Origin of the sequence: Stenotrophomonas sp. 2YAF26 (assembly GCF_052114625.1) — a bacterium.
Taxonomy (GTDB): Bacteria; Pseudomonadota; Gammaproteobacteria; order Xanthomonadales; family Xanthomonadaceae; genus Stenotrophomonas; species Stenotrophomonas indicatrix.
On the sequence record NZ_JBFRFC010000013.1, the window covers coordinates 57,672 to 111,884 of the forward strand.

General features: G+C 66.4%; 53 protein-coding genes, 4 tRNA genes and 3 pseudogenes (1 of these 60 cut by a window edge). 35 read left to right on the forward strand and 25 right to left on the reverse strand.

Annotated elements, in window-relative coordinates; all coding sequences use genetic code 11:
- Together AB4Y98_RS14430 and AB4Y98_RS14435 are read left to right on the forward strand one after the other, a co-directional pair.
- Positions 1-483 (forward strand): annotated as a pseudogene (locus AB4Y98_RS14430) (alpha/beta hydrolase) (it extends 213 nt beyond the left edge of the window).
- 157 nt (positions 484-640) lie between these two features.
- Positions 641-2,836, forward strand: a complete 2,196-nt coding sequence (locus AB4Y98_RS14435) for a TonB-dependent siderophore receptor (RefSeq protein ID WP_442244587.1) — start codon at positions 641-643, stop codon at positions 2,834-2,836.
- Positions 2,837-2,890: 54 nt separating this feature from the next.
- Here the strand turns inward: AB4Y98_RS14435 and AB4Y98_RS14440 are convergent, their stop codons facing one another.
- Positions 2,891-3,592, reverse strand: coding sequence for a pirin family protein (locus tag AB4Y98_RS14440; RefSeq protein ID WP_080149175.1), 702 nt, complete (start codon positions 3,590-3,592; stop codon positions 2,891-2,893).
- Between the two features lie 140 nt (positions 3,593-3,732).
- On the opposite strand from AB4Y98_RS14440, the gene AB4Y98_RS14445 reads away from it, so the two are divergent.
- On the forward strand, positions 3,733-4,653 hold the full coding sequence (locus AB4Y98_RS14445; protein WP_442244588.1) for a LysR family transcriptional regulator: 921 nt from the start codon (positions 3,733-3,735) through the stop codon (positions 4,651-4,653).
- 632 nt (positions 4,654-5,285) lie between these two features.
- Here AB4Y98_RS14445 and AB4Y98_RS14450 read toward each other — a convergent pair.
- From AB4Y98_RS14450 to AB4Y98_RS14495, 10 genes are all read right to left on the reverse strand, one after another.
- Positions 5,286-5,362: transfer RNA gene (locus tag AB4Y98_RS14450), tRNA-Arg, on the reverse strand.
- Between the two features lie 32 nt (positions 5,363-5,394).
- Positions 5,395-5,471: transfer RNA gene (locus AB4Y98_RS14455), tRNA-Arg, on the reverse strand.
- Positions 5,472-5,529: 58 nt separating this feature from the next.
- Positions 5,530-5,606 (reverse strand) — tRNA-Arg (locus AB4Y98_RS14460).
- Positions 5,597-6,523 carry an alpha/beta hydrolase family protein gene (locus AB4Y98_RS14465; protein ID WP_442244589.1) on the reverse strand — a complete coding sequence of 309 codons (927 nt, stop codon included), beginning with the start codon at positions 6,521-6,523 and terminating at the stop codon, positions 5,597-5,599. Before AB4Y98_RS14465 ends, AB4Y98_RS14460 begins: the two co-directional genes overlap by 10 nt.
- Positions 6,520-7,329 carry a bifunctional hydroxymethylpyrimidine kinase/phosphomethylpyrimidine kinase gene (gene thiD / locus AB4Y98_RS14470; RefSeq protein WP_442244590.1) on the reverse strand — a complete coding sequence of 270 codons (810 nt, stop codon included), beginning with the start codon at positions 7,327-7,329 and terminating at the stop codon, positions 6,520-6,522. The genes AB4Y98_RS14465 and thiD overlap by 4 nt, the downstream gene beginning before the upstream one ends.
- Positions 7,330-7,640: 311 nt before the next feature.
- On the reverse strand, positions 7,641-8,309 hold the full coding sequence (locus AB4Y98_RS14475; RefSeq protein ID WP_059063786.1) for a YoaK family protein: 669 nt from the start codon (positions 8,307-8,309) through the stop codon (positions 7,641-7,643).
- Between the two features lie 10 nt (positions 8,310-8,319).
- The gene (locus tag AB4Y98_RS14480) at positions 8,320-8,826 is read right to left on the reverse strand and encodes a hypothetical protein (RefSeq protein WP_099842268.1); all 507 of its coding nucleotides are present in this window, start codon (positions 8,824-8,826) and stop codon (positions 8,320-8,322) included.
- Positions 8,823-10,223 carry a PhoH family protein gene (locus AB4Y98_RS14485; RefSeq protein WP_025879446.1) on the reverse strand — a complete coding sequence of 467 codons (1,401 nt, stop codon included), beginning with the start codon at positions 10,221-10,223 and terminating at the stop codon, positions 8,823-8,825. The genes AB4Y98_RS14480 and AB4Y98_RS14485 overlap by 4 nt, the downstream gene beginning before the upstream one ends.
- Before the next feature lie 84 nt (positions 10,224-10,307).
- Positions 10,308-10,787: a peroxiredoxin gene (locus tag AB4Y98_RS14490; protein WP_312787142.1), complete on the reverse strand. Its 480-nt coding sequence runs from the start codon at positions 10,785-10,787 to the stop codon at positions 10,308-10,310.
- 91 nt (positions 10,788-10,878) lie between these two features.
- Complete coding sequence (locus tag AB4Y98_RS14495; RefSeq protein ID WP_025879444.1) at positions 10,879-11,439, reverse strand: glycine cleavage system protein R; 561 nt, start codon at positions 11,437-11,439, stop codon at positions 10,879-10,881.
- 164 nt (positions 11,440-11,603) lie between these two features.
- Here AB4Y98_RS14495 and dapA point away from each other — a divergent pair, with 164 nt between their 5' ends.
- Together dapA and AB4Y98_RS14505 are read left to right on the forward strand one after the other, a co-directional pair.
- On the forward strand, positions 11,604-12,497 hold the full coding sequence (gene dapA, locus AB4Y98_RS14500; RefSeq protein ID WP_191078120.1) for a 4-hydroxy-tetrahydrodipicolinate synthase: 894 nt from the start codon (positions 11,604-11,606) through the stop codon (positions 12,495-12,497).
- Positions 12,498-12,529: 32 nt separating this feature from the next.
- Positions 12,530-13,045 carry a hypothetical protein gene (locus tag AB4Y98_RS14505; protein WP_312109717.1) on the forward strand — a complete coding sequence of 172 codons (516 nt, stop codon included), beginning with the start codon at positions 12,530-12,532 and terminating at the stop codon, positions 13,043-13,045.
- Between the two features lie 238 nt (positions 13,046-13,283).
- On the opposite strand, the gene fdxA is transcribed toward AB4Y98_RS14505, so the two are convergent.
- Positions 13,284-13,607, reverse strand: coding sequence for a ferredoxin FdxA (gene fdxA, locus AB4Y98_RS14510; protein WP_005409054.1), 324 nt, complete (start codon positions 13,605-13,607; stop codon positions 13,284-13,286).
- 186 nt (positions 13,608-13,793) lie between these two features.
- Here fdxA and AB4Y98_RS14515 point away from each other — a divergent pair, with 186 nt between their 5' ends.
- A complete protein-coding gene (locus tag AB4Y98_RS14515; RefSeq protein ID WP_117310098.1) occupies positions 13,794-15,218 on the forward strand; it encodes a sugar porter family MFS transporter in 1,425 nt (474 codons plus the stop codon).
- A gap of 461 nt (positions 15,219-15,679) precedes the next feature.
- On the opposite strand, the gene AB4Y98_RS14520 is transcribed toward AB4Y98_RS14515, so the two are convergent.
- Positions 15,680-15,754 (reverse strand) — tRNA-Glu (locus AB4Y98_RS14520).
- Positions 15,755-15,803: 49 nt separating this feature from the next.
- Here AB4Y98_RS14520 and pcnB point away from each other — a divergent pair.
- The 8 genes from pcnB (at position 15,804) to AB4Y98_RS14560 (ending at position 22,864) form a co-directional block, all read left to right on the forward strand.
- Complete coding sequence (gene pcnB, locus AB4Y98_RS14525; protein WP_033830828.1) at positions 15,804-17,183, forward strand: polynucleotide adenylyltransferase PcnB; 1,380 nt, start codon at positions 15,804-15,806, stop codon at positions 17,181-17,183.
- Positions 17,184-17,186: 3 nt separating this feature from the next.
- A complete protein-coding gene (gene folK, locus AB4Y98_RS14530) occupies positions 17,187-17,672 on the forward strand; it encodes a 2-amino-4-hydroxy-6-hydroxymethyldihydropteridine diphosphokinase (protein ID WP_099783595.1) in 486 nt (161 codons plus the stop codon).
- A 34-nt stretch (positions 17,673-17,706) separates the two neighbouring features.
- Positions 17,707-18,522, forward strand: a complete 816-nt coding sequence (gene panB, locus AB4Y98_RS14535; protein ID WP_025878796.1) for a 3-methyl-2-oxobutanoate hydroxymethyltransferase — start codon at positions 17,707-17,709, stop codon at positions 18,520-18,522.
- Entirely contained in the window at positions 18,519-19,358 is an 840-nt protein-coding gene (gene panC, locus AB4Y98_RS14540) for a pantoate--beta-alanine ligase (RefSeq protein WP_336026913.1), read from the forward strand. Before panB ends, panC begins: the two co-directional genes overlap by 4 nt.
- Positions 19,359-19,431: 73 nt before the next feature.
- A complete protein-coding gene (locus tag AB4Y98_RS14545; RefSeq protein WP_442244591.1) occupies positions 19,432-19,926 on the forward strand; it encodes a hypothetical protein in 495 nt (164 codons plus the stop codon).
- 87 nt (positions 19,927-20,013) lie between these two features.
- On the forward strand, positions 20,014-20,394 hold the full coding sequence (gene panD, locus AB4Y98_RS14550; RefSeq protein WP_004153087.1) for an aspartate 1-decarboxylase: 381 nt from the start codon (positions 20,014-20,016) through the stop codon (positions 20,392-20,394).
- Entirely contained in the window at positions 20,391-21,905 is a 1,515-nt protein-coding gene (gene pgi / locus AB4Y98_RS14555; RefSeq protein WP_442244592.1) for a glucose-6-phosphate isomerase, read from the forward strand. Before panD ends, pgi begins: the two co-directional genes overlap by 4 nt.
- 26 nt (positions 21,906-21,931) lie before the next feature.
- On the forward strand, positions 21,932-22,864 hold the full coding sequence (locus tag AB4Y98_RS14560; protein ID WP_442244593.1) for a hypothetical protein: 933 nt from the start codon (positions 21,932-21,934) through the stop codon (positions 22,862-22,864).
- Positions 22,865-22,907: 43 nt separating this feature from the next.
- Here AB4Y98_RS14560 and AB4Y98_RS14565 read toward each other — a convergent pair whose 3' ends face one another.
- On the reverse strand, positions 22,908-23,471 hold the full coding sequence (locus AB4Y98_RS14565) for a response regulator transcription factor (protein WP_025878801.1): 564 nt from the start codon (positions 23,469-23,471) through the stop codon (positions 22,908-22,910).
- The gene (locus tag AB4Y98_RS14570; protein WP_442244594.1) at positions 23,468-24,694 is read right to left on the reverse strand and encodes an ATP-binding protein; all 1,227 of its coding nucleotides are present in this window, start codon (positions 24,692-24,694) and stop codon (positions 23,468-23,470) included. The genes AB4Y98_RS14565 and AB4Y98_RS14570 overlap by 4 nt, the downstream gene beginning before the upstream one ends.
- Positions 24,695-24,808: 114 nt before the next feature.
- Between AB4Y98_RS14570 and ispG the strand changes: the two genes are divergently transcribed.
- The 3 genes from ispG (at position 24,809) to AB4Y98_RS14585 (ending at position 27,653) form a co-directional block, all read left to right on the forward strand.
- Positions 24,809-26,074 carry a flavodoxin-dependent (E)-4-hydroxy-3-methylbut-2-enyl-diphosphate synthase gene (gene ispG, locus AB4Y98_RS14575; RefSeq protein ID WP_442244595.1) on the forward strand — a complete coding sequence of 422 codons (1,266 nt, stop codon included), beginning with the start codon at positions 24,809-24,811 and terminating at the stop codon, positions 26,072-26,074.
- A complete protein-coding gene (locus AB4Y98_RS14580) occupies positions 26,055-26,804 on the forward strand; it encodes a phosphatase PAP2 family protein (protein ID WP_025878803.1) in 750 nt (249 codons plus the stop codon). Before ispG ends, AB4Y98_RS14580 begins: the two co-directional genes overlap by 20 nt.
- Positions 26,805-27,005: 201 nt before the next feature.
- Entirely contained in the window at positions 27,006-27,653 is a 648-nt protein-coding gene (locus AB4Y98_RS14585; protein ID WP_025878804.1) for a response regulator, read from the forward strand.
- Between the two features lie 283 nt (positions 27,654-27,936).
- Here AB4Y98_RS14585 and AB4Y98_RS14590 read toward each other — a convergent pair whose 3' ends face one another.
- The 5 genes from AB4Y98_RS14590 to zwf all read right to left on the reverse strand — a co-directional run bounded on the left by AB4Y98_RS14590 (position 27,937) and on the right by zwf (position 33,968).
- Positions 27,937-28,596, reverse strand: coding sequence for a bifunctional 4-hydroxy-2-oxoglutarate aldolase/2-dehydro-3-deoxy-phosphogluconate aldolase (locus AB4Y98_RS14590; protein ID WP_442244596.1), 660 nt, complete (start codon positions 28,594-28,596; stop codon positions 27,937-27,939).
- A gap of 237 nt (positions 28,597-28,833) precedes the next feature.
- Positions 28,834-30,750: a phosphogluconate dehydratase gene (gene edd, locus AB4Y98_RS14595; RefSeq protein ID WP_442244597.1), complete on the reverse strand. Its 1,917-nt coding sequence runs from the start codon at positions 30,748-30,750 to the stop codon at positions 28,834-28,836.
- A gap of 58 nt (positions 30,751-30,808) precedes the next feature.
- Complete coding sequence (gene pgl, locus AB4Y98_RS14600) at positions 30,809-31,531, reverse strand: 6-phosphogluconolactonase (protein ID WP_442244598.1); 723 nt, start codon at positions 31,529-31,531, stop codon at positions 30,809-30,811.
- Complete coding sequence (gene glk, locus AB4Y98_RS14605) at positions 31,528-32,535, reverse strand: glucokinase (RefSeq protein ID WP_025878808.1); 1,008 nt, start codon at positions 32,533-32,535, stop codon at positions 31,528-31,530. The genes pgl and glk overlap by 4 nt, the downstream gene beginning before the upstream one ends.
- Positions 32,532-33,968 carry a glucose-6-phosphate dehydrogenase gene (zwf, locus tag AB4Y98_RS14610; RefSeq protein ID WP_025878809.1) on the reverse strand — a complete coding sequence of 479 codons (1,437 nt, stop codon included), beginning with the start codon at positions 33,966-33,968 and terminating at the stop codon, positions 32,532-32,534. Before zwf ends, glk begins: the two co-directional genes overlap by 4 nt.
- 352 nt (positions 33,969-34,320) lie before the next feature.
- Between zwf and AB4Y98_RS14615 the strand changes: the two genes are divergently transcribed.
- Entirely contained in the window at positions 34,321-35,403 is a 1,083-nt protein-coding gene (locus tag AB4Y98_RS14615) for an ABC transporter ATP-binding protein (RefSeq protein WP_313251207.1), read from the forward strand.
- Between the two features lie 32 nt (positions 35,404-35,435).
- Here AB4Y98_RS14615 and ygfZ read toward each other — a convergent pair.
- A pseudogene (gene ygfZ, locus AB4Y98_RS14620) lies at positions 35,436-36,260 on the reverse strand (CAF17-like 4Fe-4S cluster assembly/insertion protein YgfZ); the annotation flags it as partial.
- 39 nt (positions 36,261-36,299) lie between these two features.
- Here ygfZ and AB4Y98_RS14625 point away from each other — a divergent pair.
- The 10 genes from AB4Y98_RS14625 to AB4Y98_RS14670 all read left to right on the forward strand — a co-directional run bounded on the left by AB4Y98_RS14625 (position 36,300) and on the right by AB4Y98_RS14670 (position 43,263).
- Positions 36,300-36,473 (forward strand): DUF1674 domain-containing protein, encoded by a 174-nt coding sequence (locus AB4Y98_RS14625; protein WP_080149151.1) that lies wholly within the window; start codon positions 36,300-36,302, stop codon positions 36,471-36,473.
- Between the two features lie 56 nt (positions 36,474-36,529).
- Positions 36,530-36,922: a succinate dehydrogenase, cytochrome b556 subunit gene (gene sdhC / locus AB4Y98_RS14630; protein ID WP_025878812.1), complete on the forward strand. Its 393-nt coding sequence runs from the start codon at positions 36,530-36,532 to the stop codon at positions 36,920-36,922.
- Complete coding sequence (sdhD, locus tag AB4Y98_RS14635) at positions 36,919-37,305, forward strand: succinate dehydrogenase, hydrophobic membrane anchor protein (RefSeq protein WP_025878813.1); 387 nt, start codon at positions 36,919-36,921, stop codon at positions 37,303-37,305. Before sdhC ends, sdhD begins: the two co-directional genes overlap by 4 nt.
- Before the next feature lie 31 nt (positions 37,306-37,336).
- The gene (gene sdhA / locus AB4Y98_RS14640) at positions 37,337-39,127 is read left to right on the forward strand and encodes a succinate dehydrogenase flavoprotein subunit (protein WP_025878814.1); all 1,791 of its coding nucleotides are present in this window, start codon (positions 37,337-37,339) and stop codon (positions 39,125-39,127) included.
- Positions 39,128-39,193: 66 nt separating this feature from the next.
- Complete coding sequence (locus AB4Y98_RS14645; protein WP_025878815.1) at positions 39,194-39,979, forward strand: succinate dehydrogenase iron-sulfur subunit; 786 nt, start codon at positions 39,194-39,196, stop codon at positions 39,977-39,979.
- A 73-nt stretch (positions 39,980-40,052) separates the two neighbouring features.
- On the forward strand, positions 40,053-40,301 hold the full coding sequence (locus AB4Y98_RS14650; RefSeq protein WP_089240366.1) for an FAD assembly factor SdhE: 249 nt from the start codon (positions 40,053-40,055) through the stop codon (positions 40,299-40,301).
- Complete coding sequence (locus AB4Y98_RS14655) at positions 40,252-40,701, forward strand: hypothetical protein (RefSeq protein ID WP_363731233.1); 450 nt, start codon at positions 40,252-40,254, stop codon at positions 40,699-40,701. Before AB4Y98_RS14650 ends, AB4Y98_RS14655 begins: the two co-directional genes overlap by 50 nt.
- 23 nt (positions 40,702-40,724) lie before the next feature.
- A complete protein-coding gene (locus tag AB4Y98_RS14660; RefSeq protein ID WP_093819978.1) occupies positions 40,725-41,966 on the forward strand; it encodes a lipoprotein-releasing ABC transporter permease subunit in 1,242 nt (413 codons plus the stop codon).
- Complete coding sequence (lolD, locus tag AB4Y98_RS14665) at positions 41,959-42,672, forward strand: lipoprotein-releasing ABC transporter ATP-binding protein LolD (RefSeq protein WP_032977862.1); 714 nt, start codon at positions 41,959-41,961, stop codon at positions 42,670-42,672. Before AB4Y98_RS14660 ends, lolD begins: the two co-directional genes overlap by 8 nt.
- A gap of 132 nt (positions 42,673-42,804) precedes the next feature.
- Positions 42,805-43,263 (forward strand): DUF6491 family protein, encoded by a 459-nt coding sequence (locus AB4Y98_RS14670; protein WP_223494819.1) that lies wholly within the window; start codon positions 42,805-42,807, stop codon positions 43,261-43,263.
- Between the two features lie 45 nt (positions 43,264-43,308).
- Here AB4Y98_RS14670 and AB4Y98_RS14675 read toward each other — a convergent pair.
- The 3 genes and pseudogenes from AB4Y98_RS14675 to ftsY form a co-directional block, all read right to left on the reverse strand.
- Positions 43,309-43,470: pseudogene (locus AB4Y98_RS14675) on the reverse strand (oxidative damage protection protein); the annotation flags it as partial.
- A 5-nt stretch (positions 43,471-43,475) separates the two neighbouring features.
- On the reverse strand, positions 43,476-44,600 hold the full coding sequence (mutY, locus tag AB4Y98_RS14680) for an A/G-specific adenine glycosylase (RefSeq protein WP_312111084.1): 1,125 nt from the start codon (positions 44,598-44,600) through the stop codon (positions 43,476-43,478).
- Between the two features lie 80 nt (positions 44,601-44,680).
- Positions 44,681-46,021 carry a signal recognition particle-docking protein FtsY gene (gene ftsY, locus AB4Y98_RS14685; RefSeq protein ID WP_394198748.1) on the reverse strand — a complete coding sequence of 447 codons (1,341 nt, stop codon included), beginning with the start codon at positions 46,019-46,021 and terminating at the stop codon, positions 44,681-44,683.
- 131 nt (positions 46,022-46,152) lie between these two features.
- Between ftsY and AB4Y98_RS14690 the strand changes: the two genes are divergently transcribed.
- Complete coding sequence (locus AB4Y98_RS14690) at positions 46,153-46,455, forward strand: hypothetical protein (RefSeq protein ID WP_312787956.1); 303 nt, start codon at positions 46,153-46,155, stop codon at positions 46,453-46,455.
- A 224-nt stretch (positions 46,456-46,679) separates the two neighbouring features.
- Here the strand turns inward: AB4Y98_RS14690 and htpG are convergent, their stop codons facing one another.
- On the reverse strand, positions 46,680-48,572 hold the full coding sequence (gene htpG / locus AB4Y98_RS14695) for a molecular chaperone HtpG (RefSeq protein ID WP_032977853.1): 1,893 nt from the start codon (positions 48,570-48,572) through the stop codon (positions 46,680-46,682).
- A gap of 634 nt (positions 48,573-49,206) precedes the next feature.
- Between htpG and rsmD the strand changes: the two genes are divergently transcribed.
- The 6 genes from rsmD to AB4Y98_RS14725 all read left to right on the forward strand — a co-directional run bounded on the left by rsmD (position 49,207) and on the right by AB4Y98_RS14725 (position 54,037).
- Positions 49,207-49,785: a 16S rRNA (guanine(966)-N(2))-methyltransferase RsmD gene (rsmD, locus tag AB4Y98_RS14700; protein ID WP_394198745.1), complete on the forward strand. Its 579-nt coding sequence runs from the start codon at positions 49,207-49,209 to the stop codon at positions 49,783-49,785.
- Between the two features lie 26 nt (positions 49,786-49,811).
- Positions 49,812-50,321: a pantetheine-phosphate adenylyltransferase gene (gene coaD / locus AB4Y98_RS14705; RefSeq protein WP_008267036.1), complete on the forward strand. Its 510-nt coding sequence runs from the start codon at positions 49,812-49,814 to the stop codon at positions 50,319-50,321.
- Positions 50,322-50,399: 78 nt separating this feature from the next.
- The gene (locus AB4Y98_RS14710; RefSeq protein WP_025878827.1) at positions 50,400-50,891 is read left to right on the forward strand and encodes a hypothetical protein; all 492 of its coding nucleotides are present in this window, start codon (positions 50,400-50,402) and stop codon (positions 50,889-50,891) included.
- Positions 50,892-51,023: 132 nt separating this feature from the next.
- Complete coding sequence (locus tag AB4Y98_RS14715; RefSeq protein WP_442244599.1) at positions 51,024-51,305, forward strand: YfhL family 4Fe-4S dicluster ferredoxin; 282 nt, start codon at positions 51,024-51,026, stop codon at positions 51,303-51,305.
- Positions 51,302-53,029 (forward strand): gamma-glutamyltransferase, encoded by a 1,728-nt coding sequence (gene ggt, locus AB4Y98_RS14720; protein ID WP_442244600.1) that lies wholly within the window; start codon positions 51,302-51,304, stop codon positions 53,027-53,029. The genes AB4Y98_RS14715 and ggt overlap by 4 nt, the downstream gene beginning before the upstream one ends.
- Positions 53,030-53,149: 120 nt before the next feature.
- Positions 53,150-54,037, forward strand: a complete 888-nt coding sequence (locus tag AB4Y98_RS14725) for an MBL fold metallo-hydrolase (protein ID WP_223494827.1) — start codon at positions 53,150-53,152, stop codon at positions 54,035-54,037.
- Positions 54,038-54,213 lie beyond the last annotated feature (176 nt).

A 54,213-nucleotide genomic window follows, 5' to 3' on the forward strand; every position in this document is an offset into this window, starting at 1 on the left:
GGCGCGGTGATCACCGAAGCCGGCAACTAACCGAATGTGCAGGCGCTGGTCTACATCGCCGCATTTGCGCCGGACAGTGGTGAGAGCCCCGGTGGCATCACCCAGCAGCACCTGCCCGAAGCAGCACCGAACCTCGCTCCGGACAGCGATGGCTATCTGTGGCTGCGTGCCGACAAGTTCCATGAGAGCTTCTGCCAAGACCTCAGCGCCGACGAAGGCTGGGTGATGGCCGTGACCCAGAAGGCGCCGCTGGCCAGCACCTTCGGTGATGCGATCAGCGATCCGGCGTGGAAGCACAAGCCGAGCTGGTACCAGCTTTCCAGCCAGGACCGGATGATCGCGCCACAGAACCAGAAGGCCATGGCCGAACGCATGCAGCCAAAGCGCCTGCTGCAGCTGGAGGCAAGCCATGCCTCGCTGGCCTCGCATCCGGCCGAAGTGGCAGCGCTGATCCTGGAGGCCGTGGCTGCCGTCGACGGCTGACTATCGCCAGGCAGCAGTCCCTGGTCAGGCACTGGCGCCACCCCACGACAGCGGGGGCGCAGGAGAGTAAACTCCTGCGCCGGCCGCCCTTGGCCGCATTCCCCCCTTCCCCTCGAGCCGCCGCCAGAGGATCCCACCCCTTCGTGGAGGTCCCGTCGTGTCGTCTGTGCCTGTTCGTTTTTCCGTGCTGTCCCTGCGTCGCCGCCCATTGGCGAGGGCCCTTGCCAATGGTCTTCTGCTGACCACAGTGGCCACTGCCGGCGCCGCCTCGGCGCAATCGGCGCCGGCTGAAGAAGAGGGCAAGACGCCCTCGCAGACGCTGCAGACCGTACAGGTCACCGCCAACCAGCTGGGCACCATCACCGAAGGCAGCGGTGCCTACACGCCGGGCACCATCGCGACCGCCACCCGCCTGGTACTGACCCCGCGGCAGACCCCGCAGACCATCAGCGTGATCACCCGCGCGCAGATGGACGACTTCGGTCTGGATGGCATCGATGACGTGATGCGGGTGACCCCGGGCATCAGCATCGTCACGTACGACAGTGAGCGCACCGAGTACTACGCACGTGGTTTTGCCGTGCAGAACTTCCAGTACGACGGCATTCCGATGTCACGCGACTCGGCGTACTCGGCCGGCAATACGCTCAGCGATACCGCGATCTACGACCGCATCGAAGTGCTCAAGGGCGCCACCGGCCTGCTGACCGGCATGGGCGACCCCGGCGCGACCATCAACCTGGTGCGCAAGAAGCCGGGCAAGGAATTTGCTGGCAGTGCGACGCTGGGCGTCGGCCGCTGGGACGACTACCGTGCCGAAGTCGATGTCGGCGGCCCGCTGACTGCCGATGGCCGCGTTCGTGGGCGCGCAGTAGGTGCCTGGCAGGACAAGCATTCCAATCTGGATTTCTACCAGCGCACCAGCAAGGTCGGCTATGCCGTGCTGGAAGCCGATCTGGGCGAACGCACGCTGCTGACAGTCGGTGGCGACGTGCTGGAGAGCGATCCCAAGGGCTCGACCTGGGGCGGTATTCCGCTGCTGGACAGCCAGGGCAATTTCAACGACATGCCGCGCTCGTTCAACAACGGCACCCACTGGAGCGGTTGGCGCCAATACGTGCGCACCGGCTTTGCCACGCTGGAACATACCTTCGACAACGACTGGGTAGCCAAGCTGCAGCTCAACCATCAGGTCAACGGCTACGATGCGGCACTGGCCGGTGCGGCCGGTGGCAATCCCGATCCGGTCACCGGCGAAGGCGTCTCGTTGTGGCTGGGCAAGTACGTCGGCAAGACGGTCAGCAACGCGGCCGACTTCTATCTGAGCGGCAATTTCGGCCTGTTCGGTCGCCAGCATGAACTGGTGGTCGGCGGCAGTGCCTCGCGCAAGCGCTGGACCAACACCGGCTATTCGCCGCAGCCCGGGTACCCGACCGCCGTTGCCGACTACAACAGCTGGAAGGGCGACATCCCGGAGCCGGAATGGCAGCGCGGTTATGGCAACAATGAGGTGACCCGCGAGAACGGCCTGTACGTGGTCGGTCGCTTCGACGTGGCCGACCCGTTGAAGGTGATCGTCGGCAGCCGCCTGGCCAGCTACCGTTCGCCGCAGACGCGCGAGACCGGCGTGTTCGTGCCTTATGCCGGCGTGGTCTACGACCTTGGCCAGCACTATTCGGTCTACGCCAGCTACAGCACCATCTTCAAGCCGCACAGCGAACGCGACGAACAGGGCAAGGCACTGGATCCGCTGGAAGGCCGCAGCTATGAAATGGGCCTGAAGGCGGAGTTCCTCGACGGCCGCTTCAATGCCAGCGCGGCACTGTTCCAGCTCGACCAGGACAATTTCGCCCAGCCTACAGGCGGCAAAACGCCCAACGGAGAAGACGCCTATCGCGCACTGATGGGCGTACGCACCAAGGGCTACGAACTGGAGATGTCCGGGCAGTTGGCCGAGGGCTGGCAGGTGCAGGGTGGCTTTGCGCACAAGATCGCCCGCCAGGCCGGCAGCAAGGTGACCACGCTGGAGCCGGAAAACCAGTTCAGCCTGCACACCAGCTACCGCCTGCGCGGCGACTGGCAGGGCCTGACCGTCGGTGGCGGTGCGCGCTGGCAGGACTCCACGTTCGGCGACATCACCAACCCGGCCAGTGGCACGTCGGTGGTTCATCGCACCCAGCCGTACTGGCTGCTGGATGCCATGGCCCGGTACCAGTTCAACGATCGCCTGTCGGCCACGGTCAACGTCAACAACCTGCTGGACAAGCGCTATTACACGATCTTCAGCTGGTACAGCACCTACACCTGGGGCGAGCCGCGCAACGTGCGGCTGGCAGTGACGTACAAGTTCTGATCGCGTTGCAACAGGACATGCCCGCGATGCCAGATGGCATCGCGGGCATGCTGGTTACAGCTTCAGGTCGAACACCAGCACTTCGGCGTCGTTGCCGTTTTCCAGGGTCAGTTGTGCCTCGTCGCTGACCTGCAGTGCGTCACCCGCTTCCAGGGTGATGCCGTTGACCTGCAGCTGGCCACGCGCCACCTGCACATACGCGCCGCGGCCGGCAGCCAGGGCGTGGTGCAGCTTCTGCTCGCCATCGAGGATGGTGGCGAAGATGCGCGCATCCTGATGGATGTGCAGCGAACCATCGGCGCCATCCGGCGAGGCGATCAGGCGCAGCTGGCCGCGCTTGCTCTCCGGCGTGAAGTGGGTCTCCTCATACGACGGCGTGATGTTCTCGGCCTCCGGGAAGATCCAGATCTGCAGGAAATGCACCGGATCGCTGGCCGAATGATTGAACTCGCTGTGGCTGACGCCGCTGCCTGCGCTCATGCGCTGCACGTCGCCGTAGCGCAGCACCGAACCGGTGCCCATCGAGTCCTTGTGTTCCAGCGCGCCGCCCAGCACGTAGGAGACGATCTCCATGTTGCTGTGGCTGTGGGTGCCGAAACCCTGGCCGCCGATCACCTTGTCTTCGTTGATGACCCGCAGCGGGCCGAAGCTCACATAGCGGGGGTCGTAGTAGCTGGCGAACGAGAAGGTATGGCGCGAGGACAGCCAGCCATGCTCGGCCAGGCCACGGGTAGCGCTCTTGCGGATCTGCAGCATGATGGAATCTCCTTGTTCGATGGTTTCGATGGGGCGGGGTGGGCGGGTAGCCGCTGTGTTTCCCCGTTGAAGAGAAGTATCCGCTTGCACCTTGGGTTTGAAAAACGGATAGTTTTGACAGCCATCATCGAAAATTTCGAATGCTCAAGCTCAGCCTCGATGCCCTGCAGATCCTGGACGCGATCGACCGCCGAGGCTCCTTTGCCGGCGCCGGCAAGGCCCTGCACAAGGTGCCTTCGACCATTTCCTACACCGTGGCCAAGCTGGAAGAGGATCTGGGGGTGCAGCTGTTCGACCGGATCGGCCCGCGGGCGGAGCCGACCGAGGCCGGGCGCGCGCTGCTGGAGGAGGGCAGGCACCTGCTGCGTGCGGCCCGGGAGCTTGAGCTGCGGGTGCGGCGGGTGGCCTCGGGCTGGGAGGCGGAATTGACCCTGGCGGTGGATTCGGTGTTCCCGACCTGGCTGTTGGGGCCGGATATCGCCGCGTTCCGCGAGGTGGCGGCGCCCACCCGGCTGCGCCTGTTTGGCGAAGCACTGTCCGGTACCTGGGAAGCGCTGCTGGACCGGCGCGCCGACCTGTTGGTCGCGGCTCCCGGTGAGGGTCCCAGTGGCGGGGGCTACGTGGTCGAGCCGCTGGGCAGCGTTGATTTTGTGTTTGCGTTGGCACCCGGGCATCCGCTGGCGTCCGTACCGGGTGTGCTGGGCCGCGAGCAGTTGGCGCCGTACTGCGCGATCGCCGTGTCCGACTCGGCGCGGCGGCTGCTGCCACGAACGGTGGGGCTGTTGATGGGCCAGGAGACGTTGACCGTGCCGGACATGGCCAGCAAGTTGAAGCTGCAGTGCCAGGGGCTGGGATTCGGCTTCCTGCCCGAGCCCTGCGCGCGCGCGGCGGTGGCGCGCGGCCAGCTGGTGATCCGCGAGGTCGAGGAGCACAAGCCGGAAGAGACCTTCTGGTTGGCTTGGCGCACCGGCGAAGATGGCGCGGCCCTGCGCTGGTGGCGCGAGCGCCTGCGGCGGCCGGAGCTGCTGGCGCAATGGTGGCAGGCGATGGCAGAGGGATAGGGTTCGGCAGGGCTGCGCCCTGCACCCGCCGAATCGACGGCAACGGCAACAGCCAAAGCCAAAGCCAAAGCCAAAGCCAAAGCCAAAGCCAAAGCAACAGCGGGCATTCCGTGGGATGGCGGGGTGGGTCCGGTTGCGGGGGACGCCGTGAATCCGTCCATGGAGGCTTGGGCGCGCCATCCATGGCGCTTACACCCCCGCAACCGGACCCACCCCGCCTTCGACAGTTTCCCGCAATCTGTCGGGATGGCATGGCCTGCTCTTGGCCTGCTCTTGGTGGGTGTCGACCTTGGTCGACACGGTAGATCCACGCCATGTGTGGATGCTCTTCATTCAATTGTCGAAGTATTCGAATTTGATGGAGTCATCCACGCATGGCGTGGATCTACCAGATCGCGGCGATCTGTCAGAGGTGGGGCGGTATGGGTAGGCAGGACCGTTGGCGCCATGGATGGAGCCATCGAGCCCCCATGGATGGGTTTACGGCGTGTCCTGCCTACCCATGCCGCCCCGCCACCCACGGAATGCCTGCTTCTGCTGTTGCCGTTGCTTTGGCCTCTGCAGGTGCAGGGCGCAGCCCTGCCAAAAAATACAAAAAAAACAGCAGGCCGAGGCCTGCTGTTTCGGTGTAATGGTGCGCCCGGAGAGATTCGAACTCCCGACCGCCTGGTTCGTAGCCAGGTACTCTATCCAACTGAGCTACGGGCGCCAATTACATAAACTTGTTGTGTTGATCGTGTGTGGTGCGCCCGGAGAGATTCGAACTCCCGACCGCCTGGTTCGTAGCCAGGTACTCTATCCAACTGAGCTACGGGCGCGCGGTACACAATCAAATTTTACTGCACTTCCAGCGGCGGATGCTGAAGGTCTGTCGAGTGGTGCGCCCGGAGAGATTCGAACTCCCGACCGCCTGGTTCGTAGCCAGGTACTCTATCCAACTGAGCTACGGGCGCCCTGCGACAGGAGCGGAATTATGCGGATGTCGGCGCGAGTCGTCAACGCTTTTGTGAAAATTTTCACCCAACTGAATGAAAAACGCCTCTGCAACAGCCTCCGGGTGTTTCATCCACGCGAAGTGATCGGCCTGCGTACCCAGCTCCTGCGCAGAAAGCACACGCAATTCCGAGGCGACATTCGGCAGTTTCGCCAGCAGCGCCTGCATTGATCCGCTGGGCGCCAGCCAATCGTCTTCCATCAGCACCGCCTGCGCACTGCCATGCACGCGCGCCATCTGCGCATCCAGGTCCTCGTCCATGCCTGCGGCGGCGTAGTGATTGCTCAGCCCTACGCGTGCCCAGTCGGCGATCAGTCCGCGTGCTTCGGTGCCGCCGAAACCGAGCCGGCGCCCGTGCAGCACGCCCTGGCGCCGCGCGATCCACGGCAGGAAGCGATAGATCAGTGGCAGCAGCCAACCGCGTGGTGGCGGGAACGTGCGCCAGAACGGTGTGCCGCTGGCGGCCAGCCACAATCGATCGAACGCCTGTGGCTGGCGTCCGGCGTGCACGCAGGCCAGCTGACCGCCCAGGCTGTGGCCACCGATGATCCATGGCAGCGCGTTCTGGCCAGCATCAGCGTCGGCGAGCAGGGCTTGGCTGACAGGCAGATCGTGGTCGAGAATCTGCCTGTAGCCCCAATCCTGGCTGCGCGACGGGCGCAGCGAGCTGCTGCCATTTCCGCGCCATTCGTGCAGGTAGACCGCCACGCCCTTGGCTGCCAGTGCCTGTGCAAGCGGCAGGTAGTGGCGCGCGGCCACGCCCAGCGCCGGCAGCCACAACAGCCGCGCCAGTGGCTGTGCAGGCACGCAGGCGATGACCTCGTAACGGTGGCCATCGCCGCTGTCCACGGCGAGTGCGCGTGGCGAATCGCTCATGCGTGCGGTGCCGCGCCGAAGTGGTCCAGTACCAGCACCTCGCTGCGGCCGGGCGCATAGCCCTGCTGCAATCCGCGCGCCACGTAGTCGATGCCGGCTTCGCAGGCATTGGCCAGGCTCAGCCCGTTGCAGAGCTGCGCGGCGATGGCCGAGGCCAGCGTGCAGCCCGTGCCATGCGCATCCAGTGGCAGGCGGGCATGGATGAATTCTTCGCTGCTGACGCCGTCGAAGTAACGGTCGACCACGCGGTTGCCTTCGTGCAGGTGACCGCCCTTCAGCAGCACTGCACCGGCACCCAGATCAAGGAGCGAGGCGGCGGCCCGCTCTGCGTCGTTGCCATTGGCGATGCTGCGGCCCACCAGCAGCTCCGCTTCGGGCGCATTGGGGGTGATCAGGGTGGCCAGCGGCAGCAGCCGTTCGCGCATTGCCTGCAGCGCGCTGTCCTCCAGCAGGCGAGCGCCACTGGTGGCGACCATCACCGGGTCGAGCACCACGTGCGGCGGTCGATGGCGTTCCAGGGCATCGGCCACGGCGTGGATCACCTCGGCGTTGGCCAGCATGCCCAGCTTCACTGCGTGGATATCGAAGTCGTCGAAGCAGGCCTCGATCTGCGCGCGCAGGAAGTCGATCGGTGGTACGTGCACGGCGCTGACGCCGCGGGTGTTCTGCGCGGTCAGTGCGGCGATCACCGACAGCCCATGCACGCGATGCGCGGCGAAGGCCTTCAGGTCGGCCTGGACGCCGGCGCCGCCGCCGGAATCGGAGCCAGCGATGGTCAGGGCGGAAACGGGGGTGGTCGGGCTCATGCAGTGATTGTGCCGCGCTGCCTTGCCAGGGGGTAGTGCCGGCCGGGCTGCGCCCGGCACCGGCAGAAGCAACAGCAACACCTGGAGCAACGGCGGCATGTGGTGGGATGCGGGGCGGTGTGGGCCTGCAGGACACGCCGTAGACCCGTCCGTGGGGGCTCGATGGCGCCATCCATGGCGCCAACGGTCCTGCAGCCCCACACCGCCCCGCATCTGACGGCTTCCTGCAGTAGATCCACGCCATGCGTGGATATCGCAGAAATGATCGGATGGACAACGTAGATCCACGCCATGCGTGGATGGCGCCATGCTCAACGCCGCCAGCGTGCCCACTGCTGGTAGGACACATAGCCCAGTCCGGTCAGTCCGGTCAGCAGGGCAGGGGCGAGTAGGGCGTCGTATTGCCAGCGCACGAACAGCCAGGCGCCGATCACGCCGCCAGCAAGGAAGCCGCTGATGATCAGGCCGCTCAGGGTCAGGCGTCGTACCTGTAGCGGCAGTCCGCGCAGCAGGTGGCCCAGGCCGATGCCGAGATCGGTGAACATGCCGCTGAGATGAGTGGTGCGTACGACGGCACCACTGAAGGTGGTGGCCATCGCATTCTGCAGTCCGCAGGCCATCGCGGCCGCCAATGCGCCCCATATCTGATGCTGCTTGAACAGCGGAATGGCCGCCAGCAGCAACAGCGATTCCAATGCCAGCGCCACGCCGTAGCGCCGGCCGAGCTGCAGTGCGCTGTCCTGGATCAGCAGTCCGCTGACCATCGCGCCCAGCGAAAACGCGATCAGCAGACCCCACAAATGGCCGACCGCGCGCCAGTCACCTTGCGCCAGTGCCATGCCAAGCTGGCTGGTGCTGCCGGTCATGTGGCTGACCGCCTGGTGTTCAAAACCGAGGAAGCCAACCACATTGACCATGCCGGCCACGCACGACAGGGCGACCGCGCCGATCCAGACCCAGGTGGGCAGGCGGATTCCCATGGCAGGCCCCTCAGGGCCCGCCGAAGCCGCCGTTGAACTGCAGTTCGCTGAAGGTCCCGCTGGTCGGGTCGAAGACCGCGCCCCAGAACTGCGCGCCGCCATCGCAGACCCGCACCGCTTCGCGGGCGGGCCGGAGGCTGTTGTCTTCAGGCAGATGGAACGCGTTGATGTAGATCACCTGCTTTCCGTCCAGCTCGATGCCAACGTACTGGCGATCGAAATCCAGCACGTGTGGCACCTGCGCTTCCAGCGATGCCAGCTTCGCTTCCAGCTGGTCCACCTGCTGCCGGCTCGGTGCCCAGTAGCCGCTTACCCGCCCGGCCTCGCGGCCGGGGCTGGGGCGCGAGCAGGTATCGAGCACCTGCGCGGCGATGATCGGGCGGGTGACCACCCAGGACTGGCCACTGCGTTCTGTGGTCGGCACGCTGGCCGGTCCCTGCGTGGTCGCGCAGGCACCGAGCAGCGTGGCAATGGCGACCGCCAGCGATGGCAGCAGCAGACGGGTGCAGCGGTTCACAACACCTCCGAGGCGTAATCGGCCAGCCGCGAGCGTTCACCGCGACGCAGCGTGATGTGCGCGCTGTGCGGCCAGTTCTTGAAGCGGTCCACGGCGTAGGTCAGGCCCGACGTGGTTTCGGTCAGGTACGGGGTGTCGATCTGTTCGACGTTGCCCAGGCAGACGATCTTGGTGCCGGGGCCGGCACGGGTGATCAGCGTCTTCATCTGCTTGGGCGTCAGGTTCTGCGCCTCGTCCAGGATCAGGTAACGCGACAGGAACGTACGGCCGCGCATGAAGTTCATCGAGCGGATCTTGATGCGGCTGGCGAGCAGGTCGTTGGTGGCCTGGCGGCCCCAGGTGCCGCCTTCCTGGTTGTGCGTCAGCACTTCCAGGTTGTCGGTCAACGCGCCCATCCACGGCGTCATCTTCTCTTCCTCGGTGCCGGGCAGGAAGCCGATGTCCTCGCCGACGCTGACCGTGGCGCGGGTCATGATGATCTCGCGGTAGCGCTGCTGGTCCATCGTCTGCGCCAGGCCGGCGGCCAGTGCCAGCAGGGTCTTGCCGGTGCCGGCAGTACCGAGCAGGGTGACGAAGTCGATCTCCGGATCCATCAGTGCGTTGAGTGCGAAGTTCTGCTCGCGGTTGCGCGCGCTGATGCCCCACACGGCATGGCTGCCGTGGCGGAAGTCATCGACCAGCGACAACACCACCTTGCCATCGCCGACGATCCTGCTGACGCGCAGCTCGACTTCGTCTTCGCCCGGCAGGTACACGTACTGGTTCGGGTACCACTCTTCGCCGTCCTGGGCGAGGATTTCGTAGTGCGTGCGGCCCTTGTCGCTCCAGCTGCGCAGATCCTCGCCGTGGCGCTTCCAGAAATCTTCCGGCAGCTCGGTGGCGCCGGTGTAGAGCAGGCTGAAATCGTCCAGCGCGCGGTCGTTCTCGTAGTCTTCCGAGACGATGCCGGCGATGGCCGCCTTGATCCGCAGGTTGATGTCCTTGGAGACGAACACCACCGGGATCTCCGGCGTTTCTTCCTTCAGCGCCAGGATCGCGCCGAGGATGGCGTTGTCCGGGATGACCTTGCCAAAGCTCTTGCCCGCGTCGAAATGGCTGGTCTGGAAACGCAGCAGGCCCACGCTCTGCTTGCCGCGCAGCTGCAGGCCCTGCGGCCGCTGCAGCGGAATGCCCTCGGCCAGGTTGTCCAGGCCCGAAGCCTGCACCAGCTCGTTGAGGAAGCGGCTGACCTGGCGCGCATTGCGGCTCGCTTCGGTCGTGCCCTTCTTGCCGTTGTCCAGCTCCTCGATCACCTGCATGGGCAGGTAGACATCGTGCTCCTCGAATTTGAACAGCGCGGTGGGATCGTGCATCAGCACGTTGGTATCCAGCACGTAGATGCGCTTGCCTCGGGTCATCATCGGTTCCTGGTTACGGACAGGGAAAAACCACCACGGCCTGCTGCAGGGCAGGGTGGTGGCGGACAAAGTGGGCGATGGGACTCACTTGGACTGATTGGCCTTCAGTTCGGCGAGGACGGCGTCGGCATGGCCGGCGACCTTGACCTTGCGCCATGACTGCACGATGCGGCTGTCGGGGGAAATCAGGAAGGTGCTGCGCTCGATGCCACGTACCTGCTTGCCGTACATGTTCTTCATCTTGATCACGTCGAAGGCGCTGCACAGCGCTTCGTCGGCATCACTGACCAGCGGGAACGCGAAGCCCTGCTTGGCACAGAAGTTGTCGTGGGACTTCACCGAGTCGCGCGAGACGCCAAGCACGACCGCGCCCGCTTTCCTGAAGCCGGGCAACAGTGCGTTGAAGTCGATGCCCTCGGTGGTGCAGCCCGGGGTGCTGTCCTTGGGGTAGAAGTACAACACCAGCCACTGGCCGGCGTAATCGCCGAGGGTGGCCTGGGCGCCGCCGGACAGCGCCAGCGGCAGGGAGAGGGTGGTGCTGTCCAGGGTATCGCCGTTGTTCATGAGGTCCTTCTGTCGAGCCTGGGTTCTTTCTACGACAATTGCATGAAACGCCACGCGCCCGTGAGGAGCGCGCGAAGAATCAGGGTTTCAATCAGAACTTCATCGGGTCCATGATCGCGTCCAGGTTCAAGTGGTCGCAGAACTCAAGGAAATCATCGCGCAGGGCGGCGATGTGCATGTTGGCCGGCACGCCGATGGTGACCTGTGCGCTGAACATTTCCGCACCGGTCTGCATGGCGCGGTAGCGCGTGCTCTGCAGGGTCTCGATGGTGATGCCCTGGCGGTCGAAGAAATCGGCCAGCTGGAACAGGATGCCCGGCTTGTCGGCGGCGATCACCTCGACGATGTACGGCAACAGGTTGGATTGCGCCTGCTTGGCTTCGGTGCGATACCAGACCAGCTTCAGGCCTTCCTCGCGCTCGAGCCGGGTCAGCATCGCTTCCAGCTTGGCGACCGAATCCCAGGAGCCGGTGGCCAGCGCGGTCACCGAGACATCGCGGCCCACGGTGGCCAGGCGTGCATCCACCAGATTGCACCCGCTGTCGGCGATGCGGCGGGTGACGGACAACAGGGGGGACTCCGGATGCGTCGTATAGGCGTTGATCAGGAGGTGGTTTTCGCTCGGCGCTGGGCGCGGGGTGGTGTCGGTCAAGGCGATTCCGGGTAATGCATGCGTTAGTCTGAATGCCCGCCAGAGGCGGGGATCCACCGGTGTCCAGCATACTTGCCCGTGCTTTCGCGCCGCAAGTAACATTCAGAACGCCCGCGCCCTTCCGTGGCGGACGTTTTCCCTCCCCAGCCAAGAGCAGCACGTCCTTGTCCCTTTCCGGCCTCATCACCGCGCTGGCGACCCCCTTCCGGGCCGACGGCGCACTCGACCCCGACGGTTGGCAGCGCCTGCTGCACCTGCAGCTGGAGGGCGGCGTCCAAGGCGTTGTCGTTGCCGGCTCCACCGGCGAGGCAGCCACCCTGTCCGATGCGGAGTACGACCAGCTGCTGGCCAGCGCGGTCGAACGCATCGCCGGCCGCGTTCCGGTCCTGGCCGGTACCGGCCTGTCCGGCACCGCCAAGACCATCGAGCAGACCCGCCGCGCCGCCGCGCTCGGTGCCACCCACGCGCTGGTGGTCACACCGCCGTACGTGCGGCCGACCCAGGCCGGCCTGATCGCGCATTACCGCGCGGTCGCCGACCAGGCGGGATTGCCGGTGGTGCTGTATAACGTGCCCGGCCGTACCGGCTGCGACATGCTGCCGGAGACCGTGGCCGAGCTCGCCAGCCATCCGAACATCGTCGGCATCAAGGAAGCGGTGGGCGATACCGGCCGCGTGCGGGCACTGCTGGACCTGCGCAGCCCGACCTTTGCCGTGCTCACCGGCGATGACGGCACGGCCGCACGTTCGATCCAAGCCGGCATGGACGGTCTGATCTCGGTCGGTTCCAACGTGCTGCCCGGCGCCTATCGCCGGATGTGCGACCTGGCCGCTGCCCGCGACCATGAAGCCGTTGAATCCTGGGACGCGCGCCTGCAGCCGTTCCATGACTTCTGCGGTGTCGAATCCAACCCGATTCCGGTCAAGGCGCTGTTGCGTCGGATCGGCATCGGTCACGATCTGCGCCTGCCGCTGCTGCCGCTTTCGGCCGCACACACGCCTGCCGCCGACCATCTCGCCGGCGATATCGCCGCCCTCGAAGCCCTTTCCAGCCACTGACCTTCCGTCTTGGTCTGATCCAGGAGATTCACATGCGCCAATCCGTTTCCGCCGTCCGCGTGCTGTCCTTCGCGCTCCTTGCCGTGGCCACCGCAGCCGGCACCACCGGTTGCTTCAAGCGTGGCGTCAAGGGCGACTACGCTCTGGCCCCGGAAGTGCGTCCGCTGGAAGTGCCGCCGGACCTGAACCTGCCGGCAGGCGCCGGCAACAACCAGGTACCGACCCTGAGCTCGGCGACCAAGCCGGCCACCCCGGCCGCCGCCACCCCCGCCGTCAGCGCCACCGGTTTCACCATTGCCGGCAGCAAGGATGAAGCCTTCGCCAAGGTCGGTACCGCGCTGGAAGGCGTGGAAGGCCTGACCATCGCCACGCGCGCGCAGCTGCTGGGTTCGTACGACGTGGCCTATGAAGGCAGCAACTTCCTGGTCCGCGTGGTCGCCGTCGACGCTGGTGCCTACATCTCCGCGGTCGACCCGCGTGGCCTGCCGGCCACCGCCGAAGCCCCGGTGAAGCTGATTGCCGCACTGAAGGCGAAGCTGGCCCAGTAATGGCTGGCTCGATGGGCGCGGACCCTGCTGGTTCGTACCTGCCGTGGTAGACGCCGACCTTGGTCGGCGCCTTTATGCCAACCAAGGTTGGCAGCTACCAGGGCCAGAACAGAAAAGGGCGCCCTGGGCGCCCTTTTCATTGCCTGCTGGTTGGTACCTGCCGTGGTGGGGGCCGACCTTGGTCGGCGCCTTTGTGCCAACCAAGGTTGGCAGCTACCAGGGCCATGGTGCCTGCGCCTCAGCGCTCTAGCAACTTCAGTTTGTCCGGCTTGCCATCCCACTCACCGGCGTCGGCCGGCGGGTCCTTGCGCACGGTCAGCACCGGCCATTCCTTCGCCAGTTCTGCATTGAGGGCGACGAAACCTTCCTGGCCAGCGGGAACATCGTCTTCCGGGAAGATTGCGTTGACCGGGCACTCGGGTTCGCAGAGGGTGCAGTCAATGCACTCGTCCGGGTCGATCACCAGGAAGTTCGGGCCTTCGTGGAAGCAATCCACGGGACACACTTCCACGCAATCGGTGTGTTTGCACTTGATGCAGTTTTCGGTGACGACAAAGGGCATGGGTAGAGGGCGAATCGCTTTCTGAACCTGCCAATTCTAGAACAGGTTGGCCCCCGGTGTCGGTCGCCGTGTGAAAGTGGGCCGGATTGGTACCCGGAACGCCCATTTGGCGGCATGCCCGCCCTGTGCGACGCTGCCAGGGCCGCCGGCCCGCTTCGGTCGGCCCCCTTCCTTGCAGGATCCTTCATGTCGCCAGTCCAGCCCGGTGCCGCCTCCAATGGCGGTGAGAACACTGCCTTCATCGTCCTGATCAGTTGCGCCGCCACCCTCGGCGGATTCCTGTTCGGCTTCGATAGTGGCGTCATCAATGGCACCGTCGACGGCCTGCGCCAGGCCTTCAACTCCAGCGAAGCCGCGCTCGGCTTCGAGGTCGCCTCGATGCTGCTGGGGTGCGCGATCGGGGCGTTCGTGGCCGGTTGGCTTGGCGATCGGCTGGGACGTCGCGGCGTGCTGATCGTGGCGGCCGTGATGTTCCTGGTATCGGCGCTGGGCGCCGGCGCTGCACATGCATCCTGGTTGTTCGTCTGCGCACGCGTGCTGGGCGGGTTCGCTGTCGGTGCGGCCAGCGTGATGTCGCCGGCCTACATCGCCGAGGTCGCCTCGGCGCGCTATCGCGGCCGGCTGGCGACCGTGCAGCAGATGGCGATCATCTGCGGCCTGTTCGCAGCGTTCCTCAGCAACTATCTGCTGGCCCGGGCGGCGGGTGCGTCGACCGAGCCGCTCTGGCTGGGGCAGGAAGCCTGGCGCTGGATGTTCTGGATGCAGGCACTGCCGTCGCTGCTGTTCCTGCTGCTCTTGCTGGTGATCCCGGAAAGCCCGCGCTTCCTGGTGATGAAGGGTCGGCAGGCGCAGGCGAGGGCGGTGCTTGGCCGGCTGTACGGCGAACGTGCCGCGGTGAACAAGCAGGCCGAGATCGAAGCAAGCCTGGCCCAGGACCAGCACAAGCCGCGATTCGGCGACCTGCTCAACAAGGCCACCGGCAAGCTGCGCCCCATCGTCTGGGTCGGCATCGGCCTGGCGATGTTCCAGCAGCTGGTCGGCATCAATGTGGTGTTCTACTACGGCGCGGTGCTGTGGCAGGCGGTGGGTTTCTCGGAAAGCGATGCGCTGCTGATCAACGTCCTGTCCGGTGCGCTGAGCATCGGCGCCTGCCTGCTGACGGTGGTGCTGATCGATCGCATCGGCCGCAAGCCGCTGCTGTGGGTCGGTTCGGTCGGCATGTCGGTGGCCCTGGTGCTGATGGTGGTGGCCTTCGCCAGCGGCAGCCTGGCCGAGGGGCGCCTGCAGCTGTCCGACGGCATGGGGCGGCTGGCGCTGGTAGCGGCCAACGTCTATGTGGTGTTCTTCAACATGTCGTGGGGCCCGGTGATGTGGGTGATGCTGGGCGAGATGTTCCCGAACCAGATCCGCGGCCCGGCGTTGGCCGTGGCCGGTGCGGCGCAGTGGACCTCGAATTTCGCGATCACCGTGACCTTCCCGATGCTGCTGGCCGGCATCGGCCTGGCCGGTGCGTACGGCATCTATACCGTCGCCGCGATCCTCTCGATCATCTTCGTCATCCGCTACGTGCGCGAGACCAAGGGCAAGGAACTGGAGCAGATGGAAGGCTGACGGCTTGGCCTGAGTTTCAGCGCCTCCCTGTTCCGAGGGGAGGCGGCAGGCCAGCCGCTCCAGGACACGCCGTAAACCCATCCATGGGGGCTCGATGGCGCCATCCATGGCGCCAACGGTCCTGGAGCGCCTGGCCTGCCGCCTCTCGACAGATCGCGGGTGGCGGACACACGCAAGCGCGTCCGGGCTGATTTGCCGCGGAGGAGCGAGGCTGTTCTTGATCTTGCCGCCGTCGCGGAAATTGTCAGGAGGGGGCGGGCCACCCTGTCCTGGACCGTTGGCGCCATGGATGGCGCCATCGAGCACCATGGATGGGCTTTTGCGTGTCCAGGACAGGGTGGCCCGCCCCCTCCCTCGCAGGAACAAGGAGGCGCTCAAGCGACCAGCCCAGTCGGCGACACGATTCCGGAAAACAGAAAAGCCCGCACAAGGCGGGCTTTTTCGGTTCCTGCTGCGGCGACTGGTGCTCCCTAGGGGACTCGAACCCCTGTTTTAGCCTTGAGAGGGCCACGTCCTAACCACTAGACGAAGGGAGCAGTGTGTCGCTGCCGGTGCAGGAGCGCTAGTATATGCACCTCGATGCCATTGGGCAATCCCGAAACTTCAACCGGAAGCGCCAACATCATTTCCTCTGCTACATCACCGTTCAGCCTGCGCGTCATCCCGCGCGACCAGCACACGATCTCCCGCAAGGACATCAGCCCGAACGCTTTGCGCGTGCTTTATCGACTGCGCGATGCCGGCTTCGGCGCCTACCTTGTCGGCGGCGCGGTGCGCGATCTGCTGGTCAATGGCCAACCCAAGGATTTCGACGTGGCCACCGATGCCACGCCCGAACAGGTCAAGCAGTTGTTCCGCAACTGCCGCCTGATCGGCCGCCGTTTCCGCCTGGCCCATGTTGTGTTCGGCCGCGAGATCATCGAAGTCGCCACCTTCCGTGCCAACATCGATGACGGCAGCGGCGACCGCGAAATGGAAAACGGCATGCTCGTGCGCGACAACGTGTACGGCAGCATCGAAGACGACGCCATCCGCCGCGACTTCACCTGCAATGCCCTGTATTACGCCATCGAGGACTTCTCGGTGCGTGACTACACCGGCGGCTTCGAAGACGTGCAGGCACGCCTGATGAAGCTCATCGGCGACCCGGTGCAGCGTTACCAGGAAGACCCGGTGCGCATGCTGCGTGCGGTCCGCCTGGCGGCCAAGCTCGGCTTCCAGATCGAAGAGGGCACTGCCGCGCCGATCCCGCAGCTGGCCGGCCTGCTCAACGAAGCCGCACCGGCGCGCCTGTTCGAGGAAGTCCTGAAGCTGTTCCTGTCCGGGCATGGCGTTGCCAGCTTCGAAGGACTGGAACGCTACGGCCTGTTCGACGTGCTGTTCCCGGAAAGCGCCAAGGCGCTGAAGTCGAACCGCACCGGCGCGCTGCGTCGCATGCTGGTCGAGGGCCTGGCCAACACCGATGCACGCGTGGCCAATGACGAGCCCGTGTCGCCGGCGTTCCTGTTCGCGCTGTTGCTGTGGCCGGCTTACTGCCGCGCACAGGCAACGCTGCTCAAGCAGGGCGTCGCACCGGAAGAGGCACAGCGTCGTGCCGCCGACCGCGTCACCGTGCAGCAGCTGAGCACCATTGCATTGCCGCGCCGTTTCTCGCTGCCGATGCAGGAGATCTGGCTGCTGCAGGCGCGCTTCAGTTCGCGCCAGCGCAAGCGCGTGATGCGCACGCTCAGCCACCCCCGTTTCCGTGCCGCCTTCGATTTCCTGGCCCTGCGCCAGGTGGCATCGGCAGAGCACGAAGCCGACGTCGCGTTCTGGCGCGAAGCGCAGGCGCAGTCCGGGCATGAGCTGGATTCGTCGCTGGATTCCCTGCACAGCGATGCCGGCGATGAGGAGGGTGGAGCGCCGCGCAAGCGTCGTCGTCGCCGTCGTCGTCCCGATGGCGCAGCTGCCGGTGCTGCCGAGTAATCCATGACCGGTGCCTGGATCGGGCTGGGCGCCAATCTTGGCGACGCAGCCAACACCGTCCGCGCGGCCATTGCCGCGCTGGACGAGCTGCCCGGAACCCGGCTGACGCAGGCCTCGCGGTTGTACGCGACGCCGGCATGGGGCAACGAGGACCAGCCACCGTTCGTCAACGCAGTGGCCTCGGTCGACACCGATCTGCCCGCCGTCGAGCTGCTGCAGGCCATGCTCGCGCTGGAGCAGCGCTTCGGCCGCGTACGTGATCCCGCCGTGCACTGGGGGCCGCGTGCGCTGGATCTGGACCTGCTGCTGTTCGGCGAGCTGGTGCTGGACCTGCCCGAGCTGAAGGTGCCGCATCCCTACCTGCACGAGCGTGCGTTCGTGTTGGTGCCATTGGCCGAAATCGCCGCCGATCTGGCCATTCCCGGCCATGGCCGCGTGCGGGATGCAGTGATGCGGGTGGATGCCTGCGGGATCGCGCCGTTAGGGTGATAATGCCCGGGTTATCTCCCCCGGTTATCAGCACATGAGCACCCACGCAGACAGCAAGCCCTGGACCGTTCCCGCCCTGGCCGAGGCCAAGCGCAATGGCCAGAAGCTGGTCATGTTGACCGCCTACGACGCAGGCTTCGCCCGCACCTTCGATGCCAACGGTGTCGACCTGATCCTGATCGGCGATTCGCTGGGCATGGTCGTGCAGGGGCACGATTCGACCCTGCCGGTGACCGTCGCCGACATGGTCTATCACACCCGCGCAGTCGCCCGCGTGCTGCAGCGTGCGCTGCTGATCGCCGACCTGCCGTTCGGCGCCGATGCCACCCCGGAACGCGCGCTGGATGCTTCACTGCAGCTGCTGCAGGCGGGTGCGGAGATGGTCAAGATCGAAGGCGCCGGCTTCAAGGTCGACATCATCCGCTACCTGGTCGAGCGCGAGATCCCGGTCTGTTCGCACCTGGGCCTGACCCCGCAGTCGGTGCTGCGCCTGGGTGGCTTCAAGATCCAGGGCCGTGGTGATGCCGCGCGCCAGCTGGTGGACGATGCTAAGGCCGTGGCTGAAGCCGGTGCCAGCATCATGGTGCTCGAATGCGTGCCGACCCCGGTTGCTGCCGCCGTCACCGCCGCGGTGCCTGTGCCGACCATCGGTATCGGTGCCGGTCCGCAGTGCGACGGCCAGGTGCTGGTGCTGCACGATTTCCTCGGTCTGGACAGCGGCCACCGTCGCCCGAAGTTCGTCAAGGACTTCCTGGCTGAAGGCGGTTCGGTGGCCGGCGCCACCCGTGCCTACGCCGATGCCGTGCGCGATGGCAGCTTCCCCGACGAAGAACACGCGTACGCCCAATGATCCAGACCTTCAACGAACTCGGTGCGCTGCGCGCGCAGATCGCGCAGTGGAAGGGCGAGGGCCTGCGCGTGGCGCTGGTGCCGACCATGGGCAACCTGCACGGCGGGCACCACGCGCTGGTCACCCTGGCAAAGCAGTACGCCGACAAGGTGGTGGCCAGCATCTTCGTCAACCCGACACAGTTCGGGCCGAACGAGGATTTCAGCCGCTATCCGCGCACCCCCGAAGCCGATGTGGCCGGGCTGGAGCAGGTGGGCTGCGATGCGGTGTGGCTGCCCAGCGTCGAAGCGATGTACCCGCTGGGCGTGGACAAGACCACGCAGATGCATGCGCCTGGCGTCAGCGAGGTGCTGGAAGGCGCCAGCCGCCCGGGCCATTTCGATGGCGTGTGCACGGTGGTGGCGCGGCTGTTCCTGCAGGTACAGCCGGATGTGGCCGTGTTCGGCCGCAAGGACTACCAGCAGCTGGCGGTCATCAAGCAGATGGTGGCCGAGCTGTCGTTCCCGGTCCAGATCGTCGGTGCCGAGATCGTGCGCGATGAGGATGGCCTGGCCAAGAGCTCGCGCAACCAGTACCTCAGCGCCGAGCAGCGCCCGTTGGCGACCACCCTTCACCGCACCCTGCTGGGCATGCGCGAAGGCTATGTGGCCGGGCACGCGCGTGAACGCATCGAGGCCGACGCCGTCGCTGCGCTGCAGGCAGCGGGCTTCCAGGTGGATTACGCGGTACTGCGCACTCCGGAGCTGGCCGAGCCGAGTTTCGATGGCGGCGGCCGCGTGGCCCTGATCGCCGCGCGCCTGGGCACCACCCGGTTGATCGACAACCTGGAGTTCTGAACCGCCCTGCGCGGTTGTGCAGGGCGCCCGCAGTGGGCGCCCGGTGTTCGCCGGACAAGGACGACCTGCCGATATGACCTCGTTTCCAGCCAGCCCCGGCCGCAGCGCCGTGGCGGCGATCCTGGCGGTGTTCGCCGCCGCGCTGCTGCCTTCGCTGGTGATCGGTGGCCTGATTGCCGGTCTCAGTCTCGGCCAGGAAGTGGCCACGGCCGCGCTGGCGGCCGCATTGATGTTCGTGCTGGCCTTCGCCCACGCCGTGGCGGTGCTGCTGCCGATGGGCTTGGTCCTGCTGTCTTCCGGCCGCCTGCGCTGGGTGTGGTTCGCGCTGGTCGGGGCAGGGCTGGGCGCGCTGGCCATGGCCACCTGTGCCTGGCCCGACGGCTCTGGCGGCGCTCTGATGAGCCAGCTGTCCTCTGCGGGCAACTTCGACTGGGCCAGCTATGCCTTCTCGGTACTGGTGGCCGCCGGATTCGGCCTGATGGCCGGACTGGCGTTCCACGCCGTGTTCCGGGCCGTGCTGGCCGGTGCCGCGGCGCCATCGCCGGGCGCGCAGCAGCGCACCGGCTGAACGGTCTTCAGCATCCTGCGGCCGCTACCTGACCGCTGCCGCGTGGGTGCTAGAATCCGCTCTTTCCTTTGCCGTTGCAGCGCCCCCATGCACCTGTCCCTGCTCAAGACCAAGATCCACCGCGCCACCGTCACCCATTCCGAGCTGAACTACGAAGGCTCCATCGCCATCGATGACAACCTGCTGGCTGCCACCGGCATCCGTGAGTTCGAGCAGGTGCACATCTGGGACGTGACCAACGGTGCGCGCTTCTCGACCTATGCGATCCGCGCCGAAGCCGGCAGCGGCGTCGTCTCGCTCAATGGTGGCGCCGCGCGCCACGTGCAGGTCGGTGACATCATCATCATTGCCGCCTTCGCCAGCATGACCGAGCAGGAAGCCGACAGCTTCAAACCGAAGCTGGTGTACGTGGATGGCAACAACCAGATTTCCCACACCAACGACACGATCCCGACCCAGGCCGCATGACAACGAACAACGGATTCGACTCGCTGCATTCCCACGCCCAGCGCCTGAAGGGCGCAAGCATTCCCGGCCTGCTCGCCGCCGAACCCGGCCGTGTACAGGACCTGGCGCTGCGGGTCGGTCCGTTGTATGTCAACTTCGCCCGGCAGAAATACGATGCCGCAGCGTTGCAGGCGCTGTTGGCGCTGGCTGCCGAACGTGATGTCGGCGGCGCCATCACGCGCCTGTTCCGTGGCGAGCAGGTCAACCTGACCGAAGGCCGCGCTGCGCTGCATACCGCATTGCGCGGTGATGTAGTCGATGCGCCGGTGGCGGCCGAGGCCTATGCCACCGCGCGCGGCATCCGCCAGCGCATGGGCGTGCTGGTGCGCGCGCTGGAAGACAGCGGCGTGACCGATGTGGTCAGCGTCGGCATTGGCGGTTCCGATCTCGGCCCGCGACTGGTCGCCGATGCGCTGCGCCCGGTCACAGGCGCACGCCTGCGCGTGCATTTCGTGTCGAACGTGGACGGCGCCGCCATGCAGCGCACGCTGGCCACGCTGGATCCGGCGAAGACCGCCGGCATCCTCATTTCCAAGACCTTTGGTACCCAGGAAACCCTGCTCAACGGCCAGATCCTGCATGACTGGCTGGGCGGCAGCGACCGTCTGTACGCGGTCAGCGCCAATCCGGAACGCGCCGCCAAGGCCTTCGCCATCGCCGCCGATCGTGTGCTGCCGATGTGGGACTGGGTGGGTGGCCGCTATTCGCTGTGGTCGGCCGTCGGTTTCCCGATCGCACTGGCCATCGGCTTCGAGCGCTTCGAGCAGCTGCTGGAAGGTGCCGCGCAGATGGATACGCATGCGCTGGACGCGCCGTTGGAGCGCAACCTGCCGGTGCTGCACGGCCTGACCGACATCTGGAACCGCAATCTGCTGGGCTACGCCACGCATGCGGTGATGACCTACGACCAGCGCCTGGCGCTGCTGCCGGCCTACCTGCAGCAGCTGGTGATGGAAAGCCTGGGCAAGCGCGTGCAGCGCGATGGCCAGCCGGTCACCACCGACACCGTGCCGGTGTGGTGGGGCGGTGCGGGCACCGATGTGCAGCACAGCTTCTTCCAGGCGCTGCACCAGGGCACCAGCATCATCCCGGCCGATTTCATCGGCTGCGTGCACAACGATGATCCGTATACGGTCAACCACCAGGCGCTGATGGCCAACCTGCTGGCGCAGACCGAAGCACTGGCCAACGGCCAGGGCAGCGACGATCCGCACCGCGATTACCCGGGCGGCCGCCCGAGCACGATGATCCTGCTCGACGCGCTCACCCCGCAGGCGCTGGGCGCCTTGATCGCGATGTACGAACACGCGGTGTACGTGCAGTCGGTGATCTGGAACATCAACGCTTTCGACCAGTTCGGTGTCGAGCTGGGCAAGCAGCTGGCCAGTGGCCTGCTGCCGGCCCTGCAGGGCGAGGATGTCCAGATCAATGATCCGCTGACCCGTGAGCTGCTGGCGCAGCTGAAGGGCTGAGCGCGGCGCGCCGGATGCGTGCGTCGATGCACTGGCGCGACCTCGTTCGACGAAGGCAGCCCGAGGCGTGGGCGGGTCTGCACCTGACCGTGCCGGCTCCCGTGCGCCCTGCGCTTGTGGTTTCGGTCTGCCCGCCGGACCGGATACGGGTGGGTACCGAGGAACGCCCCATGTTGTGGGCGAGGGTGGAGCCCGACTACTTCGGTGTGGACCTGCTTCGCAGCGCCTCCCCGGCCTCGCCGGCGATCATTCCACCGATCACGGCTGCCGAGGTGCGGGCGTTGCATTCGGATGATCCGGTGCGGACTGCCGCAGCGTGGGCACGTCATTTCGCACGGGCCCTTACCCGTTCGGATCGATCTCCGCTGGCCCAGGGCGAATGGCTGCTGCAGCCGACGCTGCATGGCCTGGAGCGTGCGCGGATGCCGCTCACGCTCGCGTCAGATGCGCTGGCCCGACCGGCGGTCGATACCTTGGACTGGTCGAGCGTGACGCACGGCGAATGCCTGCCTCCCGTCCTGCTGCGGGCACCGTCACTGGCCACGGATGGGCGGGTCAAGGCCTGGGCCAGGCAGGCCCGGGCAGGATCACTGCCACCGGTGCTGCTGATGTGGGGCAGTGGCCTGCAGGCACACGTGGTGCTGGACGGACACGACCGGCTGCAGGCAGCCGTGCAGGAGGGCGCCGATGTGCCGGTGCTGGTTCTGCTGCGTCATGGCGAGCGGTGCGTGGATGAGCAGGGCCTGGCGCGGGCTGACATCATCGTCGAGCGGTCTGGCGGCGCGGACATGACAGTCGAGGCCCGCAACCGACTGCTGCTCGATCTGTATAGCCCTGCGCGCGACGTCCTGCCCAGTCGGGCTGATCTGATGCGTGGTGGGGTGGATCAATGGGTTGCAGAAGTGGACGCCGAGGCCAGGCAGCAGAAGGTCGAGGTGGACGCGCTGCTCGGAGACTGACCTGGCGTGCGCCAGCGGCATCCTGTTGCGGGATGCCGGCCCTTCACCGGCTCGGATCGCGCTCCGGGCTCGGCCGCTTGGCCAGCTTGCGCTGCAGCGAACGCCGGTGCATGCCGAGCAGCCGCGCGGCCGCCGATACATTGCCGCCGGTTTCATGCATCGCCTGCTGGATGTGTTCCCACTGCAGGCGGCTGATCGGGGTCATCGCATCGGGCACTTCCATCTCGCCGTCATCGGCGGGACCATCGTCTTCCTCGCCCAGCGCACGCAGGATCATCGGCACCGTCGATGGCTTCGGCAGGTAGTCGTCGGCGCCCAGCTTGATCGCCTCCACTGCGGTGGCGATGCTGGCATAGCCAGTCACCAGCAGGATTCGCATGTCTGCGCGCAGCGCGCGCAACGGCTGTATCAGGGCCAGGCCGGAATCGCTGCCCAGCTTCAGGTCGATCAACGCGAACGCCGGCGGATGCTGGCGGGCCAGTGCCAGCGCGCTGGCGGCATCCTGTGCGGTCTGCGTCTCCAGCCCTTTGCGGGCCAAGCTGCGCTGCAGGGTGCGCAGGTAGAGTTCGTCGTCGTCGACCAGCAGGCCAAGGGTGGAAGCAGTCATGGTGATTCCTCGCGGGGGGCCAACGGCAGGCGGAAGCCGACGCGGCTACCGGCCCCTTGGGCCGGGCGCATCCACATCTCGCCGTCCAGGCGTTCGATGGTGGCATGGGACAGGGCAAGACCGACGCCCATGCCTTCACTCTTGCTGCTGCCGAACAGCTTGCCCGGCAGCACGGCGGCGCGGGCGTTGAAGCCATGGCCGTAATCGCGCACTTCGCCGATCAGGTCGTCGCCTTCGATGCGCAGGCTGAGATCGACGCGCGGTCGGCCGGCCTGCTCGCCGGCATCGGCCGCGTTGTTCAGCAGCACCATCAGCAGGTGGCCGACGCCCGGGTCCAGCGGCAGGCGCAGCGGTGCGTCGTCGTTGCGATGCAGGTCGATGGTCGGGCGCACCAGCCGCCATTGCTCCAGCACCTGCTGGGCCGTGGAGTGGGCGCGCCCGGGGCCGTCATTGGAGGCCGGCGCGGCCAGGGCCAGCACGCGCTCCCGGCACTGCACCAGCAGTTCGCGCAGGGTTTCCATGTCCTCGCGCACTTCCGGTTCTTCGCTGCGTTCGGCCACGTCGTCGGCGAGCAGGGTCATCGTCGCCAGCGGCGTGTTCAGTTCGTGCGCCACCGAGGCTGCATGCGTGGCCAGGGCGACGATGCCCTCGTTGCGCGCGAAGCGTTCGCGCAGTGCCGACAGTTCCAGCTCGCGCTCGCGCAGCGCGATCGCCAGCCGGGTAGAGAAGATCAGTACGACCGCAGCGGACAGCAGGAAGGTGGCGATCACGCCCCAGCGATTGAGGTCCAGTGCGTTGAAATAGCCCGCCGGCAGCGGTTGCCCGAACAGTCCGCTGGCGGCGTAGCCCAGCAGGCAGGCGCTGGCCACGGCCAGTGCCCAGCGCAGGGGCAGGGCGAAGGCCGCCAGGGCGATCAGGATCAGGAACAGCGAGCCGAACGGATTGGCGATGCCGCCGCTCCAGCTGACCATCCAGGTGAGGATGATCACGTCCACCAGGATGTGGCCGAAGGCGGTCAGCGGCGCGGTATCGGCCGGCTCCGGGCGCAGCTGCGTATACAGGTTGAATACGGCGAGCACGGCAACGCCCGACCACAGCGGCAGTTGCGGCAAGGGCAGTCCCAGCACCCAGGTCGCAACGAGGATGGTGGCCGCCTGGCCAGCCACGGCCAACCAGCGCAGGCTGCACAGGGTTCGGAGAAACGGGGCGTCGGGACCGGTCATTCGCGCCCATCGTATGCGTTCGCGGGGACGGCTGCCTGCGACAATCGGCCGCAGCCGGACTGTCGCCTGAATGCGACACACCCGGAAGGTCGGGGCGGGCGTTAGAATGCCCGCATGCATGACGCCGTCACCCGCCCTACAGCCCCCTCCGATGCCACTGCCTGGCCCCGTCGCCTGACCCAAGCGGTCCAGATCGGTGGAGTCACCGTGGGCGGTGGCAAGCCGGTCGTGGTGCAGTCGATGACCAATACCGACACGTCCGATGTGGCGTCCAGCGTCAAGCAGGTCGCTGAGCTCTGGCGTGCCGGCTCGGAAATGGTGCGCCTGACCGTCAACACGGTCGAAGCGGCCGCGGCGATCCCGCGCATCGTCGACAAGCTGGCGATGATGGGCATCGACGTACCGCTGATCGGCGACTTCCACTACAACGGCCACCAGCTGCTGACGGCCGAGCCGGCCTGCGCCGAAGCACTGGCCAAGTACCGCATCAACCCGGGCAACGTAGGCTTCGGCAAGAAGAAGGACCTGCAGTTCGCGCAGCTGATCGAGTTCGCCATCCGCTACAACAAGCCGGTGCGCATCGGCGCCAACTGGGGCTCGCTGGACCAGGCCCTGGCGGCCAAGCTGATGGACGAGAACAACCACCGCGAACAGCCCTGGGACGCCGGCCGCGTGCTGCGCGAGGCGCTGATCCGTTCGGCGCTGGATTCGGCAGAGCAGGCCGTGGACATCGGCCTGCCGCGCGATCGCATCATCCTGTCGGCCAAGGTCAGCGGCGTGCAGGAGCTGATCGCGGTCTACCGCGACCTGGCCCAGCGTTCGGACTTCGCCCTGCATCTGGGCCTGACCGAAGCCGGTATCGGCAGCAAGGGCATCGTCGCCTCGGCGGCGGCATTGAGCGTGCTGCTGCAGGAAGGCATCGGCGACACCATCCGCATTTCGCTGACGCCCGAACCGGGCCAGTCGCGCACGCAGGAAGTGATCGTCGCCCAGGAACTGCTGCAGACCACCGGCCAGCGCGCCTTCACTCCGCTGGTCACGGCGTGCCCGGGCTGCGGCCGTACCACCTCGGAATTCTTCCAGGAGCTGGCCAAGGTGGTGCAGAACCACGTCCGCGAAAAGATGCCGTTGTGGAAGATCCAGCACCCGGGGGCGGAGAACATGACCCTGGCGGTGATGGGCTGCGTGGTCAACGGGCCGGGTGAGTCGCGGCATGCCAACATCGGCATCTCGCTGCCCGGCACTGGTGAAGCACCGTCGGCACCGGTGTTCGTCGATGGCGAGAAGAAGGTGACCCTGCGTGGCGAGAACATCGCTCAGGAATTCGTCGCCCTGATCGATGATTACGTTGAACGCACCTATGTCCGAAGCGCCGGGTAAGCCGACGATCCTCGCTGCACCGGAGCCAGCCTCCGGCTTCCGCCACTGGATGGCGCGCAATGCCTGGCGGCTGCTGCTGCTGTTTGCCGGCGTGCTGCTGCCGCTGGCCGGATTCGTCGCCCTGGCCGACGAGGTGCACGAGTTCGAATCCTTCCATTTCGATGCGCCGCTGCTGTGGCAGATGCACGGCCTGCATTCGCCGTGGCTGGACCACGTGTTCGTGCTGCTGTCGAAGCTGGGCTACGAGTGGTTCCTGATCCCGGCCGATGTGCTGATTGTCGGTGCACTGGCCTGGCACCGGCGTTGGCGTGAAGCGACCTTCGTGGCGGTGAGCTTCGTAGGGTCGGCGCTGCTCAACATGGGCAGCAAGCACTTCTTCCAGCGCGACCGGCCCAGCCTGTGGGAATCGATCGCGCCGGAATCCACGTTCAGTTTCCCCAGCGGCCACGCGATGGGCTCGATGACCCTGGCGGTCACCCTGGTGCTGCTGGCCTGGAATACCCGCTGGCGCTGGCCGGTGCTGCTGCTGGCGCCGTCGTTCAGCCTGCTGGTAAGCGTTTCCCGGGTCTATCTGGGGGTGCATTACCCCTCCGACATTTTGGCCGGGTGGTGTGCCGCGCTGGTTTGGGTGGTAGGGTGCTATCTGGTCATGTTCAGCCGCCGTCATCCATGGCGACGGCACGGTTCGCCGCCAGCGACGGCCAGCGAAGCGATCACGCAAGGGGAGTGACGTGGATGCCCTCCCAAGGGCGTCTACCTGAGGGACGGGTTGTTTCGTTGTAACGGGTTCTGCAGGGCAAGGGGCACGATCAGGCGTGAAGAATGTGATGCGCAAGGCAGAACGCCGGAATCGCGCAACATCCGCGCTTGCAGTGGTCAGGTGCTCCTGCCTAGGTTGACCCGTATTGGCCGCATTCGAAGAGGTACGTGAATGACGATTCGAGTCTACCTGGTGGATGACCATGCGTTGGTCCGCACCGGGATGAAAATGATACTGTCGAGTGAAACCGACATTGAAGTGGTGGGCGAGGCCGAAACGGGCGAAGACGCGCTGCCAGCGATCCGCCAGCTGCAACCGGACGTGGTGCTGTGTGATCTGCACCTGCCCGGCGTGAGCGGGATGGAAGTGACCGAGCGCATCGTCCGTGGCCACCGCAGCACGCGGGTGGTGATCGTGTCGGTGCTGGAAGACGGTCCGCTGCCCAAGCGCCTGCTCGAAGCCGGCGCCGCCGGTTACATCGGCAAGGGCTGTGATGCGCAGGAACTGCTGCGTGCGGTGCGCGACGTTGCCGCCGGACGGCGCTACCTGGGCACGAGCATCGCGCAGAACCTGGCGTTGTCCACCGTGGAAGGCAACGGCTCGCCGTTCGACAACCTGTCGCCGCGTGAGCTGGAAGTGGCGTTGCTGCTGACCCAGGGCCTGCGCCAGGAAGATATCGCCCGTCGTCTAAGCCTGAGCGCGAAGACGGTCAACACGCACAAGGCGCGGTTGTTCGAGAAGATGGGAATCCACGACAACATCGCGTTGGCGCGGATGGCCAGCCAGTACGGGCTGGTGGATCCGGCACGTCCGCTGTAAGGGTTTCGGCCAACGGCTGAGCCCCTCGCGGTGGTGCGACGGGATTCGTGGGGTTGGCCGGACGGATGGGCTGCGCAGGGGACGCTGCAAGTACGTCCATGTAAGCTCGGTCGCCGCATCCATGCGGCTCACGCCCCTGCGCAACCCATCCGCCCGGCCACGGATAGTTTCCGTGCGTCGCCACCGCGGAATGAAGAAGGAACGGCAGGAGCGGGTCGCGCGCTTTGCGCGCTTGGGGTCGGATCCCTTTCCCGGCGGGAAAGGGCTCTGACCCCGCAGTGCGTCAGTGGCCGCGTACGCGCTTGACGATCTTCGCGGCCTGCGCGGCGCTTTCGCGCACCTTGTCCCACTGGCCTGCGTCGATCCAGTTGCCCGGCACCATCCACGAGCCACCGATGCAGACCACGTTCTTCTGCTCCAGGTACTCGGCGGCGGTGTTCTCGGTGATGCCACCGGTCGGGCACAGCTTGAGGTCGGCGATCGGGCCGGCTACGCCCTTGATCATCGCCAAGCCGCCCACGGCCGTGGCCGGGAACAGCTTGCACACGCGGAAACCGCGCGCGTAGAGCGCCAGCAGTTCGGTCGGCGTCGCCGCACCCGGTACCACCGGCAGCGGTGCCGCAGCCAACGCATCGGCCAGCACCGGCGGCGTGCCCGGGGTCACCAGGAAATCCGCGCCCGCATCGATCGACTGTTGCATCTGCTCCACCGTCAGCACCGTACCGGCGCCGACCACCACATCCGGCAACTCGCGCTTGAGCATCGCCAGCGCTTCCATCGCCACCGGCGTCCGCAGCGTCAACTCGATGGCCGGCAATCCGCCCTCCAGCAACGCCGCACTGACCGCACGTGCCTGGTCCAGCGTATGAATCGTCACCACCGGCAGGATGCCGGCCGCATGCAGCAACTCCGCCGCCTTCACCTGATGTTGTTCGATACCCATAGCTCTGCTTCTGCCTTTGCTTTCGCTCTAGTTGTGCTTTCAATGATCACTTCGCGGCGTATCGGCGCCGGAAACTGTGATGCGGCGGAGGGCAGGGCGTCGCCAGGACCGTTCGCGCCATGGATGGCGCGATCGAGCCTACAGGGATGTATTTACGGCGTGTCCTGGCGACGGCCTGCCCTTCGCCGCCCCCTGGAAACCAACCGCCGCCACATACCCGCAACGCGCTTCAATCCCTCAGGCGTCCTTCGCCTCATGTGGCGCCGCCGCAGCAGCAGCATCGTGCCCCAGCTCATACTCCGCGTCGTAGTCCCACGGCCCACCGTCAGCCGCCGCCGGACCGCACGAAATCGAGATCGCGCCCTGATCGGCCGGGCCCACCACGCGCCGGTTGATCGCGAACAGGTTGCGGCCCAGGTCATTGGCGGCCGGCGCCGTATTCGGCGCATGAGTACGCGCGGCCCATTCGGCTGCGTCCACCAGCACTTCAAGCGTGCCGGCCTCACCATCCAGGCGGATGATGTCGCCCTCGCGCACCTTGCCCAGCGGACCACCGCGTGCAGCTTCCGGCGTCACGTGGATGGCGGCGGGAATCTTGCCCGACGCACCGGACAGGCGACCATCGGTGACCAGCGCCACGCGCCGGCCCTGGTTCTGCAGCAGGCCCAGCAGCGGCGCCAGCGAATGCAGTTCCGGCATGCCGTTCGCGCGCGGACCCTGGTAACGCACCACCGCCACGAAATGCTCGGGCAGCAGGCCGCCGGCGTGCAGCTTGTTCAGCACCTGCGGCGCATCAACCACCACGGCCGGTGCTTCGATGGTGCGGTACTGCGGCTTCACTGCCGACAGCTTGATCAGCGACTTGCCGAGGTTGCCGCGCAGCAGGCGCAGGCCGCCCTGGCTCTCGAATGGGTTGTCGACACCGCGCACCACTTCTTCATCGGCGCTGCGTTCCAGACCCGGCAGGTACACCAGCTTGTCATCGCGCAGCTGCGGCTCGCGCGCGTAGTCGGCCATGCCGCCACGGGCCACGCTGACTAGGTCGCCATGCATCAGGCCGGCCTTGATCAGTTCGCCGAACACGAACGCCGGGCCACCCGCTGCAGCGAAGCGGTTCACGTCGGCCTCGCCGTTCGGATAAACGCGCGCCAGCAGCGGAATCAGCTGCGACAGCTCGTCGAAGTCGTCCCAGGTCAGCACGATGCCGGCCGCACGTGCCACCGCGATCCAGTGGATGGTGTGGTTGGTCGAGCCGCCGGTGGCCATCAGCGCGATGATCGCGTTGATGATCGCGCGCTCGTCGATGATCCGCCCCAGCGGACGGAAGTCGTCGCCCAGCGCGGTGATGTCCAGCGCGCGCTCGGTGGCTTCGCGGGTCAATGCATCGCGCAGCGCCGTGTCCGGATTGACGAACGATGCGCCCGGCAGCTGCACGCCCATCGCTTCCAGCAGCACCTGGTTGGAATTGGCGGTGCCGTAGAAGGTGCAGGTGCCCGCGCCGTGGTAGGACGCCGATTCGGCTTCCAGCAGTTCTTCGCGGGTGGCTTCGCCGGCGGCGTAGCGCTCGCGCACTTCGGCCTTCTGCTTGTTGGGAATGCCCGGCGTCATCGGGCCGGCCGGCACGAACACTGCCGGAAGATGGCCGAAGGCGAGGGCGCCGATCAGCAGGCCCGGCACGATCTTGTCGCACACACCGAGGTACACGGTGGTATCGAACATGTCGTGGCTGAGCCCGATCGCGGTGGCCTGGGCAATGACATCGCGCGAGAACAGTGACAGCTCCATGCCGCCACGGCCCTGGGTGACGCCGTCGCACATCGCCGGCACGGCACCGGCCACCTGCGCGGTCGCGCCGAGTTCGCGGGCCACCGCACGGATCTGTTCGGGATAGGTCTCGAACGGCTGGTGCGCCGACAGCATGTCGTTGTAGGCGGTGATGATGCCCAGGTTGGCCGTCACGCCGCCGCGCAGGCGGCTCTTGTCGGTGCCGCCACAGGCGGCGAAACCGTGGGCGAGGTTGCCGCAGCTGAGGCGGCTGCGGAACGGGCCATCGCGCAGGGAGGCGTCGATCGCTGCCAGATAGGCGGCGCGCGAAGCGGCGCTGCGGCGGATGACGCGCTCAGTGATGGCTTGCAGTTGCGGATGGAGGCTCATTGGCTACCGGCGTTCGAGGTGGCGAGAGGCAAGCGGCAGCAGGGCGCCGCCGCCGACATCAATCAGTCCAGTGGACGCGCAGGCGCGCGCCTTCCAGGTTGATCGCGTTGAGGATCGGATACTGCTGCGGGTCGTTGCTGTCCAATGCCTGGCGCAGCACCTGCAGCTTCTGCTTGCCGCGCAGCAGCAGCAGACGCTGGCGGCACTGGGCCAGGCCGCGCGGGGTCAGGGTGATGCGCAGCGGCCACTGGTTGGCACCGGGGCAGCCGGTGGCATCAAGCGCGGCATACGGGAGGGTGCTTTCGAGGGCGCGGGTCAGGTCCTTCGAGCCCGGGAACAGCGAGGCGGTATGGCCGTCGTTGCCCATGCCCAGTGCGACCAGGCTTGGGGCCTGGCTGTGCTGGGCCTGCAGGTTGGCGGTGTACACGCATTCGGGCAGCGGCTTGCCGATCCGCACCAGCGGATCGAAGTGCGCACCTTCGGCACGCGTGAGCAGGTTCTCGCGCACCAGCCACGCATTGCTGTCGCGATCCTGCGGCGACAACCAGCGCTCGTCGGCCAGGCTCACTTCAACGCGGTCCCAATGCACGTCCAGCTCGGCCAGCGCCTGGTACACCGGTGCCGGCGTGGTGCCGCCGGACAGCAGGATGCGTGCGCGGCCCAGTTCGGTGATGTCGTGGTTGATCGCCTGCGCCATTTCGGCTGCAACCGCTTCGATCCAGCCATCGGCATCGCCATGGTTGATGAAGTCGATACGGTCGTCCTGGAAGATGGGGGTCATGCGGCAACTCCTGGTGCGTCACGTTCGGCGTCGGCAGCATAGGCAGCGGCGCCCAGCAGTCCGGCGTGGGGATGCATCACGGCCAGCGACGGCACCCGCGCCATGATCGAAGAGAACCGGCCCTTGTGTTCGAAGCGCTGGCGGAAACCGGAGTGCTGCAATGAATCGAGCATCTTCGGAGTCAGCCCACCGGTCAGGAACACACCATCCCAGGCGCCCTGGGTCAGCACCAGATCACCGGCAATGGCGCCGAACACCGCGCAGAACACATCCACGGTACGCATCGCCTGTGGATCGCCGTGCAGGGCGCGGGCGGTCACGTCCACCGGTTGCAGTTGGCCCGGGTCGATACCCGCCATCTCGCAGATTGCGCGATGGATGTTGACTAGGCCGGGGCCGCAGATCAGCCGCTCGTTGGAGACGCGCCCGAACTGCTCGGACAGGATCTCCAGGATGCGGATCTCTTCCGGCGTTCCCGGCGGGAAGCTGACATGGCCGCCTTCGGTTTCCAGCGGGTAACAGCGGCCGTGGCGAAGGATCAGGCCGCCGACGCCGAGGCCGGTACCTGGGCCGATCACTGCGTAGTTGCGCGGCTGACCCGGCTTGCCCGGAACCCAGGCGGCACCGCCGACCTGGACCACGTCATCGGGCTGCAGCAGCGAAATCGCCATTGCCTGCGCGGCGAAGTCGTTGATCAGGTGCAGTTCGTTGAAACCAAGCATCGCGGCCGTGCGGCTGCGCGAGATCACCCACGGATGGTTGGTGATGCGGGCTTCGTCACCATCGACACGACCGGCGACTGCGAACACGCCACGGCTTGCGGTGGCGCCGATCTGCTCCAGATGGTGGCGCGCGGCATCACCCAGCGACGGGAACTCCGCCACGGCGTACTCGCGGATGCTCTCTTTCAGCAGCGGGGCGTCCTGCGAGGTGTCGGCAAGGGCGAAGCGGGCATTGGTGCCACCGATGTCGGCGACCAGCACGGGCTGCGAGCTGGCACTCATTCCGACGCTCCGCTATCCGGTGCATCCACGCCCTGCGGCAGGAAATCGACCGCGTTGGCCGGGCCCCACTGGCCGGCAGGGTAGGGCTCCAGCGGCAGGTTGGCCGCCTTCCAGGCGTCGGCAACGCTGTCGATCCAGGCCCAGGCGGCACGCACTTCGTCATCGCGCACGAACAGGGTGTGGTTGCCGTTGAAGGCGTCCAGGAACAGGCGCTCGTAGGCGATGCGGCGATGCAGGCCGGTCGGCACCGACAGCTCCAGCTCCAGCGGCTGCAGTTCCAGCGCGCCCCATTCGGGCCCGGCCAGGCTGCTCATCAGGCCCAGTTCGATGTTCTCCTGCGGCTGCAGCTGGAACACCAGGCGGTTCGGTGCGGCCTGCGCACGCTGCGGACGCTCGAACAACCAGTGCGTGACCGGCTTTAGGGTCACCACCACGCGGGTGGTGCGCTCGGGCAGGCGCTTGCCGGTGACCAGGTGGAACGGCACGCCGCTCCAGCGCCAGTTGTCGATGTGCGCGGTGACACCGGCGAAGGTCTCCACGTCGCTGCCTTCCGGCGGCTGGTAGGCCTGTGCGGGCTGGCCGTTGATGCTGCCGGCGGTATAGCGGCCGCGCACGCTGTCACGCGCGGCGTGCTTGGCATCCAGCGGGCGCAGCGCGCGCAGCACCTTGACCTTCTCATCGCGGATGCGGTCGGCTTCCAGCGACGCCGGCGGCTCCATTGCCACCATGCACAGCAACTGCAGGATGTGGCTCTGCACCATGTCGCGCAGGGCGCCGGAGCGCGCGTAGTAGGCATCGCGGCCATCCACGCCTTCGCTTTCAGCCACCAGGATGTGCACCGATTCGATGTAATTGCGGTTCCACACCGCTTCCAGCAGCGTATTGCCGAAGCGCAGCGCGATCAGGTTCTGTACCGCTGCCTTGCCCAGGTAGTGATCGAGGCGGAACACGCGGTCTTCGTCGATCCACTGGCCGATGGTGGTGATGATCTCCTCGGCGCTTTCGCTGTCGCTGCCGATCGGCTTCTCCAGCATCAGGCGCGCGGGTGCGGCCAGCGCGCCGCCCTTGGCCAGGCCCTCGCAGGTGGAGATGTACAGGCCCGGCGGGATCGCCAGGTAGCTCACGCAGCGGCGGTCGACCAGGTCGGACACGGCAGCGGCGACCGAGTCGACGTCGCGCAGGTCCACCGAGCGGTAGTCGATGCGGCGCAGCAGGGAGGCGATGTCCTCCTGGCTGGCCATCGGCATCGCCTGCTGCAGGCGCGGGCGCAGGATGTCATGGAAGGCTTCGGTGTCGTGGCCCGACAGGGCCAGCGCACGGATGCGGAAATCCTCCGGCAGCAGGCCGTCGCCGAGCAGGCGCAGCAGCGAAGGGAACAGGTAGCGCTGGGCCAGATCACCTGTGGCACCAAACAGGAAGAGTGTGTCGTGCATCGCTCGAGTTTCAGATCCGGGTGACATCGTTGTCAATCGCTTCATGGCTGGGTTCGGGGGACATCCGCGCAACTGCCTGTCCGAGGCTCATCTGGATCGGTTTTCCGGCTCGCCGGAGCACCGTTCCAATCGAAACCACTACAGCGGCAACCCTTCGTTCGGTCGACGATGCAGGTCGGCGCGCACCGACTGTCGGATAGTGCCACGTGAAAACGTTTACATGGCAGAATGGGCAACTGTATTCGATTGCAGTGGTCGCCGTCATGCGGCAACCGCGCAATCATCACTGCCATCGGGAGGGCCGAGGCAGTCCCAAAAGACAGCCCGGCGTCGGGCGGACTGGATGAGTGAAATGGCAAAAGTGCAGTTGCAGGGTGTGCGCAAGGTCTACGACAACGGCCAGGTTGCAGTGAAGGACGCCACCTTCGAGGTCGCCGATGGCGAGTTGATGGTGCTGGTCGGTCCATCGGGGTGTGGCAAGTCGACCCTGTTGCGGATGGTGGCCGGGCTGGAAGAGATCAGCGGCGGCACGTTGACCATCGGTGATCGCGTGGTCAACGACGTGGCGCCGAAGGATCGCGACATCGCGATGGTGTTCCAGAGTTACGCGCTGTATCCGCACATGACCGTGGCCGAGAACCTGGCCTTCGGGCTGAAGCTGCGCGGCCATGACAAGGCGACCATCGACAAGCGCATCAGCGAAGCCGCGCAGACGCTGGGCCTGACCGACATGATGGACAAGCTGCCCAAGGCGATGTCCGGTGGCCAGCGCCAGCGTGTTGCCCTTGGCCGTGCGCTGGTGCGTGAGCCGGCGGTGTTCCTGCTGGACGAGCCGCTGTCCAACCTGGATGCCAAGCTGCGCCACAGCGTGCGCACCGAGATCGCGCAGCTGCACCGCAAGCTGGGCACCACCATGATCTACGTGACCCACGATCAGGTCGAGGCGATGACCCTTGGCCAGCGCATCGTGGTGCTGAAGGACGGCATCATCCAGCAGATCGATACGCCGATGGCGCTGTACGACCGCCCGGCAAACCTGTTCGTGGCCGGCTTCCTCGGCAGCCCGGCGATGAACGTGCTGCGCGGCACGCTGCAGGGCGACGCCGGTGGCGTGACCGTGGTGGATGGCGCGTGGCGGGCGCCATTGGGCCAGGCCACGATCGATCCGGCATGGCTGCAGAAGCCGATCGCGGTGGGTGTGCGTCCGGAGCACCTGCAGCCTGCGGGCAGCGAGGACACGCATGCGTTCACCGCGCGCATCGAAGGCATCGAGCCGGTCGGCAACGAGATCTTCGTCAACATGAGCAGCGGCCAGCACGCGCTGACCATGCGTGTGGCGCCGCAGTCGCTGCCGGGCGTGGGCGAGGACATCCGGGTGGCGATCCATCCGCAGGGCCTGCATTTCTTCAACCCGGAAACCGGCGAGCGCCTGTAGCCGGTAGTGCCGGCCACGCTGGCCAGGGTGCCGAGCGCGACGCCGTCCTGCTGCACGCCATCGCCTGCCTGCGCAGGTGCAGCGGTATGCAGCAGCTGCACCGCGCGCTTGGCCTTGCCGAGGTCCTGCTGCACGCCATCGCCTGCCTGCGCAGGTGCAGCGGTATGCAGCAGCTGCACCGCGCGCTTGGCCTTGCCGAGGAAATGGGTGCGCGCGACGATTTCCTGGCCGGGGTAGCAGCCCTTCTTCACGCTGTAGCCGTTGAGGCGGTCCAGGCCCAGCTGCTGCGGGGTCCACACCTCGCGCTGGCTCTCTACCAATCGTGGCAGGCCAAAGCGCAGGTCGGCCTGGCGCCAGGCCAGAGCAAAGGCGGCGCCCCCGGTTTCGTCGCTGGCCGGGAAGGCCTCGACCGGACCGATGCGCAGCGTGCGGGGAAGTGCGTCGCTGCCCAGATCCAGCTCCCAGCCGTGGCTGTCGGCCAGTGCGATGGCAGCGCCGGTAGCGGCTTCCGGCGCAGTAAAGGCCCCGGCCACCACCAGGTCCGCATGCACCTGCAATTTCACTTTGCGGCGGAACACGAAGCGCTGCAGTTGCGACGCAATCGCATCGGCATCGCCGTCGGCGAGCACCAGAAGCACATGGTCATCGGCCAGCCGCAGCAGCTGAAACACCGCCAGGGTGCGGCCCTTGGCGCTCAGCCACGCGCTCCACTGCCAGTGCAGCAGGGGCAGGGCGGTCACGTCGCTGCTGAACTGGGCATGGGCAAAAGCCACTGCATCCACGCCCTGCAGGCTCAGCAATTGATGGCCGGGCAGGCGCGGATATGCGACGAAAGCAGGGGGAAGGTTGTCAGGCACGTGAACGAGGTCTAAAATTTGTGCGTTGCGAGACCCATCATGATAGGCCAAACAACCCCCACTCCCGACGCCGAAGCTGAAGCCCCGCTGGTTCCCCCGGTCCCTGTGCCCGTGGAACAACCAGAGGTGGAAGAAGAATTCGGTGGCCGCGGCGGACTCGATCCGGTGCGGTATGGCGATTGGGAAAAAAACGGACGCTGCATCGATTTTTGATCAGCATTGAGCCAACGCGGCCTTATGCCGCCCAGCCGAGACAACGAGCCCAGCGAATGGCGACCAGACAACGTCCCCTTTCTCCGCACCTTCAGGTGTATCGCTGGCAGATTCAGATGGCCACCTCGATCCTGCATCGAGCCACTGGCGTCTTTCTGTCTGTTGGTGCCCTCATCATCGCCGGAGGCCTGTTGGCTCTGATGATGGGGCCCGAATCCTGGAACTGCTTCACYGGCCATGCCGGGGCCTGGTATGGCCGCGTGTTCCTGTTCGCGTGGACATGGTCGTTCGCCTATCACCTGTGCAATGGCATCCGCCATATCGTGCAGGACTTCGCGATCGGATTCCGCATTGCCACCTTCATCCGCAGCAGCTGGATGTCGGTGATCGGCAGCCTGCTGATCACCCTGGCGGTGTGGGCCTATGTGCTCTTCGGAGGTGCCGCATGAGCAAGTTCCGTACCCCGTTGAAGGGCGTGCGCGGTCTGGGCTCGGCCAAGACCGGCACCGAGCACTTCGTGCATCAGCGCCTGACCGCCGCCGCGCTGGTGGTGCTGGGCATCTGGTTCCTGGTGTTCGTGCTGGGCCTGCTGGGCTCGGATTACGTGACCGCCACCGCCGCGATCGCCAAGCCGTGGAACGCCGTTCCGCTGATCGGCCTGCTGATCGCCATGTTCTGGCATGCCCAGCTCGGCCTGCAGGTCGTGCTGGAGGACTACATCCACGAATCGCTGCTGGCCCTGGTGCTGCAGACCGCGGTGAAGTTCGTTGCCGTGCTCGGCATGATCGTCAGTGTGTTTGCGGTGGGCCGCATCGCCCTCGGCGTTGCCTGAGCCCAGGCGCCAAGACAGGAATCCAGACTAGATGTCCGCTTACAAGATTACCGAACACAAGTACGACATGGTCGTGGTGGGCGCCGGCGGCGCCGGCCTGCGTGCCACGTTCGGCCTGGCCGCCAAGGGCCTGCAGACCGTGTGCCTGACCAAGGTCTTCCCGACCCGTTCGCACACGGTTGCCGCCCAGGGTGGTATCTCCGCCGCGCTCGGCAACATGGGCGAGGACGACTGGCGTTACCACTTCTTCGACACCATCAAGGGTTCGGACTGGCTGGGCGACCAGGACGCCATCGAGTACATGTGCCGTGAAGCGATTCCGGCGATCATCGAGCTCGAGCACTACGGCGTGCCGTTCAGCCGCACCGCCGAAGGCAAGATCTACCAGCGTCCGTTCGGTGGCATGACCACCCAGTACGGCGAAGGCCCGGCGGCGCAGCGTACCTGCGCGGCGGCCGACCGTACCGGCCACGCGATGCTGCACACGCTGTACCAGCAGTCGCTGAAGCACGACGCGCGCTTCATGATCGAGTACTTCGCGCTCGACCTGATCTTCGATGACGAAGGTGCCTGCCGTGGTGTGCTGGCGTTGGACATGTCCGACGGCACGCTGCACCTGTTCCGCGCCCAGGGCGTGGTGCTGGCCACCGGCGGCTACGGCCGCGCCTACTTCAGCGCCACCTCGGCGCACACCTGCACCGGCGACGGTGGCGGCCTGGCCATGCGCGCCGGCATCGCCATGCAGGACATGGAGTTCGTGCAGTTCCATCCGACCGGCATCTACGGCGCCGGCTGCCTGATCACCGAGGGTGTCCGCGGTGAAGGCGGCATCCTGCGCAACAGCAGCGGCGAGCGCTTCATGGAGCGTTACGCACCGCACTACAAGGACCTGGCCTCGCGCGACGTTGTCAGCCGTTCGATGACCATCGAGATCCGCGAAGGCCGTGGCGTGGGCGAGCACAAGGACCACATCCTGCTCGACCTGACCCACCTCGGCCCGGGCGTGATCGACGACAAGCTGCCGGGCATCGCCGAGAGCGCGCGCATCTTCGCCGGCGTCGACGTGCACAAGCAGCCGATCCCGGTGATTCCCACCGTGCACTACAACATGGGCGGCATCCCGACCAACTACCACGGTGAAGTGGTGCGCAAGGACGGCGAGAACCCCGATGCAGTCGTGCCGGGCCTGTACGCCATCGGCGAAGCGGCCTGCGTTTCGGTGCACGGTGCCAACCGCCTGGGTTCGAACTCGCTGCTGGACCTGGTGGTGTTCGGGCGTGCAGTGGCCAATCGTTGCGCGGCGACGATCACCCCGGGCGCGGCGCACAAGACCCTGCCGGCCGACGCCTGCGACAAGGCGCTGGGCCTGCTGGACAAGCTGCGTCACGCCAACGGCGATACCCCGACTTCGGTCATCCGCGATCGCATGCAGCGCACCATGCAGGCCGACGCGGCGGTCTTCCGTACCAGCCAGACGCTGAAGGAAGGCTGCGAGAAGATGGACAAGATCTTCGACTCGTTCCAGGACGTGAAGGTCTCCGACCGTTCGCTGGTGTGGAACTCGGACCTGATCGAGACCTACGAGCTGAACAACCTGCTGCTGAACGCGGTGGCGACGATCAACTCGGCCGAGCAGCGCAAGGAAAGCCGCGGCGCACACGCGCACGAGGACTTCCCGGACCGCGACGACGTCAATTGGCAGAAGCACACCCTGGTCAGCGTGGACGAGAAGGGCAAGTGCAGCTTCGACTACCGTCCGGTGCACATGTACACGTTGACTGATGACGTGTCCGTGGTGCCTCCGAAGCCGCGCGTGTACTGATCCGACCCCGCCTAACATGCAATCCGCGCCCTCGGGCGCGGGCCGCCTGAGCCAACGAGAGCAGCCATGGCCGAGTTTTCACTCCCCAAGAATTCCAAGATCACGAAGGGCAAGCACTTCCCCGCCAAGACCGGCGGCAAGAACGTGCGCACCTTCAAGATCTACCGCTGGAGTCCGGACGACGACAGCAATCCGCGCACCGACACCTATGACGTCGATCTGGACGCCTGCGGCCCGATGGTCCTGGACGCGCTGATCAAGATCAAGAACGAGATCGACCCGACCCTGACCTTCCGCCGCTCGTGCCGCGAAGGCATCTGCGGTTCGTGCGCGATGAACATCGACGGCACCAACACCCTGGCCTGCACCCGAGCCATCTCGGACTGCGGCAAGAAGGAAGTGCCGATCTACCCGCTGCCGCACATGAACGTGGTCAAGGATCTGGTTCCGGACCTGACCCACTTCTATGCGCAGTACGCCTCGATCAAGCCGTGGATCCGCACCCAGACCCCGGCACCGCCGGACCGTGAGCGCCTGCAGTCGCCGGAAGACCGCAAGAAGCTGGACGGTCTGTACGAGTGCATCCTGTGCGCGTGCTGCTCGACCAGCTGCCCGAGCTACTGGTGGAACGGCGAGCGTTACCTGGGCCCGGCGATCCTGCTGCAGGCCTACCGCTGGATCATCGATTCGCGCGATGAGGACACCGGTGCGCGCCTGGACGATCTGGAAGATCCGTTCAAGCTGTACCGCTGCCACACCATCATGAACTGCGCCCGGACCTGCCCGAAGGGACTGAACCCGGCGCTGGCGATCGCCGAGATCAAGAAGCTGATGATGGAACGCCGCGCCTGATACGGTGCCGGGTAGTTGCATGACCCCAGCAGAGCCACGCCATGCGTGGCTTTGCTGTATCTGGAGAGACACGATGGAAGAAGATGTTCTGCTGAAGAAGCTGCGCTGGCGTTGCCGGCGCGGCATGCGCGAACTGGACCAGTTGTTCGGTCGCTACCTGGACCGCGAATGGAGCAGTGCACCGACCGAAGAGCGCGAGGTTTTCCTGTTCCTGCTCGATTGCGAGGACGATAAGTTGTGGCGTTGGTTCATGGGCTACGAGGCCTGTCCACATGCGCACGCCGTCCCCCTCATGCACAAGATCCTCGCCCTCAAGCCTTGAGTGGCGCCCGTCGCGGCTGCAGGCCGGCGCTCAGTTGGCGGTACTGTTGGCCGCGCCGTGGCTGCTGCGCGCTTCGGATCTGCCCCCTGCCCATCTGGTTCCCGCGCTGATCGGGGTCTGGGTGCTTGGCCTGGCCGAACTGGCCTGGCGCCTGCGGCGGCCCCGCGTGCTGCTGCAGCTGCCGCCCGCGCCCGAGCCGCTGCGCGTGGACGGCCACGACATTCCCGAGCCGCGACTGGTGGTGCGCGGGCCCTGGCTGCTGCTGCAGTGGCGCGAAGGCTGGCGCCGGCGACGCCTGTTGTTCTGGCCGGATGTGCTGGATCGCGGGCAACGACGTGAACTGCGACTGGCCGTATCCGCACGCGCCGTTTCCCGTCAGCCCCGGTCGGTGGCACCATAGGCTGAATCGACTGGCGTGCCTGCATGTTCAAACCCATTCCCGTGGCCATTGGCCTGCGCTACCTGCGCGCCAAGCGCCGCAACGGCTTCATCTCCTTCATTTCGATGGCATCGATCCTGGGCATCGCGCTCGGGGTGACGGTGCTGATCACCACATTGGCGGTCATGAGCGGTTTCCAGAAGGAAATCCGCAGCCGCCTGCTGCAGATGACTGCGCACACCACCATCAGCCGGGACGGCGAGCCGATGCCGGACTGGATGCGCGTGGTCGATGTGGCCAGCAAGGATCCGCGCGTGGCCGGTGCTGCGCCGTATATCGAGATCCAGTCGATGATCAGCGGCCCGCGCGTGCAGGGTGCGATCATCCAGGGCATCGATCCGGCGCTGGAACCGAAGGTGTCGGTGATCGACAAGAAGGTCACCAAGGGCAGCTACGGCAGCCTGACCCCGGGCAGCTTCAACCTGTTGCTGGGCAAGGAACTGGCCGTCTGGCTGGGCGTGGACGTCGGTGACCAGGTGCTGGTGACCTTCGCGGAAGTGCAGGGCACGCCAGCCGGCGCGGTGCCGCGGATGAAGCGCTTCACCGTCAGCGGCATCTTCGAGGCCGGTTACAACGAGGTCGATCGCGGTGTGGGTTTTGCCAACATGAAAGACCTGGAGCGCGTACTGCGTTCCGATGGCGCCACCGGCGTGCGCCTGAAACTGCATGACATGGACCGCTCGCTGGAGGTGGGCGTGGACCTGGCGCAGAACCTCGGCGGTGCCTATCGGGTCAGCGACTGGACCCAGCAGAACGCCAACCTGTACCACTCGCTGCGCATGGAAAAAGTGGTGATGGGCATCCTGCTCTCGCTGATCATCGCCATGGGCGCCTTCAACCTGGTGTCCTCGCAGGTGATGCTGGTGACCGACAAGCAGGCCGACATCGCGATCCTGCGCACCCTCGGCCTGACCCCGGGCGGAGTGATGCAGGTGTTCATGGTGCAGGGCTCGCTGATCGGCATCTTTGGCACCCTTGCAGGCCTGATCGGCGGCATCACCCTGACCTTGAACCTGGAGCGCATCCTCGGCGCCATCGAATCGGTGTTCAACGTCAAGCTGCTGCCGGAGGACGTGTACTACATCACCGGCCTGCCGACCGACATGCAGACCAGCGACATCGTGGTGATCACCCTGGTCGCGCTGCTGATGAGCTTCCTGGCCACTTTGTATCCCGCCTGGCGGGCAGCACGCACCCAGCCGGCGGAGGCCCTGCGCTATGAATAAGGTCTTCAACCGCGGCGATGAAGTGATCCGTGCCGAAGGGCTGGGCAAGACCTACGCCGAAGGGCGCATGCAGACACCGGTGTTCGACGGGCTGGACCTGACGGTGACTGCAGGTGAGACGGTTGCGATCATCGGTGCCTCCGGTGCCGGCAAGAGCACGCTGCTGCACCTGCTGGGCGGGCTGGACACGCCGACTGCGGGCGAGGTGTATGTCACCGGCCAGCGCATGTCGGCGCTGTCGGACACCTCGCGCGGCCTGTTGCGCAACCAGGCGCTGGGTTTCGTCTACCAGTTCCACCACCTGCTGCCGGAATTCACCGCGCTGGAAAACGTGATGATGCCGGTGATGCTGGCCGGTACCGCGGTGGCCGAGGCCAGTACGCGTGCGACTGCGCTGCTGGAATCGGTCGGCCTGGGCCATCGCCTGGACCACAAGCCCGGCGAACTGTCCGGCGGTGAACGCCAGCGCGCCGCGGTGGCGCGTGCATTGGTCAATCACCCCGCCTGCGTGCTGGGCGACGAGCCGACCGGCAACCTGGATGACCGCACCGCTGCGACGGTGTTCGAGCTGATGCTGGAGCTCAACCGTGCGCGGCATACCAGCCTGGTGCTGGTGACCCATGACCGCAGCCTGGCCCGGCGTCTGGACCGGGTGCTGGAGCTGCGCGAAGGGCGCCTGCACGCGCTGGCCCACGCCGACGTCTGAGCGGCCGGCCGAGCGCCAACCAAGGTTGGCGACTACCGGATTCGATGCAGGGCCTGAACCAGGCTGCCGGCCGTCGCGCCGGCACCACCCCGGCGGGTGCATGATCGGCACAGTTCCCCTGTGGAGATGGCCATGAAGACCCCACTGTTGATCGCCGGGCTGTGCCTGGCCCTGGCTGGCTGTGCCACCACCGGCCGCCTGGGCAGTGCCGAGAAGCTGGAGCTGTATCGTGCCCACGCCGGCGCACCGCAGAAGGACATGCAGTTCTTCGGCAGCCTAAACGGCTGGACCGAACTGGGCGACAGTGCGCTGGCGGTCTGGACCAAGCCCAGCGAGGCCTACCTGCTGGAGCTGAGCGGGCCGTGCCCGGATCTGTCCTACGCGCCAGCGATCGGCCTGACCAGCCACATGGGCCGTGTCTCGGCGCCGTTCGACAAGGTGCTGGTACGTGACCCGACCGCTGGCCCGCGCATGCCGTGCTTCATCAAGACCATCCGCAAGCTGGACGTGAAGTCGCTGCGGGCGGAGGAAAAGGAAATGCGCCAGGCGCAGGTGCAGGAGCGCGAAGAGTCCACGTCGCCCGCGAAGTGATGCGGTAGTGCCGGCCGCTGGCCGGCAACCTTGTACATCGGGGTGGCGGTTCTCGTTGATCAGCATGGTCTGGTGTGCCAGCCATGCGGTCCACGCCGGCTTGCCGATGTGGTTGAACACACGCTGGCCCAGTTCGCCCGGGTAAGGCACGAAGTCCAGGCCCTCGGCATCGCGTTGTTCGTACTGGCAGAAGACGGTTCGGGGCATGGCACTCACTCGTGGTTGCGGGATTTTGCGGAGGTTCGCTTCGGGTTCTTGATGGGCGCGCCCTCAAGCAGTTTGCGGATGGGGGCAGGCAAGCCCAGTGCAGGCAGTTCGGCGGCGCCAACCCAGCGCAGCGTGGGTTCTTCCACGCGCAGGCCGTGCACCTGCCGTGACAATACCTGCAGGTGCAGTTTGTAGTGGCTGAAGGTGTGCTGCAGCACTGGCAGTTCCTCGGCATCTTCCAGCGAACCATCGACGTGGACGTCGAACCAGTCCTGCAGCTCGCTGCCAGCATCGGCCTGCGGAAGCGTCCACAACTGTGCCCAGATGCCGGTGTCCGGCCGCTTCTGCAGCAGTACGCGCTGCTGCTTGTCGCGCAGCAGCAAAGCCACCGCCTCGCGTTCGGGCAGCGTCTTGCCTGGCTTTGCGGTTGGCAGCTCGGCGGTGCGGCCTTCGCGACGTGCCACGCAATCGGCCTGCAGCGGACAGATCACGCAGGCCGGTCTGGACCGGCTGCAGACCGTGGCACCGAGGTCCATCTGCGCCTGGGTGTAGTCGGCCATGCGTCCAGCCGGCACCTGGGCGACCTGCGCTTCGGCGATGGCCCACAGCTGCTTTTCGATGGCGGGCAGGCCAGGGAAGCCTTCGACGCCGTGATAGCGGCTGAGCACGCGCTTGACGTTGCCATCGAGGATCGCGAACGGGTCGTTCCAGGCCTGGCTGAGGATCGCGCCGGCGGTGCTGCGGCCGATGCCGGGCAGGTCGTGCAGGGCATCGAAATCACGCGGCAGGTCGCCGCCGTGCTCGGCCACGCAGCGCTTGGCGGCGGCGTGCAGATTGCGTGCACGGGCGTAGTAGCCCAAGCCGGCCCACTGCGCCATCACCGCGTCGTTGCTGGCGGCGGCAAGTTCGGGCAGGGTGGGGAAGTGCTGCAGGAAACGGTGGAAGTACGGAATGACCGTGGCCACCTGGGTCTGCTGCAGCATGATCTCCGACAACCACACCCGGTACGGGCTGCGCGGATGCTGCCAGGGCAGGTCGTGGCGGCCGTGGCCGTCGAACCAGTGCAGCAGGCGGGCAACGAAGCCGTGCTCAGGGTCGGACGTGGCGCTGGCGTTCGGCTGGCGGGGCATCGGTACTCCAGGGGGCAGCCACCCATGGGGTGGCTCTACCGGGTTGCAGTAGAGCCACGCCATGCGTGGATGCGGGCGCGTCAGGCAGTGCCCAGCGCTTCGGGCAACAGGGCGTCGACGAAGGCTTCCGGATCGAACACGCGCAGGTCCTCCGGGCGCTCGCCGATGCCAGCGAAACGGATCGGAATGCCGAACTCACGGGCCAGCGCGAACACCACGCCGCCCTTGGCGGTACCGTCCAGCTTGGTCACCACCAGGCCGGTCACCTTGACCGCAGCATTGAACTGGCGCAGCTGCGAAAGCGCGTTCTGACCGGTCGTGCCGTCGATCACCATCAGTACTTCGTGCGGCGCGTTCTCGTCGATCTTGCCGAGCACGCGGCGGATCTTGCCCAGCTCGTTCATCAGTCCGGACTGGGTGTGCAGGCGGCCTGCGGTATCGGCGATCAATACCGACGTGCCGCGGGCCTTGCCGGCCTGCAGTGCGTCGTAGGCCACCGAGGCGGCATCGGCATTCTGCCCCTGCGCGACCACGGCCACGCCGTTGCGCTCGCCCCAGATCTGCAACTGGGCGACGGCGGCGGCGCGGAAAGTGTCGCCAGCGGCCAGCATCAGGCTGTGGCCCTCGTCCTTGAAACGCTTGGCCAGCTTGCCGATGGTGGTGGTCTTGCCGACGCCGTTGACGCCCACGGTCAGCACCACGAAGGGCTTGGCGTTGCGGTCGATGACCAGCGGCTTGGATACCGGCTGCAGGATCGCGATCAGGTCCGCACGCAGTGCCGCCAGCAGGGCATTGGCATCAATGAACTCGCGCGCCTTCATGCGCTTGCGCAGGTCGGCGATCAGGTCGGTGGTGGCGGCAACGCCAACGTCGGCGGTCAGCAGCGCGGTCTCGATCTCGTCCAGCAGGTCGTCATCGAGCTTGGGGTTGCGCGAGAACAGGCCGCCGAAACTACGGGCGAACGCACTGTTGCGCAGGCGCTCGCGCCAGCCGGGCTTGCCCGCCGGAGCAGCCGGGGCATCGACCAGTACCGGCAGGTCGGCGGCGGGGGCGGCTGGTTCCTGCGCCGGGATGACCGGGGCCAGCGGGGCGATTACCGCGGCGGCGGCGGCCGCTTCGGCTTCGAAGTTCTCCGGCGCCAGCACGCGGGCGGGCGCGGCTTTGGGTAGGGTTTCCTGCGCCGTCTGCAGTGGTGCTTGCGGGGCCGGCGCGGTTGACGTTGCGGGCGCAACGACCTCGGGTGTGGCAGCTGGCACAGGCGCTTCCACCATCGGCGGGGCTACCGGTGCGGCCGGGGCCTGCTCGGGTGGCGCGGCCGACGGGAATGCCGCCGCCAGCTCTTCAGCCGAGTAGTGCTGGGTCTTGGGCGCGTCCGGTGTGGCGGCGTCCTGGGGCTTCTTGCGGCGGAAAAAACTGAGCATTGGCAAAAGGCGCTGAAATCAGAGGGATATGCTACCACCCGGGCCTGTATGGCCGGCGTGGACTCAAGGTCGCAGCTGCGCGGCCGTTAACCGGTCCGGAGGGCTGCGTTGGGTGGCCTGGGAGACCGCCGATGAACGATGTGACAGGTGTTGCGCTCAGCGGGATGCGTGCGGCCCAGCAGGGCGTGCAGGTGGCCGCACACAATGTGGCCAACCTGGCGAACCCGGATGCGCCACGACTGCAACTGCAGCGCGATGTCGCAGCGCAGGGCGGGGTGGACACCAGCGTGACGTCCCATGGCGACACCGATCCGACCGCACCGCTGGGCGACCTGTTGGCTGCCAAGGCCGAGGTGGTGGCCTTCGCTGCCAACGCGGCGGTGATCCGTCGCGAGGACCAGATGCTGGGCTCGCTGCTGGATCGGCAGGCCTGATCCGACCTGCTCTGGTGCGTGCCTGATCCGAGCTGCTCTGGTAGGTGCCAACCTTGGTTGGCACGCTTTTGTAGAGTCGAGCCATGCTCGGCAGCTTTTCAAGCGCCAACCGAGGTAGGCATCTACCAGGCCAACAGCAGCGCCAACCAAGGTTGGCATCTACCGGGGCAATGGCGGTGCCAACCGAGGTTGGCACCCACCAGGCCGGGCGATCCCGGCATCGGTCAGGCCGACAGCTCCAGCAGCAGCTTGTTCAGACGGGCCACGTAGGCACCCGGGTCCTTCAGGCTGTCGCCGGCTGCCAGCGCGGCCTGATCGAACAGCACCCGGCCCAGGTCGTCGAAACGTGCGCCATCGGCTTCGGCATCAAGCTTGGCGATCAGCGGATGACCCGGGTTGATCTCCAGTACCGGCTTGCTGTCGGGCACCTTCTGGCCGCTGGCTTCCAGGATCTGGCGCATCTGCAGGCCCAGGTCCTGTTCGCCGATGGCCAGTACCGCCGGCGAATCGGTCAGGCGGTGCGACACGCGCACTTCGGCCACGTCATCGCCGAGCACGTTCTTCAGGCGCTCCACCAGGCCCTGCTTGTCCTTGGCTGCGGCTTCCTGCTCCTGCTTGTCCGCTTCGCTCTCCAGCGCGCCCAGGTCGAGGTCGCCGCGGGCGATGTCGACGAAGCCCTTGCCGTCGAAATCGGTCAGATAGCCCATCAGCCACTCGTCGATGCGATCGGTCAGCAGCAGGACTTCGATGCCCTTCTTGCGGAACACTTCCAGGTGCGGGCTGTTGCGCACCTGGCTGTAGCTCTCGCCGGTCAGGTAATAGATCTTGTCCTGGCCTTCGGCCATGCGGCCGATGTAGTCGGCCAACGAGACGGTCTGCGCATCGGCCTCGCCACGGGTGGAAGCGAAGCGCAGCAGGCCGGCGACCTTCTCACGGTTGTTGTAGTCCTCGGCCGGGCCTTCCTTCAGCACCTGGCCGAATTCCTTCCAGAACGTGGCGTACTGCTCGGGCTTGTCGCTGGACAGCTTCTCCAGCATGTCCAGCGAACGCTTGGTCAGCGCGGCCTTCATCGAATCGATGACCGGGCCGGACTGCAGGATCTCACGCGAGACATTCAGCGACAGATCGTTGGAGTCGACCACGCCCTTGATGAAACGCAGGTACAGCGGCAGGAACTGCTCGGCCTGGTCCATCACGAACACCCGTTGCACGTACAGCTTCAGGCCCTTGGGCGCATCACGGTGGTACAGGTCGAACGGCGCGCGGCCCGGCACGTACAGCAGCGAGGTGTACTCCAGCTTGCCTTCGACCTTGTTGTGGCTCCACGCCAGCGGGTCGCTGTGGTCGTGGGCGACGTGCTTGTAGAACTCGGTGTACTCCGCATCGCTGATCTCGGTGCGCGGGCGGGTCCACAGCGCGCTGGCGCGGTTGACGGTTTCCCACTCGATCGCGGCGCCTTCTTCGCCGCCTTCCTTGGGCATCTGGATCGGCAGGCCGATGTGGTCGGAGTACTTCTTGAGGATGCTGCGCAGGCGCCAGCCGTCGGCGAAGTCGTGCTCGCCGTCCTTCAGGTGCAGGACGATGCGGGTGCCGCGCTCGGCCTTGTCGATGGTGGCGACATCGAAATCGCCTTCGCCACGCGAGGTCCAGCGCACGCCTTCATTGGCGGCCAGGCCGGCGCGGCGCGAAGTGACTTCCACTTCGTCGGCGACGATGAAGGCGCTGTAGAAGCCGACGCCGAACTGGCCGATCAGCTGCGAGTCCTTCTTCTGGTCGCCGGACAGCTGGCGCAGGAAGTCGCCGGTGCCGGACTTGGCGATGGTGCCAAGGTGGGTGATGGCATCGGCGCGGCTCATGCCGATGCCGTTGTCTTCGATGGTGATGGTGTGGGCGGCCGGATCGAAGCTGACGCGCACGCGCAGTTCGCTGTCGCCTTCCAGCAGCTCAGGCTGGGTCAGGGCTTCGAAGCGCAGCTTGTCGGCGGCGTCGGCGGCATTGGAGACCAGCTCGCGGAGGAAGATTTCCTTGTTGGAGTACAGCGAGTGGATCATCAGCTGCAGCAGCTGCTTGACTTCGGTCTGGAAGCCAAGGGTTTCGGTCTGGGTCGTCTCGGTCATCGGGTAGGGCTCCATGTGCGGTGCCGCGCAAGCGCGTGCGGCCTCGCCAAGGGGTAAGGGTGATTGTCCCGAAATCAAGGGGTTGGTCGGCCGGGCTGCGCCCGGCACCCGCCGAGGCCAAAGCAACAGCAACAGCAAAAGCGGGCATTCCGTGGGATGGCGGGGCACTGTGGGTTTGCGGGGACGCCGTAAACCCATCCATGGGGGCTTGGTCGCGGCATCCATGCCGCTCACACCCCGCAAACCCACAGTGCCCCGCCTTCGACAGATCGTCGCGACCTGAAGTAGATCCACGCCATGCGTGGATGAAATCTCCCAGATATCGAAATCCAAACCAGGGTCAGATCCATTTTCCTACGGAAAACGGATCTGATCCCAAGAGATGTTCCGACAGATCGCAGAAAACTGTCGAAGGCGGGGTGGGTCAGGTTGTGGGGGTGTCCGCGGCATGGATGCCGCGGCCAAGCCCCCATGGATGGGTTTACGGCGTCCCCCACAGCCTGACCCACCCCGCCAACCCACAGGAAGCCAGCTTTTGACGTTGCTTCGGCCTCTGCGGGTGCCGGGCGCAGCCCGGCCGAACTACAATCCCGCTCATGCTGAAATTCTCGAATACCTCCTGCCGGGGGCGCCGATGAGCGGCCGTACTGCGAATGACGGCCAGGTCCGCATCATCGGTGGGCGCTGGCGCAATACCCGGCTGCCGGTTCCGACCCTGCCGGGCCTGCGGCCCAGCAGCGACCGCGTGCGTGAGACCCTGTTCAACTGGTTGATGCCCAAGCTGGGCGGGGCGCGCGTGCTGGACCTGTTCGCCGGCAGCGGCGCGCTGGGGCTGGAGGCGGTCTCGCGCGGTGCCGCGCACGCCACCCTGGTCGAGCGCGATGCGCAACTGGCGCGCAATCTGTCCGCTGCCGTGGCCAAACTGCAGGCAGGCGACAGCGTCACGGTCGCCCAGGCCGATGCGCTGCGCTGGCTGCAGGCCGCGCCGGCACAGCAGGCGGATCTGGTGTTCATCGACCCGCCGTTCGCCGATGGCCTGTGGCAGGACGTGCTGGCCCAGCTGCCGCGGCACCTGGCCGCCGATGCCTGGTTGTACCTGGAATCGCCGGCCAGCCACGTGCCGGCGCTGCCCCCGGAATGGCTGCTGCACCGCGATGGCGGCACCCGCGAGGTGCGCTTTGCCCTGTACCGCCGCGCCGCTGCTACACTTTGACCTCATCTGAACATCTGCTACCGCCCATGACCGTGGCCAACCGCCGCATCGCCGTCTATCCCGGCACGTTCGACCCCATCACCAATGGTCATATCGACCTGGTGAGCCGGGCCGCGCCGCTGTTTGAAAAGGTCGTGGTGGGCGTGGCGCAGAGCCCCTCGAAGGGACCGGCACTGCCGCTGGAGCAGCGCGTACAGCTGGCGCGTGGCGCCCTGGGCCACCACAGCAACGTCGAGGTCATCGGCTTCGATACGCTGCTGGCCCATTTTGTACGTTCGGTGCAGGGCGGTGTGCTGCTGCGCGGGCTGCGCGCGGTGTCCGACTTCGAGTACGAATTCCAGATGGCGAGCATGAACCGCCACCTGATTCCGGAGGTCGAGACCCTGTTCCTGACCCCCGCCGAGCAGCACAGCTTCATCTCGTCCTCGCTGGTCCGCGAGATCGCACGCCTGGGTGGCGATGTGTCCGGCTTCGTGCCGGCCGCCGTGCTCGAGGCGCTGCGCAAGGTCCGCGAAGCGAAGTCGGCGCAGTCGTAAGCCCTGGCCAGCAGTAGATCCTGTAGCACCACGCATTCCATTACGCACACCAACACGCAACATTCCGGGAGGAAACCCATGAACAACACCATGCGCGCGATGCTGATCGCCTCGTTTGCCCTGGCTTTCACCGCCTGCAAGAAGGAAGAAGCCGCTCCGGTCGACGAAGCCAAGCAGGCGCTGGTCGCCCCGGCCAAGGAAGACGACGCAGGCTGGAAGAAGTACCTGCAGGAAGTGGCCATCCAGAACATGGGCAACATCACCAACAGCCCGTTCCTGTACTACCTGTCGCCGGAATCGGATCCGGACTTCCAGGCCAAGTACGAGCGCCAGACCGAAAGCGCGACCCAGGCCGTGGCCCGTGGCGTGCAGCCGGGCAACATGCTGGCCTTCGGTTCGTCGGCCTCGGGCAAGATGGCTGACATGATCCAGACCGTGTTCAAGGACGTCTCGCCGGATTCGATGAAGGGCGTGCGCGTCGTCTTCATCGGCCAGTCCGCCGACAACGCCCGCGTGCAGGCCGTGGTCCAGCCGACCGGTGCCGAGTACATTTTCGTCGAAGCCAAGTAAGACCGAGCCGAGGCGGTCGTGCTTCGGCACGGCCCGGGCGGCGCCCTGCGATGGGCGTCGCTGATGACCTGACCGGCCCGCGCGCCCGCGCAGGCCGGTCCTTGTCCCAAGGCGCGGGCGTGGAGTATCGCCATGTCGCTGAAAATCAATGAGCTCTGCGTCAACTGCGACGTATGCGAGCCGGCCTGCCCGAACCAGGCCATCACGATGGGTGAAACCATCTACGTGATCGACCCCGCCCGCTGTACCGAGTGCGTGGGCCATTTCGACGAACCGCAGTGCGTGGTCGTCTGCCCGGTCGAATGCATCGACACCGATCCGGACATCGTCGAAACCGAAATCGAGCTGCTGGCCAAGTTGCGCCAACTGCAGCACGATCATCCCGAACTCTATGCGGAGCCCCCATCCGAATGAAGTCGTTCGCCCGCCCCCTGTTGCTGCTCGGCCTGCTGCTGAGTTCCGTCGCCTGGGCTGATGCCCCGGTTCGTGCCGAGCGCCCCGATGGCGCGGCCATCGCCAGCGGTCACGCCTTGGCCACCCAGGCCGGTGTCGACATCCTGGCCCAGGGCGGCAACGCCTTCGACGCGGCGGTGGCGGTGTCTTCGACCCTGGCAGTGGTCGAGCCGATCAGCTCCGGCCTCGGTGGCGGCGGCTTCTTCCTGCTGCATGATGCGGCTACCGGCAAGGACGTGATGCTGGACGCGCGCGAGACCGCGCCGGCCGCAGCCACGCCACAGGCGTTCCTCGACAAGAAGGGTGACCTGGACCGCGACCGCTCGGTCAACGGCCCGTGGTCGGCCGGCATTCCGGGCCTGCCGGCGGCGCTGGTCGAACTGTCGGCCAAGCACGGCAAGCTGCCGCTGGCGGCCTCGCTGCAGCCGGCGATCCGCATCGCCCGCGACGGCTTCCCGGTGTATGAGCGCATGGCCAAAGGCTATGCCTCGCGCCGTGAAGTGATGGAGCGCTATCCCGGTACGCGCGAGGTCTACCTGCGCAATGGCAAGCCGATCGCCACCGGTGACCTGTTCAAGCAGCCGGAACTGGCGCAGACCCTGGAGCGCCTGGCAGCCGGTGGCTTCGATGGCTTCTACAAGGGCCAGACCGGCAAGCTGCTGCTGGCCGGCGTGAAGCAGGCCGGTGGCAAGTGGACCGCCGAGGAACTGGCCGGCTACCGCGTGAAGCAGCGCGCGCCGATCGTCTTCAACTACAACGGCTGGAAGATCACCACCGCGCCGCCGCCGTCCTCTGGTGGCATCGCCCTGGCCAGCATGCTGCAGATCCTGGAAGGCTGGGACATCAAGCAGATGGATGCCGCGCACCGCACCCATCTGGTGGTCGAGTCGATGCGCCGTGCCTACCGTGACCGCACCTTCTTCCTCGGCGATCCGGATTTCGTGCAGATCCCGCAGAAGGTGCTGGCCAGCAAGGATTACGCGCAGGGCCTGCGTGCCACCATCCACCCGGAAAAGGCGACTCCCAGCGACCTGCTGTCGGGCAACCCGACGCCGCTGGAGGATGACGAGACCACCCATTTCTCGATCATCGACCGTGATGGCAACCGTGTCGGCGCCACCCAGACCGTCAACCTGCTGTACGGCTCGGGTCTGATTCCGAAGGGCACTGGCGTGCTGCTGAACAATGAGATGGACGACTTCGCGCTGAAGCCGGGAACGCCCAATGCCTTTGGCGTGATGGGCTACGCGGCCAACGCGCCGAAGCCGGGCAAGCGCATGCTCAGCTCGATGACGCCGACGTTCATGGAGAACGACGACAAGGTGATCGTGCTGGGCACGCCCGGTGGCAGCCGCATCATCACCATGGTGCTGCTGGGCATCCTCGGCTACGACGCTGGCCTGGATGCGCAGCAGGTTGCCGCGCTGCCGCGCTACCACCACCAGTGGCTGCCGGATCTGATCGAAGCCGAAAGCAATGCGTTCGACGCCGCCACCATCAAGCAGCTGCAGGCGATGGGCCACAAGATCGACCTGCCGGGCGAGGTCGCTGCCGGTGGCCGTGGTTCCAGCCACGTGTGGGGCAACCTGCAGACGGTGGAGTGGGACCGCAAGGCCAACAAGCTGTTTGGCGGCAGCGATCCGCGCAACCCGGTCGGCAGCGCCCAGGTCGTGCCGGCTCCCTGATCCGGCGGTAGCGCCGGGCCATGCCCGGCGGATGCAGACCTGAGAACCCCGCCCGCAACGGCGGGGTTTTTCATTTCCCGGCTAGCGATTATTTAACGAGCGGCGACCGATAATTGCGTCATGAAACTATGGTCGATCCGCGGTAATACCCAGCGTCTGGATGGCGGTGCAATGTTCGGCAACGCACCGCGCGCGTTGTGGGAAAAGTGGGCAGCACCGGATGAGCTCAACCGCATCGAGCTGGCCTGCCGTGCGTTGTTGGCGAGCCCGCTGGAAGGCAAGACGGTGCTGTTCGAAACCGGCATCGGTGCGTTCTTCGAGCCGCGCATGCGCGAGCGCTATGGCGTGCAGGAAAGCCAGCATGTGCTGATCGATTCACTGCGCGAAGCCGGCTTCGAGCACGAAGACATCGACGTGGTGGTGCTCAGCCATCTGCATTTCGACCATGCCGGTGGCCTGCTGGCTGCGTGGCGCGAAGGTCGTGAACCGGAACTGCTGTTCCCCAATGCGACGTACGTGGTCGGTGCGCAGCATTGGCAGCGTGCGCTGCAGCCGCACCCGCGCGATCGCGCCAGCTTCATTCCGGAACTGCCGGGCCTGCTGCAGGCCAGTGGCCGCCTGGAAGTGGTGGACGGCGAGTATTCAAAGGTGCTCGGCCACAGCGTGCGTTTCAGCTACAGCGACGGACACACGCCGGGGTTGATGCTGGCCGAGATCGTGGGACAGGACCGCGCAGGCACAGGGACACATGGCGGCGTGGTGTTCTGCGCCGATCTGATTCCCGGGCGCTCGTGGGTGCACGTGCCGATCACCATGGGGTATGACCGCAACGCCGAGCTGCTGATTGACGAGAAGCGGCAGTTCCTGGAAGACAAGCTGGCGCGCAACGTGCATCTGTTCTTCACCCATGACCCGCAGGTGGCACTGGCGCAGGTTGGGCGGGATGAGAAGGGGCGTTTCGTGACGCTGCATGAGCAGGGCGAACTGAAGGCGCGCGCGCTGGGGTGAGGTTTGCCGGCAGGGCTGCGCCCTGCACCTGCAGAGGCCGGAGCCGAAGCAACAGCAACAGCGGGCTATCCGTGGGTGGCGGGGCGGTGTCGGATTACGGGGACGCCGCAAGTACGTCCTTGTAGGCTTGGCAGCCGCATCCATGCGGCTGACACCCCGCAATCCGACACCGCCCC

What these genes read in the sequence shown, in the direction of transcription:
- AB4Y98_RS14440 (WP_080149175.1), bottom strand. Translation starts at nt 3,592, where the DNA reads ATGCTGCAGATCCGCAAGAGCGCTACCCGTGGCCTGGCCGAGCATGGC.
- AB4Y98_RS14445 (WP_442244588.1), top strand. Translation starts at nt 3,733, where the DNA reads ATGCTCAAGCTCAGCCTCGATGCCCTGCAGATCCTGGACGCGATCGAC.
- AB4Y98_RS14465 (WP_442244589.1), bottom strand. Translation starts at nt 6,523, where the DNA reads ATGAGCGATTCGCCACGCGCACTCGCCGTGGACAGCGGCGATGGCCAC.
- thiD (WP_442244590.1), bottom strand. Translation starts at nt 7,329, where the DNA reads ATGAGCCCGACCACCCCCGTTTCCGCCCTGACCATCGCTGGCTCCGAT.
- AB4Y98_RS14475 (WP_059063786.1), bottom strand. Translation starts at nt 8,309, where the DNA reads ATGGGAATCCGCCTGCCCACCTGGGTCTGGATCGGCGCGGTCGCCCTG.
- AB4Y98_RS14485 (WP_025879446.1), bottom strand. Translation starts at nt 10,223, where the DNA reads ATGACCCGAGGCAAGCGCATCTACGTGCTGGATACCAACGTGCTGATG.
- AB4Y98_RS14490 (WP_312787142.1), bottom strand. Translation starts at nt 10,787, where the DNA reads ATGAACAACGGCGATACCCTGGACAGCACCACCCTCTCCCTGCCGCTG.
- AB4Y98_RS14505 (WP_312109717.1), top strand. Translation starts at nt 12,530, where the DNA reads ATGCGCCAATCCGTTTCCGCCGTCCGCGTGCTGTCCTTCGCGCTCCTT.
- fdxA (WP_005409054.1), bottom strand. Translation starts at nt 13,607, where the DNA reads ATGCCCTTTGTCGTCACCGAAAACTGCATCAAGTGCAAACACACCGAT.
- AB4Y98_RS14515 (WP_117310098.1), top strand. Translation starts at nt 13,794, where the DNA reads ATGTCGCCAGTCCAGCCCGGTGCCGCCTCCAATGGCGGTGAGAACACT.
- folK (WP_099783595.1), top strand. Translation starts at nt 17,187, where the DNA reads ATGACCGGTGCCTGGATCGGGCTGGGCGCCAATCTTGGCGACGCAGCC.
- panB (WP_025878796.1), top strand. Translation starts at nt 17,707, where the DNA reads ATGAGCACCCACGCAGACAGCAAGCCCTGGACCGTTCCCGCCCTGGCC.
- panC (WP_336026913.1), top strand. Translation starts at nt 18,519, where the DNA reads ATGATCCAGACCTTCAACGAACTCGGTGCGCTGCGCGCGCAGATCGCG.
- AB4Y98_RS14545 (WP_442244591.1), top strand. Translation starts at nt 19,432, where the DNA reads ATGACCTCGTTTCCAGCCAGCCCCGGCCGCAGCGCCGTGGCGGCGATC.
- panD (WP_004153087.1), top strand. Translation starts at nt 20,014, where the DNA reads ATGCACCTGTCCCTGCTCAAGACCAAGATCCACCGCGCCACCGTCACC.
- pgi (WP_442244592.1), top strand. Translation starts at nt 20,391, where the DNA reads ATGACAACGAACAACGGATTCGACTCGCTGCATTCCCACGCCCAGCGC.
- AB4Y98_RS14560 (WP_442244593.1), top strand. Translation starts at nt 21,932, where the DNA reads ATGCACTGGCGCGACCTCGTTCGACGAAGGCAGCCCGAGGCGTGGGCG.
- AB4Y98_RS14565 (WP_025878801.1), bottom strand. Translation starts at nt 23,471, where the DNA reads ATGACTGCTTCCACCCTTGGCCTGCTGGTCGACGACGACGAACTCTAC.
- AB4Y98_RS14570 (WP_442244594.1), bottom strand. Translation starts at nt 24,694, where the DNA reads ATGACCGGTCCCGACGCCCCGTTTCTCCGAACCCTGTGCAGCCTGCGC.
- ispG (WP_442244595.1), top strand. Translation starts at nt 24,809, where the DNA reads ATGCATGACGCCGTCACCCGCCCTACAGCCCCCTCCGATGCCACTGCC.
- AB4Y98_RS14580 (WP_025878803.1), top strand. Translation starts at nt 26,055, where the DNA reads ATGTCCGAAGCGCCGGGTAAGCCGACGATCCTCGCTGCACCGGAGCCA.
- AB4Y98_RS14585 (WP_025878804.1), top strand. Translation starts at nt 27,006, where the DNA reads ATGACGATTCGAGTCTACCTGGTGGATGACCATGCGTTGGTCCGCACC.
- AB4Y98_RS14590 (WP_442244596.1), bottom strand. Translation starts at nt 28,596, where the DNA reads ATGGGTATCGAACAACATCAGGTGAAGGCGGCGGAGTTGCTGCATGCG.
- edd (WP_442244597.1), bottom strand. Translation starts at nt 30,750, where the DNA reads ATGAGCCTCCATCCGCAACTGCAAGCCATCACTGAGCGCGTCATCCGC.
- pgl (WP_442244598.1), bottom strand. Translation starts at nt 31,531, where the DNA reads ATGACCCCCATCTTCCAGGACGACCGTATCGACTTCATCAACCATGGC.
- glk (WP_025878808.1), bottom strand. Translation starts at nt 32,535, where the DNA reads ATGAGTGCCAGCTCGCAGCCCGTGCTGGTCGCCGACATCGGTGGCACC.
- zwf (WP_025878809.1), bottom strand. Translation starts at nt 33,968, where the DNA reads ATGCACGACACACTCTTCCTGTTTGGTGCCACAGGTGATCTGGCCCAG.
- AB4Y98_RS14615 (WP_313251207.1), top strand. Translation starts at nt 34,321, where the DNA reads ATGGCAAAAGTGCAGTTGCAGGGTGTGCGCAAGGTCTACGACAACGGC.
- AB4Y98_RS14625 (WP_080149151.1), top strand. Translation starts at nt 36,300, where the DNA reads ATGATAGGCCAAACAACCCCCACTCCCGACGCCGAAGCTGAAGCCCCG.
- sdhD (WP_025878813.1), top strand. Translation starts at nt 36,919, where the DNA reads ATGAGCAAGTTCCGTACCCCGTTGAAGGGCGTGCGCGGTCTGGGCTCG.
- sdhA (WP_025878814.1), top strand. Translation starts at nt 37,337, where the DNA reads ATGTCCGCTTACAAGATTACCGAACACAAGTACGACATGGTCGTGGTG.
- AB4Y98_RS14645 (WP_025878815.1), top strand. Translation starts at nt 39,194, where the DNA reads ATGGCCGAGTTTTCACTCCCCAAGAATTCCAAGATCACGAAGGGCAAG.
- AB4Y98_RS14650 (WP_089240366.1), top strand. Translation starts at nt 40,053, where the DNA reads ATGGAAGAAGATGTTCTGCTGAAGAAGCTGCGCTGGCGTTGCCGGCGC.
- AB4Y98_RS14655 (WP_363731233.1), top strand. Translation starts at nt 40,252, where the DNA reads ATGCGCACGCCGTCCCCCTCATGCACAAGATCCTCGCCCTCAAGCCTT.
- AB4Y98_RS14660 (WP_093819978.1), top strand. Translation starts at nt 40,725, where the DNA reads ATGTTCAAACCCATTCCCGTGGCCATTGGCCTGCGCTACCTGCGCGCC.
- lolD (WP_032977862.1), top strand. Translation starts at nt 41,959, where the DNA reads ATGAATAAGGTCTTCAACCGCGGCGATGAAGTGATCCGTGCCGAAGGG.
- AB4Y98_RS14670 (WP_223494819.1), top strand. Translation starts at nt 42,805, where the DNA reads ATGAAGACCCCACTGTTGATCGCCGGGCTGTGCCTGGCCCTGGCTGGC.
- mutY (WP_312111084.1), bottom strand. Translation starts at nt 44,600, where the DNA reads ATGCCCCGCCAGCCGAACGCCAGCGCCACGTCCGACCCTGAGCACGGC.
- ftsY (WP_394198748.1), bottom strand. Translation starts at nt 46,021, where the DNA reads ATGCTCAGTTTTTTCCGCCGCAAGAAGCCCCAGGACGCCGCCACACCG.
- AB4Y98_RS14690 (WP_312787956.1), top strand. Translation starts at nt 46,153, where the DNA reads ATGAACGATGTGACAGGTGTTGCGCTCAGCGGGATGCGTGCGGCCCAG.
- htpG (WP_032977853.1), bottom strand. Translation starts at nt 48,572, where the DNA reads ATGACCGAGACGACCCAGACCGAAACCCTTGGCTTCCAGACCGAAGTC.
- rsmD (WP_394198745.1), top strand. Translation starts at nt 49,207, where the DNA reads ATGAGCGGCCGTACTGCGAATGACGGCCAGGTCCGCATCATCGGTGGG.
- coaD (WP_008267036.1), top strand. Translation starts at nt 49,812, where the DNA reads ATGACCGTGGCCAACCGCCGCATCGCCGTCTATCCCGGCACGTTCGAC.
- AB4Y98_RS14710 (WP_025878827.1), top strand. Translation starts at nt 50,400, where the DNA reads ATGAACAACACCATGCGCGCGATGCTGATCGCCTCGTTTGCCCTGGCT.
- AB4Y98_RS14715 (WP_442244599.1), top strand. Translation starts at nt 51,024, where the DNA reads ATGTCGCTGAAAATCAATGAGCTCTGCGTCAACTGCGACGTATGCGAG.
- ggt (WP_442244600.1), top strand. Translation starts at nt 51,302, where the DNA reads ATGAAGTCGTTCGCCCGCCCCCTGTTGCTGCTCGGCCTGCTGCTGAGT.
- AB4Y98_RS14725 (WP_223494827.1), top strand. Translation starts at nt 53,150, where the DNA reads ATGAAACTATGGTCGATCCGCGGTAATACCCAGCGTCTGGATGGCGGT.